At 60.2% G+C, this 45,613-nt stretch carries 32 protein-coding genes and 6 pseudogenes (1 of these 38 only partly in view); 30 read left to right on the forward strand and 8 right to left on the reverse strand.

The window, feature by feature from the left end; all coding sequences use genetic code 11:
• Positions 1 to 240, forward strand: the 3' end of a protein-coding gene (locus NXT3_RS21015; RefSeq protein ID WP_104840284.1) for a bile acid:sodium symporter family protein. 726 nt of this gene lie to the left of the window's left edge; 240 of the gene's 966 nt are visible here — the last part of the coding sequence; its start codon lies beyond the left edge, outside the window; its stop codon occupies positions 238 to 240.
• A gap of 407 nt (positions 241 to 647) precedes the next feature.
• Positions 648 to 2,042, forward strand: a complete 1,395-nt coding sequence (locus NXT3_RS21020) for a sensor histidine kinase (RefSeq protein ID WP_104840285.1) — start codon at positions 648 to 650, stop codon at positions 2,040 to 2,042.
• Between the two features lie 167 nt (positions 2,043 to 2,209).
• Here NXT3_RS21020 and NXT3_RS21025 read toward each other — a convergent pair whose 3' ends face one another.
• Positions 2,210 to 3,190: an AraC family transcriptional regulator gene (locus NXT3_RS21025; RefSeq protein ID WP_234828134.1), complete on the reverse strand. Its 981-nt coding sequence runs from the start codon at positions 3,188 to 3,190 to the stop codon at positions 2,210 to 2,212.
• 304 nt (positions 3,191 to 3,494) lie between these two features.
• On the opposite strand from NXT3_RS21025, the gene NXT3_RS21030 reads away from it, so the two are divergent.
• The 5 genes and pseudogenes from NXT3_RS21030 to NXT3_RS21050 all read left to right on the forward strand — a co-directional run.
• On the forward strand, positions 3,495 to 4,187 hold the full coding sequence (locus NXT3_RS21030) for a glutathione S-transferase family protein (RefSeq protein WP_104840287.1): 693 nt from the start codon (positions 3,495 to 3,497) through the stop codon (positions 4,185 to 4,187).
• An 809-nt stretch (positions 4,188 to 4,996) separates the two neighbouring features.
• Positions 4,997 to 5,944: an alpha/beta hydrolase gene (locus tag NXT3_RS21035; RefSeq protein ID WP_104840288.1), complete on the forward strand. Its 948-nt coding sequence runs from the start codon at positions 4,997 to 4,999 to the stop codon at positions 5,942 to 5,944.
• 122 nt (positions 5,945 to 6,066) lie between these two features.
• Positions 6,067 to 6,819 (forward strand): SDR family oxidoreductase, encoded by a 753-nt coding sequence (locus tag NXT3_RS21040; RefSeq protein WP_104840289.1) that lies wholly within the window; start codon positions 6,067 to 6,069, stop codon positions 6,817 to 6,819.
• Between the two features lie 68 nt (positions 6,820 to 6,887).
• Positions 6,888 to 7,274 carry a cupin domain-containing protein gene (locus NXT3_RS21045; RefSeq protein WP_423827999.1) on the forward strand — a complete coding sequence of 129 codons (387 nt, stop codon included), beginning with the start codon at positions 6,888 to 6,890 and terminating at the stop codon, positions 7,272 to 7,274.
• 74 nt (positions 7,275 to 7,348) lie between these two features.
• Positions 7,349 to 7,534: pseudogene (locus NXT3_RS21050) on the forward strand (MBL fold metallo-hydrolase); the annotation flags it as partial.
• Between the two features lie 307 nt (positions 7,535 to 7,841).
• Here the strand turns inward: NXT3_RS21050 and NXT3_RS21055 are convergent.
• On the reverse strand, positions 7,842 to 8,351 hold the full coding sequence (locus tag NXT3_RS21055; RefSeq protein ID WP_104840291.1) for a DEAD/DEAH box helicase family protein: 510 nt from the start codon (positions 8,349 to 8,351) through the stop codon (positions 7,842 to 7,844).
• Positions 8,352 to 8,711: 360 nt separating this feature from the next.
• A complete protein-coding gene (locus NXT3_RS21060; protein ID WP_104840292.1) occupies positions 8,712 to 9,506 on the reverse strand; it encodes a helix-turn-helix transcriptional regulator in 795 nt (264 codons plus the stop codon).
• An 876-nt stretch (positions 9,507 to 10,382) separates the two neighbouring features.
• On the opposite strand from NXT3_RS21060, the gene NXT3_RS21070 reads away from it, so the two are divergent.
• From NXT3_RS21070 to NXT3_RS21100, 6 genes and pseudogenes are all read left to right on the forward strand, one after another.
• On the forward strand, positions 10,383 to 10,589 hold the full coding sequence (locus tag NXT3_RS21070; RefSeq protein ID WP_104840293.1) for a hypothetical protein: 207 nt from the start codon (positions 10,383 to 10,385) through the stop codon (positions 10,587 to 10,589).
• Between the two features lie 1,285 nt (positions 10,590 to 11,874).
• A complete protein-coding gene (locus NXT3_RS21080; RefSeq protein ID WP_158665376.1) occupies positions 11,875 to 12,141 on the forward strand; it encodes a hypothetical protein in 267 nt (88 codons plus the stop codon).
• Positions 12,142 to 12,288: 147 nt separating this feature from the next.
• Complete coding sequence (locus NXT3_RS21085; protein ID WP_104840295.1) at positions 12,289 to 13,743, forward strand: efflux RND transporter periplasmic adaptor subunit; 1,455 nt, start codon at positions 12,289 to 12,291, stop codon at positions 13,741 to 13,743.
• Position 13,744: 1 nt separating this feature from the next.
• A complete protein-coding gene (locus tag NXT3_RS21090) occupies positions 13,745 to 14,497 on the forward strand; it encodes an ABC transporter ATP-binding protein (protein ID WP_104840296.1) in 753 nt (250 codons plus the stop codon).
• Complete coding sequence (locus tag NXT3_RS21095) at positions 14,487 to 15,713, forward strand: ABC transporter permease (RefSeq protein ID WP_104840297.1); 1,227 nt, start codon at positions 14,487 to 14,489, stop codon at positions 15,711 to 15,713. The genes NXT3_RS21090 and NXT3_RS21095 overlap by 11 nt, the downstream gene beginning before the upstream one ends.
• 304 nt (positions 15,714 to 16,017) lie before the next feature.
• Positions 16,018 to 17,526 (forward strand): annotated as a pseudogene (locus NXT3_RS21100) (ISNCY family transposase).
• A 1,306-nt stretch (positions 17,527 to 18,832) separates the two neighbouring features.
• Here the strand turns inward: NXT3_RS21100 and NXT3_RS32220 are convergent.
• Positions 18,833 to 19,057 (reverse strand): hypothetical protein, encoded by a 225-nt coding sequence (locus NXT3_RS32220; protein WP_104840298.1) that lies wholly within the window; start codon positions 19,055 to 19,057, stop codon positions 18,833 to 18,835.
• Between the two features lie 93 nt (positions 19,058 to 19,150).
• Between NXT3_RS32220 and NXT3_RS21115 the strand changes: the two genes are divergently transcribed.
• The 7 genes and pseudogenes from NXT3_RS21115 to NXT3_RS32585 form a co-directional block, all read left to right on the forward strand.
• Entirely contained in the window at positions 19,151 to 23,218 is a 4,068-nt protein-coding gene (locus NXT3_RS21115) for a DUF5801 repeats-in-toxin domain-containing protein (RefSeq protein WP_104840299.1), read from the forward strand.
• A 74-nt stretch (positions 23,219 to 23,292) separates the two neighbouring features.
• A complete protein-coding gene (locus NXT3_RS21120) occupies positions 23,293 to 25,059 on the forward strand; it encodes a type I secretion system permease/ATPase (protein WP_104840300.1) in 1,767 nt (588 codons plus the stop codon).
• 3 nt (positions 25,060 to 25,062) lie between these two features.
• A complete protein-coding gene (locus NXT3_RS21125) occupies positions 25,063 to 26,607 on the forward strand; it encodes an HlyD family type I secretion periplasmic adaptor subunit (protein ID WP_104840301.1) in 1,545 nt (514 codons plus the stop codon).
• A gap of 159 nt (positions 26,608 to 26,766) precedes the next feature.
• Entirely contained in the window at positions 26,767 to 28,005 is a 1,239-nt protein-coding gene (locus NXT3_RS21130; protein WP_104840302.1) for a flavin-containing monooxygenase, read from the forward strand.
• Positions 28,006 to 28,160: 155 nt separating this feature from the next.
• Entirely contained in the window at positions 28,161 to 28,985 is an 825-nt protein-coding gene (locus NXT3_RS21135) for a class I SAM-dependent methyltransferase (RefSeq protein WP_104840303.1), read from the forward strand.
• A 481-nt stretch (positions 28,986 to 29,466) separates the two neighbouring features.
• The gene (locus NXT3_RS21140; protein ID WP_104840349.1) at positions 29,467 to 30,789 is read left to right on the forward strand and encodes a TadE/TadG family type IV pilus assembly protein; all 1,323 of its coding nucleotides are present in this window, start codon (positions 29,467 to 29,469) and stop codon (positions 30,787 to 30,789) included.
• 88 nt (positions 30,790 to 30,877) lie between these two features.
• Positions 30,878 to 31,129, forward strand: a pseudogene (locus NXT3_RS32585) (tyrosine-type recombinase/integrase); the annotation flags it as partial.
• A gap of 58 nt (positions 31,130 to 31,187) precedes the next feature.
• Here the strand turns inward: NXT3_RS32585 and NXT3_RS21150 are convergent.
• The 3 genes and pseudogenes from NXT3_RS21150 to NXT3_RS21165 all read right to left on the reverse strand — a co-directional run.
• Positions 31,188 to 31,481 (reverse strand): annotated as a pseudogene (locus NXT3_RS21150) (multicopper oxidase domain-containing protein); the annotation flags it as partial.
• A gap of 84 nt (positions 31,482 to 31,565) precedes the next feature.
• Positions 31,566 to 31,925, reverse strand: coding sequence for a hypothetical protein (locus tag NXT3_RS21155; RefSeq protein WP_104840304.1), 360 nt, complete (start codon positions 31,923 to 31,925; stop codon positions 31,566 to 31,568).
• 232 nt (positions 31,926 to 32,157) lie between these two features.
• A pseudogene (locus NXT3_RS21165) lies at positions 32,158 to 33,987 on the reverse strand (efflux RND transporter permease subunit); the annotation flags it as partial.
• Positions 33,988 to 34,005: 18 nt separating this feature from the next.
• On the opposite strand from NXT3_RS21165, the gene NXT3_RS21170 reads away from it, so the two are divergent.
• Positions 34,006 to 34,416, forward strand: coding sequence for a hypothetical protein (locus NXT3_RS21170; RefSeq protein ID WP_158665377.1), 411 nt, complete (start codon positions 34,006 to 34,008; stop codon positions 34,414 to 34,416).
• A 390-nt stretch (positions 34,417 to 34,806) separates the two neighbouring features.
• Here NXT3_RS21170 and NXT3_RS21175 read toward each other — a convergent pair whose 3' ends face one another.
• On the reverse strand, positions 34,807 to 35,838 hold the full coding sequence (locus NXT3_RS21175; RefSeq protein WP_104840307.1) for an IS110 family RNA-guided transposase: 1,032 nt from the start codon (positions 35,836 to 35,838) through the stop codon (positions 34,807 to 34,809).
• A 506-nt stretch (positions 35,839 to 36,344) separates the two neighbouring features.
• Here NXT3_RS21175 and repC (NXT3_RS21180) point away from each other — a divergent pair.
• From repC (NXT3_RS21180) to repC (NXT3_RS21225), 9 genes and pseudogenes are all read left to right on the forward strand, one after another.
• Complete coding sequence (gene repC, locus NXT3_RS21180; protein ID WP_234828165.1) at positions 36,345 to 37,640, forward strand: plasmid replication protein RepC; 1,296 nt, start codon at positions 36,345 to 36,347, stop codon at positions 37,638 to 37,640.
• An 11-nt stretch (positions 37,641 to 37,651) separates the two neighbouring features.
• Positions 37,652 to 38,149 carry a thermonuclease family protein gene (locus tag NXT3_RS21185; RefSeq protein ID WP_104840309.1) on the forward strand — a complete coding sequence of 166 codons (498 nt, stop codon included), beginning with the start codon at positions 37,652 to 37,654 and terminating at the stop codon, positions 38,147 to 38,149.
• A gap of 401 nt (positions 38,150 to 38,550) precedes the next feature.
• Positions 38,551 to 38,883 (forward strand): DUF736 family protein, encoded by a 333-nt coding sequence (locus NXT3_RS21195; RefSeq protein ID WP_027991192.1) that lies wholly within the window; start codon positions 38,551 to 38,553, stop codon positions 38,881 to 38,883.
• A gap of 120 nt (positions 38,884 to 39,003) precedes the next feature.
• Positions 39,004 to 39,207 (forward strand): antitoxin VbhA family protein, encoded by a 204-nt coding sequence (locus tag NXT3_RS21200; RefSeq protein WP_104840311.1) that lies wholly within the window; start codon positions 39,004 to 39,006, stop codon positions 39,205 to 39,207.
• 71 nt (positions 39,208 to 39,278) lie between these two features.
• Positions 39,279 to 40,320, forward strand: a pseudogene (locus NXT3_RS33120) (Fic family protein).
• A 222-nt stretch (positions 40,321 to 40,542) separates the two neighbouring features.
• Complete coding sequence (locus tag NXT3_RS21210) at positions 40,543 to 41,424, forward strand: ArdC family protein (protein WP_104840312.1); 882 nt, start codon at positions 40,543 to 40,545, stop codon at positions 41,422 to 41,424.
• Positions 41,425 to 42,049: 625 nt separating this feature from the next.
• Positions 42,050 to 43,225, forward strand: a complete 1,176-nt coding sequence (gene repA, locus NXT3_RS21215; RefSeq protein ID WP_104840313.1) for a plasmid partitioning protein RepA — start codon at positions 42,050 to 42,052, stop codon at positions 43,223 to 43,225.
• A complete protein-coding gene (gene repB, locus NXT3_RS21220; protein WP_104840350.1) occupies positions 43,222 to 44,211 on the forward strand; it encodes a plasmid partitioning protein RepB in 990 nt (329 codons plus the stop codon). The genes repA and repB overlap by 4 nt, the downstream gene beginning before the upstream one ends.
• Positions 44,212 to 44,398: 187 nt before the next feature.
• Entirely contained in the window at positions 44,399 to 45,613 is a 1,215-nt protein-coding gene (gene repC, locus NXT3_RS21225; protein WP_104840314.1) for a plasmid replication protein RepC, read from the forward strand.

Genomic DNA, 45,613 nt, shown 5'->3' on the forward strand with positions numbered 1-45,613 from the left:
GTGTTGACCTTCACCATGCGTGGCAGCCGCCTTATGGGCTTCAACAGGCCAGACCAGATCACCATCACATTTTGTGGATCGAAGAAGAGCCTTGCCAGTGGCGTACCGATGGCAGGCGTCATCTTCGCCGGGCAGTCGATCGGAGCGATCGTTCTGCCGTTGATGCTTTTCCACCAGATCCAGTTGATGGTGTGCGCAGTCATCTCACAGAAATATTCCACTGCCGCCAAAACCGTATGACGGCAAGCCTAAAGCGATGAGAGGACCTCCGCCTGCACCGTACGCTTTGATGTGATGCGGCCAGGAGAGAGTTGCTGGTACCAGCGGAGCGCCGAAGCGCGAATGCGCGTTCTTGAGGCGGGAGGCATGGCAATGTCGGCTCCTCCCGCGCATTGCTGTCACTCAGCGGGTCGCTCTCCAAGCTCCGCTTTCCACCCTCCCGCGACAGATTGGAACCGGAAGATCGACCCACCCGCAGCGCTGATTAAGGGGAATTCTCGACCCAGTGCTGCCATTCACTGGAAGAGGTGGGAATTTCCGGTACTTCCTGCCAGAGCAGCACACGAGCTCTGGCAGGAACCGCAAGATCTTAATGCCTTCCCAGAATTATCTCGACTCTCGCAGAATAGGTGCCACATTATGAAATCATGATCGATGGGAACGACAGCGCGGGGGATGCGGGTGACGCAAGGCAGCGCTTCGGCTTGGCGGGGCTTGCCGAAGTCATCGTCGAGACGCTTGATCAGCCGCTGCTGATCCTCACTTCCAATCTCACCATCGCCGACGTCAACTCCGCATACTGCGAAACCTTCGGCGTCACGGCCGAGGAGACGCGCGGCCAGCTGATATACCGGGTGGGCAATGGGCAGTGGAACATTCCCGAGCTGCGCGGGCTCCTGGAGCAGGTCCTGCCCGAGCGCTCGATGGTGAAAGGCTACCGGATCGAGCACAAGTTTCCCAATGTCGGGAGGCGAGTCATGATCCTCAACGCCCGAAGAATAACGGCCGATAACGGGCGCCCGGAACTGATCCTGCTCACAGTCTCCGATCGAACGGAAGCCGAGCAGGCCCGGTTCGAGCTCGAAGGCCACCGGGAGTTCCTGGAGAAGCTGATCGACAGCGTTCGCGAAGGGCTACTGGTGCTCGGCTGGGATCTGCGAGTCATCAGGGCGAACCAGACCTTCTACGACCTGTTTCAGGTCTTCGCCGCCGACACCGAAGACCGGCTGGTATACGAACTTGGAAACCGGCAATGGGACATTCCGAAACTGAGGGAGCTCCTGGAAGATGTTCTTCCCGACAACAATGCGTTTGATGATGTCGAGGTAGAGCACGACTTCGAAACAATCGGGCGGCGCATCATGCTCCTCAATGGCCGCCGTCTCGATCATCTCGACCTCATTCTGCTGGCGATACGCGACGTCACCGAACAACGTCGAATGGAGGCGCAGCAACAGACGTTGATGGGCGAGTTGCACCACCGGGTAAAGAACGTCCTGGCGAGCGTAAACGCGCTGGCAAATCGCAGCCTGCGCGAAAGCCAATCGCTTGATGACTTTCGAGCTACGTTTGCAACTCGCTTGGGCGCCCTCTCCAGGACCCAGGACCTGCTGATGCGCGCACCTGCGCACGATGTCCGCATGGCCGAAGTTCTGCGCCTGGAGTTGGAGGCTCAAGGCGGCCATGAGGGAGAAAACTACCAGCTTGACGGTCCAGATGTAACCCTGTCGCGTGAAACCACGCAAGCGTTCGCCATGGCGATCCATGAACTGGCCACCAATGCGGTAAAACACGGTGCCTGGGCCACGCACGAAGGCCGGCTGAAGGTAACTTGGACAGCACACCCAAAAAAGGACAACGGAACGCTAATCAGTTTTCGCTGGCGGGAGAACGGCCGCGAAATCGATACCGCCCCGGCTCGCAAGGGCTACGGCTCGCAAGTGCTGGAGGGAGTGTTTAGCCATTCCCTGGACGGCACGTCCGAATTGACGCTCCATCCTGACGGCGCCGAGTTCGCTGCTGAATTCAAGCTGCAGGATTAGGTTTTCGCTTGCTGCTTGCCCAACGGTGATGACCTGCTTTCCATACTTTTACTGCGGCGACCAAGGCAAAGAACGACCCTGTCCAGTCGTTTCCGCCACCGCTGCACGAATGACCGCTGTGCGCCCCACCCGCCGTTGATCTCTGCTTCCTCGCTGCCTAAGGGCAGTCACGAAAGAGACTTGACCCGACGCCAGTGGCCGGGCGTCATGTTTTCCCACTCGCGGAAAGCGCGATAGAACGAGTTGGCGTCCTGGTATCCGAGCAGGTAGGCTACCTCTTCCACGTCAATCGTGAGATCGGAGAGAAGCTGGCGGCCGAGTTCCTGTCTGGCTTCGGTCAGGAGAGCACGGAAAGTCTGGCCTTCCGCCGCAATCCGCCGCTGCAAGGTGCGTTCGCTCAGGCCCAGATCGCGCGCCACGGCAGCGACGTCGTGGCGACCACTGGCCATTGTGCGTTTCAAGGTGCCCTTTACCTGCTCACCGACTGTAGCCAGTGCCTCGATCTCGCGCACGGCGTCTGCCAGCGCGGGGGTCAGCATGTGGATCAGTTCGGGGTTGTGTCCGGGGAATGGCAGGTCGAGATCCGGTGCATTCAGCACCATGCGATCACGCTCTGTCCCGAAATGGATCGGGCAATCGAAGAAAATGGCATGTCTGTCCGTTCCCGGCTTTGGTCGCCGCAGTTCCACTGAGATTGGCCGCAGGTGACGGCCAGTACCGCGTCGCCCGAGTTCCAGCACAAGGGCAAAGCTTGCGTCAACCGACAGGGGCGGCTCCGGTTCGGTGCCGGCAGGCCACTCGATCGTCACCGCCACCTTGCCGTCGCGCTCTTCGAAACAAAGACGGTCAGGGCTGCAGAGACGATTGAAGCGGTCCAGCCGCGCTATAGCGTCCCGAAAGTCGGCGGCGTAGGACGCCACCACAATTGCGAGCTTGTGATTGGCGGTGCTGGTCTCGCTCACCATCCTTATGCTGAAGGCGGGGTCTGCGGACAGCGTCTCTATGGCGTTCCAGATGGCGAAAAGTTGTGTGGTGCTGATGACGGCGGAATTGTCGAGATGCAGCGTCGCAGGAAGCCTGGCCTGCCGCAGCACCGCCGAAGGCCGCAGTCCCAGGCGTTCAAGTGACTGCCAGAACGGCCTCGGCAATCTGCATCGGTCGGAACGCACTTTAGTTATCTCTTCACTCCATTTGGAGATTGCAGGCCGTCGGAGGCCTGGTGCGCGGAGTACAGGTGGAGGCGCCGGTTTACATACGACCTGGCGTATACCGTAGTGCTTTTGGCGCGCTTTGCAAGTCCGGTGGCGGATCTTGCTAATGCCTGCGCGGCGTCCTGTTCGTATCGTCTTCTCCGATGGTGCTGGCGCTGAACCTCAAATCCCGCGGCAACCATATCTGGAGCCGACAGCGAACCGGTCCAGATAAGAACAACCACGAATCAGGAGATCGAACATGACGCTCACATTCTACACCAACCCGAACTCACGCGGGCGCATCGTGCGCTGGATGCTGGAGGAGGTGGGCCAACCCTACGAAACGGTGGTCCTCGATTACGAAAAGACCAGCGCATTTGACGAGTGGGGCGGCGCGGCGCTCGAACGGCCAGTTTCGAGCAATCCCAGCGACGAGTTGGTTCGCTTCTTCATCGAGATCAATCCCATGGGCAAGGTGCCAGCGCTCGTGCATGATGGCCGCGCCGTAACAGAGAGCGGCGCAATCATTACGTACCTCGCCGAGACGTTCCCCGAGGCTGAGCTTGCACCGACTGCAGATGAGCGTGCCGAGTACTACCGCTGGATGTTCTTCGCTGCGGGACCGGTGGAACAGGCCGTTACGAACCACCGGGCGGGATTTTTGCCCGCTCCCGAACAGGAATTTTTCTTCGGCTACGGCAGCTATGAGCGCACTTTGGACCAGCTGGAAAAAGCAGTGCAGGCGCATCCTTTCATCGCGGGCGACCGGTTCACAGCTGCGGACATCTATGTCGGCTCGCATATCGGCTGGGGCCTTGGCCTTCAGACGTTACCTCCGCGCAAGGCGTTCCTCGACTATATCGGCAAACTGGTGGAGCGAGATGCTTTCAAGCGGGGCGTGGCCAAGGACGAGGAATTGATAGCGCAAGCCGCAGCAGCCCGTGCCGCATAGGCATCTTGCCTCACGCCCGGGTTCGGAGAATACCGTCTCGCACCAAGCTGCGCCCGGAGGCACGCTGAACATCCGGCAAGACCGCGCCGCAGGCTTAAGACGTCGTTTGAGCACGCCTCCCGGCGACGGCAGGCGTGCGCCACAAGTGGCCGACCCTTACGCCGCCCAATGGCCGGTTTTACTCTGGCCGTTGAGACGCGGAGGTTTGAAGCTGCAGACGCGAGCGGCGACCCGGAGCGGAGCATACCGCCACAAGCCTGCTTGACAGCGGACTTCAACTTCCCGCCCCGAACACGTCATTCGGCAATCGCCTTGGCGACGACCGCTTAGAGGTCCGCATGCGGCCGGCCCTCGTCCCAGCCCTGGAATTTCGTCGTCCACCCACCGACAACGCTGATCAAGGCGAATTCTCGACCCGTTCCTGCCGTCCAGAATGAAGCGCGCTATGACGCGAGTTGACCCACAAGAGACATTGCAGCCCGCTCGGGCAAGCACGGATATCCGCCTTCGCGAACGTGAATTAAGCATGTTCGCGCGACGTGCTATGGTTCATCAAAGCGCGTCGCGATTTCCAGGATTTCCAGATTCCCAAGTCGGGTTGGCCCTTCCTGCGACGGAGGGAACCCCAGCAGCAAATCACTTCCACTTGCATTGCGTAGCCGTGTCATTGCGTTCGTCGAGGCCGGGTACAGCCGTCAACAAACAAGAATGATCGGATCGCTCAATGGTGCATCACCTGCACCATTTGCAAGCCGATCGTAGGCGCTTCGCGAATGGCTGAGGACGGTCGTTAACACCGGAGGAACCTGATGAGTCAGCTCGAGCCTACCACACAAGCCTTCATCGACAGCCTTGCCGGCGCAATGCCCATCTACACGCTCTCGCCCGAGGCGGCTCGCGACGTGCTCGCCGGCGCCCAGAAGTCGGCGCCGGTAAAGCTCGCGCCCGCGCGCAGCGAGGACCGTGTCCTCAATGTCGGCCCCAAGGGTCGCACCGACATCCGGATCTATCGGCCGGAGAGCGCCAAAGGCCCGCTGCCCGTGGTGATCTATACCCACGGCGGCGGCTGGGTGCTAGGCGACCGCGAGACGCATGATCGGCTGGTCCGCGAGCTGACCATTGGAGCGAACGCCGTCGTGGTGTTCGTCGACTATGATCGCTCGCCCGAGAGCCGCTATCCCGTCGCAGTCGAGGAAAGTTATGCAGTGCTCAAGTATGTAGCCGAGCATCCCGACGAGTTCGGCGGGGATGCCAGCCGAATTGCGATCGCAGGCGATAGTGTTGGCGGTACTATGACGGCCGTGGTCGCGCTGCTCGCCAAAGAACGCAATGGCCCTGACGTGAGGGCACAGCTTCTCTTCTATCCGGTCACTGATGCCTCAATGTCAACCGGCTCCTACAAGGAGTTTGCCGAGGGTCCGTGGCTGACGCAAAAAGGGATGGAATGGTTCTGGGATCAATATCTGCCCGATGTCTCCAAGCGCGCCGACATTCATGTCTCGCCGATCAACGCCAGCTCGGAGCAGCTAAAGGGCTTGCCGCAAACGCTGCTCTTGGTCGACGAGAACGATGTGCTGCGCGACGAGGGCGAGGCTTATGGCCGCAAGCTCGCAGCAGCTGGCGTTCTGGTCAGGTCGGTCCGCTACAATGTCACCATCCACGACTTCATGCTGCTCAACCCGATCGCGAACACGCCCCCGGTGCGTGGTGCCGTCGATCAGGCGTCGGCATATCTGCGTGAAGTTTTCGCGGGCTGATGACCGCGAGACCCAGTAGAGCAACAACCAGCGGCCCGGCATCCCGAGCGGCAGGACCGCTGGCAATGGAAGCGCAGCAGCCGGCGAGCATACCGACCACGTCGACAAGGGGAGGATAAACCATGAAGATCGTCGTCATCGGCGGCACCGGCCTGATCGGCTCGAAGACCGTCGCCATTCTGCGCCAGGGCGGCCACGAGGTCGTCGCCGCCTCGCCCCAGAGCGGGGTTAACACGATCACCGGCGAGGGCCTCAAAGAGGCCATGGCGGACACGCAGGTGGTGATCGACCTTGCCAATTCACCCTCATTTGAAGACAAGGCGGTGCTTCAATTCTTCGAGACCTCCGGCCGCAACCTTCTCGCGGCGGAGGCCGCAGCGAATGTCGAGCACCATGTCGCGCTCTCCATCGTCGCAATTGACCGGACAGACAATGGCTATTTCCGCGCCAAGGTCGCCCAAGAGAAACTGATCAGGACCTCCGGCATCCCCTACACCATCGTTCGCGCGACCCAGTTCATGGAATTCCTCGGCGGCATCGCCGATTCAAGCGCGGATGGAAACCTCGTCAGGATCCCACCCATTCTGTTCCAGCCCATCGCGGCGGACGACGTCGCCGCCATCGTTGCCGATGTGGCAATCGCGAAGCCGCGAAGCGGCATTGTCGAGATCGCCGGCCCGGAACGAGCGCCGCTCAACGAAATCGTCGCCCGCTATTTAAAGGCGGTCGGCGACCCGCGCGAAGTCGTGAGCGACCCCGCGGCTCCATACTGGGGCAGCCGGGTCGAGGAGCACTCGCTCGTGCCGTTGGGCGAGGCACGCCTCGGCCGCATCGGTTTCGACGAATGGCTCCGCCGCTCACAGGCAGCAGCCTGATCCCGCATCGGAGATACTCCCAGTCTGTCCGAGCGGGTCCCGGGCAACGAACGAAAGAGGCGACCATGATGATCAAACTCGTTGCGTTGGGTCTTCTGTGCCTCATGATCGGCACGGCCGCGGCTCAGGAGCCTAAGGTCACGGCACTTATGTCTAAAGATCTTCCGGAGAATCCCGGCAGGGAAGCTCTGATGATTATGGTCGAGCATGCGCCCGCCGGGGCGAGCGCTATCCACCGACACAATGCACATGCGTTTGTTTACGTGCTGGAGGGCTCCGTCGTGATGCAGCTGAAGGGCGGACAACAGGTGACACTGACACCAGGACAGTCCTTCTATGAAGGCCCCGATGATGTTCATCTCGTCGACCGGAACGCAAGCGCCACTCAGCCGGCGAAATTCCTGGTGCTCTTGATCAAGGACAAGGGCGCCCCGGCGCTCGTGCCCGCACAGTGACTGTTACGGCAACCACAGCAGGAGGCAGACACGAGCTTGGGCAACATCTCACGGTCAAGCACTGTGCCGACAAGGTGCACGCGAGGTACACCCACGGTAGACCGGATTCCGAGTTGGTTCCGTCGCGCTACGCGCTGCGGGTCGGCGAGATTGACGTCATGGTGGTCAGCGATGGGGTGCTATCGCTGCCAGGCGCGATGTTGGGCCACGACGTCGATCCAGCCGTCCGGGCGGCCTGGCTGGAGGACATGTTCCTGCCGCCGGCCGGGTAGGAACGTCTGGAAATGGTGCTCCCTCCTCGTTCAGGTCGACAAGAAGGGCGGCATTCCACCCGGCTGCGACGTGACCCTGAACCGGAACGATCAACCCTGAGGAGACCTTGCTCTCCTCAAGGCCAAATGACCGCTCCCCGCGCCCCAGACGGTCGTTGAGGCACCCGGTTTGTCGTTCTGAAAGCTGCCGGCCGGCTACGAAAGCGACAATGCCGCAAGTGCGCCGTTCGGACGGCCAGCGTCTTTCCCCCAATAATCGAGTGCTTCCCATCCCATGCACAATACTTTCAGGGCTTCAGGGGAGTTGAGCGAGGATATCGTCGACGATACTCGGGACGGTACCGGCCGTGTCGATATTGATGCCAGTGGGAACATATTCCCGGGTGCGATGGTAGCGGAGTACCAGCGCCCGCTCTGCCGGCTCGAAGCCCGGCTCATTTGGCCGCCCATCTAATCGTCGGTTCAACGTCTCAACGTCGATGTCGAGCACGAAAATCTTGTCGAATAGCTCCACAAATTTGTGAAAATTGCGCGAGCCTCCACAGAAGAAGGTGGCAGAATGGGTGGTGTCGGCAGCGATAGCCCGGACCTTGTCGACCGGCCAGATCCAGTGCGCGTATCCCCAAACCAAGCGGTCCGCGCCTTTGGGTGGTCCTGCGAGTGCCTGGCCCGTCTCGGCGTCGCCAACATAGGCCAATACCCGGTCACCATGGACGACATGGTAGCCCCGCCGCTCCAGTTCGGTGGCGACAGACGTTTTTCCAGTGCCGGAACCGCCTTCGATCAGATAGTTCTTGATGCCCATGGGGGCTCCTATCATGGCCCTCAATCCGGTGAGAAGAGTCTCTCCGGGCGGACGCTCCCCTACTCAGTTCATCGTCGAGCCCGAGTAGTAGAGCCGCCCGACGGGATTGATATTGTTTTCAAGTGTGTCGCCAGGCCGTCGGGCGCGGGAAGGGACCCGGTGAAATTCCCTCACCTGCGGCGTTGATGGTCACCGTCGGCTACAGCTTCTCAGCCCTCATCAACCGGTTCAGGCAGTTCTTTGGGCTGCTGCTCGCTTGGTTGAACAGCAGGCCGAGAGCATTCGGCGTTTAAGTCCGCCTATTGTTCACGGTCGATTGAAAAGACGCGCAGCGCCGTGGCCGCGCGGGCGCCAGGACATTCAAGCCGACACTTCGGTCAGTTCGTCAGCGCTATGGGGTGCGGAGCGAGGCGAGATCAGCGTCGCTCCGAAGTAGCGCGACGCAGCCTCGGTGCGGTTGCGCACGTTCATCTTCTTGTAGATGTTGCGGACATGACCATTGACGGTGTTTTCGGAAAGACCGAGACGTTTGGCGATGATCTTGTTCTGCGTGCCCATGGATATGAGATCGAGAATCTGGATCTCGATCATCCTGAGGAGGCCTGGGGCAAATTCGGTCTTGCGTTCCATATCGGTGTCTTCCGAAGGCCCCTGTTGCGCGACAACGCCGTCCCCTGCGAGCCCTCTCGGCGCCAGGCGCCGAAGCAACGCGGCGGGAAAATGCTCGCCGCCCTTCATCAAGAGATCAATGGCGGTGAGGCATAAGTCGAGATTGAGGGTCAGAGGCAGTACGCCCTGAAGCAATCCTTCGTCGACAAGCCCAGCGATCGACGAGTCGAGCTCGTCCGCATTCTGCACCATCAGGCCGATCGCGGCCATTGGATAGAACTCGTGGATCGTCCTCATGAACGATGGAAGTACTGCCGCCGGCAGGCGGTAGAGCATCACCAGGCTTACGTCGACAAGCGTACCGTCCAGAAGCCCGTCGGAATCGGAAAGGCTTACTGTGTCTTGATCTTGAAAACGCGCGCTGATCGCGTGCGTTAGACATTCGGCGAACAGGTCGGTCTTCGCGAGCACTACAATCTTGCTTTTCTTCTGTAATACCTTGTTACAATCTTCAATATTGTTCAGGGTCGGGCTTGTATGGTCCAATTATCTCTCCCTGATCTAGCGGGTTCCGTGTCGCTGAGACTGTACATTCTCATAAAAAATCATTGCGATAGTGTTCAACAAAAAACCCAATGGATCTTGGAATTAAGTACAGATTGTAGCTATGCGCTCACATTGTCCTTTTGTTGCTACAACCATCAATAGCCGTTGTCATTATCGCCCAGTTCAGATAGTTATCTCGCCGTTCAATTTCCACTCATAATGGACTAGCTCAGATCGCCATCAACCAGGCTACAGTGCCTTAGATGCGATGCTTCTTTGGTGGGCAAGTGGACTTGACAAAACACTGATCGTAATCGAAGCGCAGCACCTCCCCGCTCCTGACTTCATCTCATCCGAGAATTCGATGCGGTCGTGCTGTTCGCACCCAAGACGTTCGGCCAAATGTCGGAGGCTGAGAAGCGAGCCGGTAGCCGTCCCATCTCACCTCGAACGCCCGGTTCGGCCCGGAGTGCAGCCAAATGGGCCGCTACAAAGTCGCGCGCCTGATCGAGAAGGGCGGCGGCGACATGCCGATCCGCGACTTTATCGCCATGATCGGCGCATCTGCGCGCTAGGCAAATATCAAAGTATCAAGCTGCGGCGCATGCTGCGATGTCCCGATCTACATGTTCATGCCGAAATCGGCAGCAGATGATTATGGCGAGAAGATGCAGCAACATTTATTTCGAAACACCGAGGCCAAGGAGGTGTCTTGAGCACACCATCACCAGACTGCGGTGTTCGCATAACATTAACCAATTGACGATCTTACATCGTGCGCGGAGCACGCGTATGCTGTATATAATACCGTTCTAATGCAAGACATGGCCGCGCGGCTGGGAACTCCAGTCATCGCAACCGAGCCGAGGAGGCGCCATGGAGCGCCGCGACGAAGCTTCCCGACCAATCACTACTGCCGAGGTGGATATGCTCGGCGTAGTGTTCGATGAGTTGCGGGCAGAGTATTGTATTCCAAGCGAAGGCCCGGAAGCGGAAGATCTGGCAGCCAGAGTGTTTTCGCTCTACCAGTCGGGCGTGCGAGATCTTGGACTACTGAAGAAGCTCGCCATCCGGTGTGGATGAAGCTCATGGGATAAGAACAGAGCGGCCGGCGCGACGTTTGGCGGGAAACCTCGGAGATTTCCGAAGCGTCCGGCCTATTTTTGAGGATCGTCATGATTCTTGCCGTGCTGGTGCTCTTTGCCTTTGGATGGTTCGTCTCCTGACGTAATCTGCTACTTTTTCCGAGATACTCCATCAGATTGCACAGCCCTTTCCGGATGCTGTCCTCGAGGGCACGCAGGCGCTGTTCGTGCCAAGGCTCGTCGCGCTCCACCGTATTGAGCGCGGCAAACATCCAAGCGATCGCGCTCTCGGGCATTCGCATCGCCTAGTAGATGCGCCATGAAATCTCTGCCGAATTCGATTTGGCTTCGCACGGAGCCAAGCTGCCGCTAGGCACGGTCACCACCTTATGAAGGGAGGCAAACCACGACGTTGCAGATCGTCTTGCCGCTCCCGACAGACGCATGAGCATCGGCGACTAGCTCCCTACCCAATCTTGCTAGACGTCAAAGTGATCAGCACTTTCCCATCTGAACCAAGGCCGCCGGCTCTTCCTTGACGGGTCGCGCGTCGGGCGCCCCACCCATTCGCGGATGTCGAGCCCGTCATTTACGCGCTCGCTGACGGCGACGCGCCTCGGGTCACCGGCGCGGAGGTGCATGAAGCTTCAGGCAGTGAATGCCACTTGAGCAAGGCAAACAGAAAAATTCTCCCAACAACCGGGCACCTCCTGCGAGGCAGCGACGAGCGGATCCTCGCTTTCGAGCCACATGAAGCGGAATATTGTGCCGGTGCGGGAACGGGTAACAACTACTGCGAGCCGCGAGTTGGTTTACAGGCTGTGGCGCGTAATCCAAATGAGCTATGAATTATTTCATTAGCAGCAGTTGTATTAGCGATTCCTTTAATATAACTTGTATTGTTTAATGCAGGACCAAGAGCACATGCCTGGTTCCAACCGTTAAAAGTCGCGGTCGGAAAGAGGGGGAGTGTTGGTTATGCGCGACGAGAGGCAGTGCCCTTTCCGCGCAGCCCTGTTGAGTTTGGCTGCCGGAATTTCTCGCACATTCGGAGTAGTCGGGACGCACAGTTGAGCGATCCAGCGTCTCACTTTTGATCAAACCAGTTCAGGCAAGTAATCCGCCGATCCGGATTCGGAGCGGTGGGCCTCGCGTTGGGGGCCAGAGCCAGAGATGACCTCTTACCAGCGACTTCAGTCCCGCTCTGGCGAACAAGGGAGGAAATCATGCTTAGACATCATATCTTCATGGCAAGCGCGGCCGCCGCCTTCTTCGGAGGGATCATGTTGTTCGATGTCGGGGGCGCTCAGGCCCAAACCTGTCCCGGCGTATCGCAAGACCAGTGCGTCGAATTGTGCGGTGCGGCCGGGGTTGCCTCCTGCACGAAGACCGGTTCAACGCCGAATTGCGTCTGCAACGAAGAGACCAAGAATGTAAACGGCAATGCCTTTGGCACGGCAACGACGAATACCGCTTCCGGTCAGGGCAACATCGGCAACAAGACCGAGGAAGAGTGCACGGGCAACGCGGGGCAGTGCAAAAAGCAATAGCACCAACGTAAGGGCGACTTGGGATACAGGAGGAGGGAACCACGGCCTGCTGGCCAAAACCGGTGAAGCCCACCGCGACCGTGCTTCGAACTTCCTGAACCAGATCACGAGCCGGGGAATTCGCCCCGGCTCCGATACGGGGTGAACATGATACGCAGCCTTTTATTCGCGGCAGTGGTTGTTGGCGGGACAGCAATACCCGCCTACACCGAGGTGCCACTTCCGTCTGCTGCTTTCGACCGGATTTCCTCTGCCTTCACATATCTGAGAACTTCCTTGAAGACGATCTCAGGCGGTAGCATGAGACCTGGCTACCGGATGCGAGATGTTGTGCGTGGCGACATGGTCACCTCCTTGCAGGCGGCTGGCACTCTCAATGCGTTGGTATTGGTCGAAGTCGGCTCTCAGTTGTCCGGACGGATCAAGGAGCTTTACGCCGATTTCAACTCTCGTGTGACTCGGGGCCAAGTCATAGCCCGCGTCGAGCCAGAGCTATACGAAGCGAGGCTGGCTCAGTCCCGGGCCGAGCTGGAAATGGCCCGGACCCAGGTCGCGATACAGCGGGCGCAAATCGACAGGGTTCAAGCTGAACTTGAGACCGCCACCGCCAAACATAATGCCGCAGCGGCTGAGACCGAGCAGGCCCAGGTGGTGCTGGACAGCGCTCAACGGGAAATGGAACGCAAGCGCCCATTGGCGAAGCGCAAGGTAATTGCGGCGAGTGAATGGGAGCGCGACAGCACCGCCTACAAGACTGCCGAAGCACAGGCTGGCGCCGTCCGCGCGGATCAGCTCTCGCAAGCCGCTGCCGTTCGGGCTGCGCAGGCGGCTCTGAAGATGGCTGAAGCACAACTCGCCAACACCCTGGCAGAGGTCAAGCAGAGGGAAGCGGTGCTACGGCAGGCAGAGATCGATCTCGAACGCACCTATATACGGGCACCAGTCACCGGAACTGTCGTCAATCGCGCCGTTAGCGGCGGCCAGACCTTGGCAGCAAGTCTGCAGACACCGATCCTCTTCACGATTGCCCAAGACCTCACCCAGATGCAGGTCGAGGCTTCCGTCGTTGAAGCCGATATCAGCAAATTTGCTGTTGGGCAGCCCGTGACCTTCACTGTCGATGCCTATCCGGACCGCATCTTTACCGGCGCGGTCCAGCAAATCCGGAAGGCTCCCCAGATCGTCCAGAACGTCGTAACCTACACCGCTGTGATCAGCGCACGGAACCCAGATGAGTTGCTGTTGCCCGGCATGACTGCAAATCTGAACGTGGTAGTGGCAAGACGAGCAAATGTTCTGACCGTCCCCAACGCAGCGCTCCGCTTTCGCCCGAGCATCGAAGCTGGGAATGCAGCCGCGGTCGCAGGCGAAGCATCGGCGAGAGCAGACAGTGAAACTGAGGGCACTCTAGGTCGGGTGTTCGTGCTGGGGAGCGACCGCACCCCACGCGCGGTGTCACTTCGTCTCGGTGTGACAGACGGACGGGTGACAGAGGTGCTGGGAGGCGAGCTGGGCGAAGGCGAGCGAGTGATTACCGGATTGGAGCCGACAGCGGACGGTAGAAATGAAACGTCGTTCCTGATCAAGTTTCGGCTGCAGTGACATGCCAGGGGATGTTCTGATAAAAATTGAAGGAGTGCGCCGGAGTTATCGAGTCGGCGGAAGACTGACCTGGGCCCTCGACTATGTAACCCTCAACGTGCGGCGTGGCGAGTTCGTGGCGATCATGGGGCCGTCTGGCTCGGGCAAGTCGACCTTCATGAACATTCTTGGCTGTCTCGACAGTCCCACCGAGGGGGGATACCGGTTGGACGGAACAGACGTCAGCCGCCTCCACCACGACGAACTGGCGGTAATCCGCAATCAAAAGATTGGCTTCGTATTCCAGTCGTTCAATCTGTTGCCGCGCGCCAGCGCTCTCGAAAACGTGGAGCTGCCACTTCTCTATCGCCGCATGTGGGCTAGCGAGCGCCGCCGCCGCGCCCTTGTGACACTGGCGCGGTTCGGGCTTGCGGAACGCGCCGCCTATATGCCCACGGAACTCTCAGGCGGGCAGCAGCAGCGGGTCGCGATCGCAAGGGCATTGGCAACGGAGCCCTTACTTCTGCTTGCCGACGAACCGACCGGTGCGCTCGACAGCCACACGGGCCAGGAGATCATGGCCATCTTCCGCCGCCTGAATGGCGAAGGTTTGACGATCGTCTTGGTCACGCATGAAGCAGGAGTCGCCGCCTGCGCCGACCGCATCGTTGCATTTCGCGATGGACGCGTTCTGGACGATGGGCTGGCTAATCGTGTTGAGGAGCAGTCTGGCCCCTGGCGAGCATTATTATTGGCAGGCGACAATGCCGGGTAGCGTCAGAACAGCATTTCGGTCATTGCGTTCCCATCCGATGCGCAGCTCTCTGACCATGCTCGGCATTATTATCGGAGTCTCTGCCGTCGTCGTGATGAGCGCCATCGGCAATGGCGCACAGGAGCGGATCGATTCACAGATCCGCAGCCTCGGCTCGAATCTCATCAGCGTCACTCCGGGTAGCGCCAGGATGGGCAGCGTACGGCTGGGCAGCGGCGCGGCGCCAAAATTGAGCGAAGAAGATGCACTCGCGATCGGCTCCGAGCTGCCTGGCGTCGTCGTCGCGGCGCCGCTCCTTCACGCTCGGACACAATTTGCAATCGGGGCTAGCAACTGGCAGGGTGTGCTTCGTGGCGTCACCCCTGAGTATTTCGCTGCGCGTGAATGGCGGGTCATTGCGGGGCGGGAGATGACTCCGGAGGACAACAAGCGCGCCATCAGTGTAGCGCTGCTCGGAACGACGATGCGAGAAAAGTTGTTCGGGGATTCGGACCCACTCGGCGCGACCATCCGCATACGGGACGTCCCCTTCGTCGTAATTGGGTTGCTCGAGCGAAAGGGACAAAGTGTCTGGGGTGACGATCAGGATGATATCGCGTTGGTGCCAATAAGAACGGCTAGACGCCAATTCATTGGAACAAGCCGAGCCAATCCAACCCTCGTGCACAGCATAGCCGTGAGATTCGACGACGGAGCCTCGCCGGAAAGCATCATGCTGGCCATACGCGACCTTCTCTGGCAGCGTCACCGCTTGAGCAAGGGTCAGGAAGACAGCTTCATGGTGAGCAACCTTGCAGAGGCGGCGGACGTCGAGGGCTCGACTACGCGAGTCATATCGCTGTTGCTTTCAGCGGTCGCCTCCGTGTCCTTGGTGGTGGGCGGCATCGGTATCATGAACATCATGCTGGTGACGGTCTCGGAGAGGACGAGGGAGATCGGATTGCGACTCGCAGTCGGCGCACGCCGGCGAGACATCCTCAGGCAATTTCTCATCGAGGCGGTGACTCTTGCCGTTCTCGGCGGCATCCTTGGCCTGCTTCTTGGAATCGCCGCGGCAACCGGTATCGGCATACTCGCCGGATGGCCAATCACCTTTGATTTGAACCCAATGCTCTTGGCAGTAGCCTTCGCTGCCGGCGTAGGCGTTTTCTTCGGCTATTACCCCGCCCGCAAGGCGGCACGGCTGCTGCCGATAGAGGCATTGCGCTTGGAGTGATTCTCGGGCAATCCCGAACCACTAATTTTGTGCATTAGATGCCGTAGATTGGCAGCTTCCAGATCTCGACTGACCGGGCTCGGGAGCGACTGCCCTGTGCGCCTTGCATGCAGCAAAGGATTGCTTCTGCCTTTGCAGACGCTCGGCGGAACGGAAGAAAACGCCCGTCAAGGGAAAGTTTATCCCTCGCTGCAGCGCGACAACCAAGATGAGACGCGCATTGCCTCGCCGAAACTGTTCCCGAATACTCAACCGTTGCCTCACATAATTTGCTCCCTACCGAGGGGTATGAACAGGGGCGACTATGGGACAGCTGAGCATGGCGACGAGGAAAGAACTGACGGCGGCGGTTTCGGAGCGTTATCGTGCTTCGACGCGAACGGAGAAGGCGAGAATTCTGGATGAGTTCGTCGTCATCACGGGCTTTCACCGCAAGCACGCGATGCGGCTGCTGCGGCGCCACGGGAGAGAGCCTACAGGTCGGCGAGCGCGGCCGCGGGTTTATGATGAAGCGGAACGCAATGCGCTCATATTGCTGTGGGAAGCGTCTGACCGGGTCTGTGGGAAGCGGCTGAAGGCGTTGCTACCCGTCCTTGTCGAGGCGATGGAACGGCACGGTCATTTTGACCTCGCGCCTGAGATCCACGGCAAATTGCTGGCGATGAGCGCGGCCACGATCGACAGGACGCTGGGACCGATCCGGGAGGGCTTGGGACGTCCTCGACGGCGGCCCGCGGCGCACGCCCTGCAACGGAGCATTCCCATTAGAACGTCGGCGGGACAATCCGGCGCCAGGCTTCGTTGAGGCGGATCTCGTCGCCCATTGCGGCCCTTCGGCTCGCGGCAGCTTCATCCAAACCCTTGTTCTCACCGACATCGCGACTGGCTGGACGGAATGTGCGCCGCTGCTGGTTCGCGAGCAGACGCTGTTGAGCAGCGTGCTCACAGAATTGCGCAAGCAACTGCCGTTCGCGCTTCTCGGCCTGGACACGGACAACGACACCGTCTTCATGAACGAGACGCTGAAGGCTTACTGTGACGCCGCCAATATCGTCTTTACGCGCTGCCGCCCCTACCGCAAGAACGACCAGACCTTTGTCGAGCAGAAGAATGGCGCCGTCGTGCGCAGGATGGTCGGATATCGTCGGTTCGAGGGACTGGAGGCCGCCACGCTGCTAGCGAAGCTCTACCGATCAGCGCGGCTGTTCGTAAACTTCTTTCAGCCATCATTCAAATTGATCGCAAAGCAGCCGACGGCGCTCGTGTGCGCAAGACGTATAGTCCGCCAGCCACGCCGCATCAGCGTCTGATTGCCGACGCTCGCACGTCAGATGCAGTCCGCTCCCGTCTGCGGGAAATCTACGCTGGGCTCGATCCTGTCCTGCTATTGCGCGATATTCGCGCCCTACAGGAGCGACTCGCTGCGCTTGCCGACACTCCGCCGGCCATGCGCACTGACGGGGTAGCTCAGCCGATCGACCTTTTCCTCGCGAGTTTGCGGACGGCCTAGAAGGACGGAGCTACCCGGCCGACGGATCGTCCGATTGTAAAAGCCAAAAGAGGACGGCGGCGTCCTGACCCTCTCGTCAAGGCGACCGCCGACTTGCGAAGTTGGTTCGAAGCCGAACCATGGCGAACCGGCAGTGAACTCCTGTCACGTCTGCAGGCCCAGTATCCCGGCGATTACCCCGACAAACTGCTTCGAACGCTTCAGCGCCGGCTGAAGGTCTGGCGAAGTGAACAGGCGGACGCGTTGCTGTTTGGCACCTTGAACAAGGAGCTGCCGATCCACGAGATCGCAAGGCCGCACTGAGGTGCCGTAGCGCTCGCGAAGGAGGCCAGGCGCTGCGAAACCCCTGCCATCTCCGCGCCCGGCCTCCTTCGCCCCAACCCGGGAGCAAAATGAATGAGGCAACGTGCGAATATCGGGGAGCATCGTTACGTGCGGCAATACGTGATCTCAGCCAGATTGTCGCTCTACACCCTCGCCTTGAACCAAGTCGAACTACAGACCCCGCGATCACACCAAGCAGTTCATTCGACCGGTTCGCGACGATGTGGAGGAGTACACGCTTTGCCGACGACAGCTCAGCCGAGGTCAAGCGCTTCTTGATCGGTACATAGCGAGTGCCGGCATTTTGGTGACATGCCGGGCTACCACTTTTGTGCAAATCCCAGTTTATACCATTTTTATGAGAAGATTTATCTCTGGTCACCCGCTTAGCTGCGAGATGCTTGGAAGGCGACTGTTAGATGAAAATAATGTCCTCGCGAGGGGGCCGGCTATGAAAATCCTATTGCAGTCAGCCCTTCTTTGGGCACTGATAGTCGGCTGCACCCAAGGTAGCCGATACGAGTACTTGCCTGGGCATGCCTATAAAACCGATCCAAGCTGCCGCCGCGCTGAGCTGCCCTCCAAGTTCGATCCTCGCTGCGATCATCCCAGACTGGGCTTTCCCGACTTCACACCCCTGCCAACATTCGGCACCGGAGGGATTTAGCTGGAAGCTGATTGCAGAAACTCGCACAGTGAGCTGGACGCTGGTCGCTTTGTACGAACAGCTATCGTCTCGACCGGACCCTGAACGCCCATTGTAGAGTATTTCACTGCTTCACTGCTGGGTTGCCGCCCTTGAGTGCGGTTATTGTCGCAGGAGCATCATCTGAGCATTTTTAATTGTTGCTTTGATTTCTACGATGATCACAACGATCGCTTTAGCGGTGCACTTCAGTCCTCTCAGGGCGTGGCCGAACTGCACCTTCTCCGACGGAGGGAAACCCGCACATCGGCGGCTGGATCCGAGCGGCGCGTGCTTGCGGCGATCGCGAGGAGGCGGGACTGCGCTAGCTCCCGCGCCGCCTCTATTGATTCTTCATTGTGTCCAAGCGGCACATGGATCGGCCGCAGCGTATCCGTCCGGTGAGTGCCGAGGGCAACAGAAGGGAAGTATGTCTATGATCGCTACAATAGACTGCTCCAAATGATTATCCGGCAGAGAATGATAGCCCATTCTGCGTAGCCTATAAGAGTGGCTTGAAGAACACCGGAAATTAGAGCCTCCTAAAGGAATGCCGCCGCTATCCTCCCAGCCTGGAGCAGGTACAGAGTGGGGTGCGCTCTAATCCGAGAGATGGCTGACGACCTCGATGAATGAGGGGTGCCTTTGTGCGGACACGCGCGAGGGCAAATCAGCAATGGCAGCCATGAACAGCGCCATAAGCGGATTATTACAATCGCCGCAGCGATTGGATAGCCTGTCTGCAAACGATTTGCGATCGGCAGCAATCCGCATGTCCGATTTTTCGCTGGCAGCCTGCCGCTGCCAATTCCCCTCGACAGGCATGACAGCAGGTGCGCCTCGGCGCGTCCAGCGATCCACCCGGAGGACTAACACCGCGGTCGCCCGTTAAGGCCGGCCAAAGAGGGAGGAAAAACAATGGCTATCGTGATCACATCGACTGGCGTATTTGCCGTTCTCGACGAAACTGACGGCCTGCAGAACGCGACCGCTACGCCCGCCCCTCCATCGCCCTCGGGCGACGCCGACGACAACGACATTTTGAGCAGCAGCTTGCCGGCACCATTTTCGAGTCGGCTGACCTCCTACAGCCTGACAGTGGATGAGGCCGCACTGAGCGGGTACACCGGCGCCAACACCGGCGCAAACATCATCAACATCACCGGCGCCACGGCGTCTACCGACCTGGCGCTCACCGGCGCGAATGGGGCAGCGTTCCCGGATTATGAGACAGGCGCGACGTCCACCTTCAGCAGCGGTCTGTTCGCGGTGGCTGATGACGGGACCATCTCGGAAATCTTTCTCTTCACCGATCCGACCAACAATAACATCGTCTATGGCGTGGCCGGCGACAGCGGCGACGATCCGATTGTGTTCGCGGTCTATCTCGAAGAGGTAAAGACGTCCGGCATCACCACCGGAGCCAAGATGTGGAGCGTGCTTGCGGACGGCTACACGCTGGCACACACCACCGACGGCAGCTCCGTTGCCGCGCACGACGACTTTCTTGATCTGACGAACAAGCTGTTCGTCTCCGCCATCGCGGAGAATGACTTTTCCTTCGCAAATGCGCCTTCCGGCCAGAACCTCTTCATGATGTTCGGAAACACGACGCTGGCAATCCTCGTCACCGGCGAGGATCCGGCCAACCAGTCGGCCGGCCAGAATGTGTCGAATGACGGCGACACCGTCAATACCGGCCAGGGCGGCGGTGCCACGACGCTCGGCACCGAAGGTCAGCAGATCAAGGCCCAAAAGGCGTTGGTCGTCACCTTCGTGACCGGGGCCAATTCCAACTTCCTCGTTCCCGGTCTCACGCCGACCGAGGCAAACCTCGAGTCTAACATCGCCTTCAGCGGTTATGCCCAGGACGTTACCGGTGCCGCGATCACGATCTCGCAAATGACACCCGGAAGTGCCAGCACGACTGCGAGCGTGGAGCTTCAAGCCTTTCTCACGGCAGACACAAGCGGGACCGGCTATATCGACAATAATCCGCTCACGACGGGCGATGCGGCCGTCGCCATCGCGTCGGTGCAGGTCATCCGCGGCGGGGTCGACGTCACCGGCACCCTCGGTGTGAACGTCACGATAAGTGGCGGCATAGCCACGATCATGGGCGTGAAGGATGACGACATCATCCAGTACACGACCACCGGCGACCATAACCGCGTGCTGATCCGGAACGATCAGCCGGCAACGGGCCAAGGCAGCAACGTTGCCTTCGATCTCGGCGGCTTCACAATCACGCAGGTCTCGAGTGACGTCGAGGAGGTCGGCTCGAAGGTCAGGTTTGAGGATGATGGCCCGGATGCCGTGGCGAAGAACGTGGCGGGCCCGACGGCAACGCTCGACGAATCGCCGCTGCCGACCAGCGGCGACGGCGTGAATTCGGTGACGATCGCAGCGACGACGATCGCCGCGCTGTTCGAGACCCCTGATTTCGGCGAGGATGGCCAGGGAAGCGTGAGCTACACGCTGTCCGGCACCGCTGGCGCTCAGACCGGACTGTGGCTCACCGGGGAATCTGGGGCGGCCAACGAGATCCTGCTGGTCAAGGTCAGCGACACCCAGTGGGAGGGCCGCAAGGCTGGCGCGGGCGGCACGCTCGCCTTCACCGTGTCGATCAACGGCACGACCGGCGCCGTCACCGTCACCCGCAGCGCCGCCACGCTCGAGCACACGGTCGACGGCAGCAGTGCTGCGGCGCATGACGACGCCTTGACGATGGCGGCCACCGCCAACCTGTTCGTGGTGCAGCATGTTACCGACGGCGATGGCGACACCGACAGCGCCACCGCAACCAACCCGTTGACCATCAAGTTCGAGGATGACGGGCCGGATGCCGTGGCGAAGAACGTGGCAGGGCCGACGGCAACGCTCGACGAATCGCCGCTGCCAACGGCTGGCGACGGCGTGAATTCGGTGACAATAGCTGCGACGACGATCGCCGCGCTGTTCGAGACGCCGGACTTCGGCTCCGACGGCCAGGGCAGCGTGAGCTACACGCTGTCGGGCATCGACGGCGCGCAGACGGGGCTGTGGCTCACCGGCGAGTCCGGGGCGGCCAACGAGATCCTGCTGGTCAAAGTCAGCGACACCCAGTGGGAGGGCCGCAAGGCTGGCGCGGGCGGCACGCTCGCCTTCACCGTGTCGATCAACGGCACGACCGGCGCGGTCACCGTCACTCGCAGCAGCGCCACGCTCGAGCATACGGTCGACGGCAGCAGTGCGGCGGCGCATGACGACGCGCTTACGATGGCGGCCACCGCGAACCTGTTCGTGGTGCAGCATGTTACCGACGGCGATGGCGACACCGACAGCGCCACCGCAACCAACCCGTTGACCATCAAGTTCGAGGATGACGGGCCGGATGCCGTGGCGAAGAACGTGGCGGGCCCGACGGCAACGCTCGACGAATCGCCGCTGCCGACCAGCGGCGACGGCGTGAATTCGGTGACGATCGCAGCGACGACGATCGCCGCGCTGTTCGAGACCCCTGATTTCGGCGAGGATGGCCAGGGAAGCGTGAGCTACACGCTGTCGGGGACCGCTGGCGCTCAGACCGGACTGTGGCTCACCGGGGAATCTGGGGCGGCCAACGAGATCCTGCTGGTCAAGGTCAGCGACACCCAGTGGGAGGGCCGCAAGGCTGGCGCGGGCGGCACGCTCGCCTTCACCGTGTCGATCAACGGCACGACCGGCGCCGTCACCGTCACCCGCAGCGCCGCCACGCTCGAGCACACGGTCGACGGCAGCAGTGCTGCGGCGCATGACGACGCCTTGACGATGGCGGCCACCGCCAACCTGTTCGTAGTGCAGCACGTCACCGATGGCGATGGCGACACCGACAGCGCCACCGCAACCAATCCGTTGACGATCAAGTTCGAGGATGACGGGCCCGCTGTCACGGTCGACAACTCCAGCGGGACATACGACGCCGGGGCCCAGGGAACCTGGGACGACAATGATCCCGGCAGCGACGGGTTCGAGTCGCTGAGCGTGAACTTTGATAGCTATGAGATTGACGACGATGGTCTCGTCACCGTCGATGCTGCACTTATTAAGACGGGCGAATTCACGTTCACCGGGTCGATCACGGACGACTTCAACAGCGACGGCGCCGATGAGACAGTTGGCTTCACGCTGACCTTCGATCCGGTCAACGATACTTACGACCTCGATGTGACGACGCCGCCACCGACTACTAGAACCTTCGACACCTCGCAGGGATCGCTGAAAGCCGGTGGACCCGACGCAGTGCAGACGCTGCTGTTCGGCGGCAGCGAGGCGGGAGCCGACGACATCGTGTTCTTCGGCGTCGTCGCGACGGCGCCGATCCAAGGCGTGTCCTCACCCCCGACAAACGACATCGAAGATCTCGTTGTCGAGGGAGCCGGCGACCTGACGGAGGCGCAGATCGAGGGGCTGTTCCCGATCCCAAGCCTGATCAACCCGTCGACGCAGATGAACGTGTCGACCTCGGGCATCGGCATCAACAACAACAATCTCAACGGTGCGAGTGAGGGCGCCGGGACTGGAGCCTTTGCGGGCACCTCGATCACCTCGGGCGACGAGAGCTTCGTCGTCAACCCCGAGACGGTGGTAGACAAGGTGACGGTGTTCATCGACAACTCCGTCGGCGGCTATAACCCGGCCACCGAGGATCTCTATTTCACCGTCTATTATACCGACGGGACCATCCAGGCAGCGACGAAGGTGGCGGCCGGCATGCTGACCCCGGTCACCTCGGGCGTGGCGGCGGGCGGCTTTTCCTTCGAGATCGATGGTGGGGCCAAGCAAATCGACGCGGTCCAGCTCACCATGGGCCAGGGAACCATCAAGATCCCGGTGATCGCGTTCTCGGTCGAGCAGGTGTTCGACCCCGAAGCGCTGCAGCTCGACTTCACCGCGACCCTGTTCGACGGCGATGGCGACAGCAGTTCCGATTCGTTCTCGATCGATCTGATCGAGGCGGTTGTCTGACACGGCTGCGAGCCCGCCTCGGTAGGGTGGGCTCGCATCTTCCCAGCAAGGCTTCCAGTCGCGGAAGGTAATCGATGCCGCCGAGTACCAGCACCACCCGCCTCGCCGAGGTCATAAGCGCTATCCGCAGGCAGTTTCCGCTGCTGATCTTGCTGAGCTGCCTGCTCAACCTCTTGCTCCTCGTCAGCAGCATCTACATGCTGCAAGTCTATGACCGGGTGCTGTCGAGCGGGTCGCTGGACACGCTCCTGTGGTTGACGTTGATAGCGATTTTTGCCGTTGTCATTTACGGCGCGCTCGAGCAGGCAAGGCGGGTGGTCCTCGGCCGTGCGGCCGGCTGGCTCGACAGCGAGCTCAACGCGCCGATGCTGAAACGCGCCATGGAAGTGCGGCTCGCGGGCAAGGAAGGTCGCGCCGGCAGCCGCGACGTGACCGACCTCAGGTCCTTCTATGCGGGCGATGCAGTGCTCGCCTTACTCGACATGCCCTGGAGCGTCATCTTCCTCGCCTTCATCTGGGCTCTGCACCCTGCCTTGGGTGTGGTTGCCACCGGCGGCGCCGCCATCCTTCTCGGGCTCGCCTTGACAAACGATGCGCTGACACGGGACCGCCAGAAGCGCGTCACAGCCGTCACCAAGGCCCATCAGGAGAATGCCATGCGCTATGTCGATGGCGGCGAGACGATCCGACCTCTCGGCATGGCACAGGCTGTCTTCGACCGTTGGCGCCGCCGTCAGGCCGAAGTGGTGGCCGAACAGCAGCTCCTGGCCGATCGGACCACCACGATCCTTTCGATTTCGCGCAGCCTACGGCTCATCCTGCAGATTGCTATCTTGGCTGTTGGCGCCTATTTCGTCCTTCTCGGCGAGATGACCGCGGGCGCGATGATTGCAGGGTCCATCGTCATGGGCCGCGCGCTTGCGCCGATCGAACGGGCGACCGGTGCCTGGCGTTCCTTCGTCGCAGCAAGGAACGCCCATGCAAACCTGAAGGAACTCTTCGCCGGCACGTCAAACGGTGACCACGACCGCGTCACCCTCCCCCGTCCGAAAGGCGGGCTCGCCTTCGAGAACGTGTTCTATTTGCCTCCCGGCACACAGGAGCCTGTCCTCAGCGCCATCAGCTTCGCGATCCAACCGGGCGAAAACTGTGCAGTGGTCGGACCGTCCGGAGCCGGAAAATCGACGCTCTGTCGCCTCGCTGTCGGCGCCTGGAAACCGACCAAGGGTCACGTCCGCCTCGACGCGGCGGACGTTTTCGACTGGGACCCGGAGGAATTGGGCCCACATATCGGCTATTTGCCGCAGCAGGTCGAGCTTCTCCCGGGCACGGTGGCTCAGAACATCGCACGTTTCCGGGAGGTGGACAGCAACGCGCTGATCCGGGCAGCGGAAGTCGCCGGCGTTCACGAACTGATCCTGTCATTGCCGGACGGCTACGAAACCGAAATCGCACTGCACTCGCAGCGGATCTCACTGGGGCAGCGGCAGCGCCTCGGGCTGGCGCGCGCCCTGTACGGCGATCCGGCATTCGTCGTGTTGGACGAGCCGAATGCGAACATGGACGAAGCCGGAGACCGGGCTCTGATCGAAGCTCTGACGACGCTCAGGCAGCTCCGAACGACCGTGTTGATCGTCACGCACCGCGCTTCCGTGCTGAAGTGCGCCGACAAGGTCCTGGCACTTCATAGCGGCGCCGTTGCTGCCTTCGGCCCGCGCGAGCAGATGGTGCGGCAGGTACAGCCGGCGGGAACGGCGCCCGCAAGACCCCTGCAAGCTCCTCATCCAGAAGATCGAACACAGGTCGTCGGCCGCGAGAACCGCCTTTCCGCGGGGGAATGAAGCATGTCTGATATGCTGGATCTGATCAATTTTGCTGTGGTCTGGACGGAGACGCGGCTAGCCCGCGCCATGGAGGAGCTGCCGGCCGGTTACGCCGCGACGATCGCTACGATCCGTGACCGGTTGGCGCTTGCTGGCATTCCATTGAGCGACACAACCGTTGCACTCATCGTATCGGGGACTGCAGCGGTCGCCTTTTTCGTCCTTGCGCGCATGCTTCGCTTCAGCGTTCGACGTGGCGCCGAAAAGTCGCCGGATGCCCTCACGAACGCCACCCGGATGCCGCGACGTTTGGGGCTTCTGGCAATAATACTGTTCATCCTGGTGTTGGGCGGCTGGTCCGTGCTCGCCCCGCTGGCGAGCGCGTCGCTCGCCCCGGGGGTCGTCAGCCCCGACGGGTATCGCAAGACCATTCAGCACCTCGAAGGCGGGATTATTCGGTCGATTCACGTTCGCGAGGGTGATGTGGTCAAGATTGGAGATCCGCTGATTACCCTCGATGACATCAGGGCCAGGTCTCAAGACGCGGAAATACGGGAGCGGCTTCTGCACGTTTTGGCAACCGAGGCGCGACTGGAGGCCGAGCGGACCGACGCTGCCGAAATCAGCTTCCCGGACTTTCTCATTCACAACAGCAGCTCTGCCGGCCTACAGCGACTGATGGAAGGGCAGCGGCAACTATTCATCAGCCGGCGAGCAGCGCATCGAGGTCGCATCCAGATTCTGGAGGCACGAACTCGCCAACTCGAGGAGCAGAACGCGGGTCTCCGTGAGGTGATCGCCGCTGAAACCGAGCAGATCGCGCTGATTGACGAAGAAATAACGGCCGCGCAGGATCTTCTCGAAAAGCATTTGGAGCGCAAACCGCGAATATTGGCCCTCAAGCGGCATCGTGCCGACATCGCAGCCGCAAAGGCAGCGAACCGGTCGAAGATCGCCGAGAATGCACAGGCCGTTGGCGAGACGAGACTGCAATTGCTTACGATAGCCGAAGAGCGCCAGGAAAAGCTCGGTGCGGAGCTCGCCGAAATGCGCCGTATCCTGGCGGAGCTCAAAAGCCAGCTACCGACACGCGAGGACGTACTTGAGCGCACAGTCATTCGAGCTCCGCTTCCCGGCACTGTGATGAATCTGCGCGTCACGACGGAGAGAGGCGTCATAGATCCAGGACAGCCGCTCCTCGACCTGGTTCCAAATGACAGCGGAGTGGTCATCGACGCCCGGGTCCGACCGATCGACATCGAGCGCGTCAGGTCCGGCATGTCCGCCCGCGTAATCCTCACGGCTTATCGACAGCGGAACTTGCCGCTCATTCATGGCCGGCTGCGCTCGATCTCAGCGGATGCGATAGCCGATGAACGAGCGGGAACAACCTATTTCCTGGCGAAAGTGGTGGTCGCGCCTACCGACCTCGCAAAACTCGACGACGTGCACCTTATTCCGGGAATGCCGGCGGAGGTCATGCTCATGGACGGCGAACGGAGCCTCTTCGCATATCTTCTTGCCCCGATTATCGACAGCGGTCGGCGGAGCCTTATTGAGAACTAGCCTAGAAAGACTCGGCCACACTACAGGGAGGCCGCGAGATCTGGGTTCGGAGAGGTCCAGGATCCGATTTCGGCCCCAAAGCTGGCTTGAATCGTCAACTCGACTCCGACGGATGGGCGTAGTCTTTCCACACTCGCCCCGCAACCATTAGGGGGTAGCATGGACGGGATCTTTCACGCCGTTGTCGTAGGCGCCGGCTCAGCGGGACTCGGCGTCAGCTACTTCCTCAAGCAGCGAGCACTAGATCACCTGGTGCTCGAGCGCAACCGGATCGGCGAGACATGGCGGACCCAGCGATGGGAATCGTTTCGGCTAAATTCGCCGAGAATACGATCGCTGCTGCCCGGCGATGCCTACGATGGGCCAGACCCTTGGGGTGCGAGTACCCAGCATGATTTCGTCACCTATCTTGAAAGCTACGCCGACCGACATCGACTGCCGGTGAAAGCCAGAACTCCGGTCCACGAGGTGACGGGAGAGGATGGGCTATTCGAGGTGGCGACGCCGCAGGGTCGGTTCTCCGCGCGTAATTTGGTGATCGCCAGCGGCAGCCTGAATTGCCCAATGCGGCCGCATTGGTGGGGGCAACTGCCGCCGTCACTTTACCAACTTGATGCCTCCAACTATCGCAATGCCGCCGATCTGGAGGACGGTGCGGTTCTGGTGGTCGGCAGCGGTCAGTCGGGGGGACAAATTGCCGAGGACCTGGTGCTCGCCGGGCGCTCGGTTTTTCTGGCAACCAGCCGCGCCGGCCGCTTGGTGCGCCGTTATCGTGGCGGCGACATCTTCAATTGGATGACCCTGTCAGGCTATCTGGACGTGCCACGCGAAGAACTCGTTCTCCCTTCCGGGAAGCTGCCGCCACGAGCTTTGCTCGGCGCCACTCATACGATCAGCCTGCAATCACTGAGTGCCAAGGGCGTTGTGTTGCTGGGGCGGTTCATCGGCGCCGAAAAAAGCGCCCTGCTGTTCGGCAATGACCTAGACGATAACATTCGCTTTGCGGACGAGAGGTCAGCGGAGGTCAAGCGCTTTATTGACCGGTATATCGAACGCGCGGGGCTTAAGGCGCCGGCAGCCGAGGATGACCCTGCCGAGATGATAGAACGGTGCCTTCCTGATCCACCCATCCGCTCGATCGCCTTGACGACAAGCAACATCAGATCGGTCATCTGGTGCACCGGCTTCAAGGGGAATTTCCAATGGATCCAAATTCCCGGCGTTCTTGATGCGAGCGGACAGCCCATCCACAAGGACGGGATAGCGGCCGTTCCCGGGGTCTATTTTGCCGGTCTCGATTTCGCAACGACGCGCAAATCAGGCACCATACCAGGGGTTGCTGAAGAGGCCTTGCGTCTGGTGAACCACCTCACCCAGAGGGCAGATCATTCTGCATAGATGGATTTGCCCGAGGCGGGCATTTGCGTGCTCTTGTTCTGAAGAACAAAGACCTGACGCAGAAGCGGAGAGAAAGCGTCCCGCTCCATTCAGAAGTGCCATGAAACTTAGTATTGCTGCATAATGTTTTTCTCTCTTCTTTGCAGGAGGGTACGATGGAGAGTTCTCGCGATCCAACAGCCTTTCGTGAATTCGAACACACTGGGTGGGAAGCTGCCAGCCGAGGATACGACCAGCATTTTGCCCGCCTTACCTCGGAAACCGTGCCAACTCTATTGGCCGCCGCCCACGTTGCGAAGGGAATGCGCGTCCTCGACGTCTGCACCGGCCCGGGAATGCTCGCCCGAGCAGCGGTCGACTTGGGCGCGCAAGTCGTCGGTCTCGACTTCTCCGGCAAAGTCGTAGAAATCGCCCGGCGCAATGTGCCCGAGGCGGAGTTTCTGGAGGGTGACGCCCAAGCTTTGCCGTTTGACGCTGAAAACTTTGATGCCATCGTTTGCGGATACGGCATAATCCACGTTTCAGACCCCCGGTCCGCATTCTCCGAAATGCATCGTGTGCTGAAGCTAGGGGGATATCTCGCCGCTAGTGTTTGGCATGCGCCAGAACCGACCAACGGCTTTGGCCTGCTCTTCGGCGCAATTACGAAGCACGGCAACCTCGACGTACCCCTGCCCCACGGCCCCGATTTCTTTCAGTTCAGCGAGCCGGCGAAATTGAGGGCAGCATTCGAAGAATCCGGGTTTGTGGACGTGACCGTCGCGGGGGTGGATCAGACTTGGATAATGGACGATCCGTTCGGGATAATAACCGCGATCCTCGAAGGGGGTGTGCGCGCCCGTGGCCTTCTGATGGCCCAAACCGAGGCGGTGCGAAGCGACATCTCCACTACGGTTGCGAACGGCATAAAGCAGTTTCGCTCCGCCGACGGGAGCTATCGAATCCCGATGCCGGCCCTCGTGGGGTCAGGAAGGAAGTGATCTTTTCGCAACCGAGCGCAAGCTGAACCTCGAACTCCTCCGGACTTGCGTCGCTCGCCAAGCCGAGGCATCAGCTCCAAAGGAAAGGCCGTCCGCAGCACTCTGGAAAGCCATCGGCGACATCTGCGCCCTGTTCTGTCTCCAGCCGAATGCAGAAACTACTTCAACGCCGCAGAATATGGGTTCACTTGAACGTTCGTTGCTCTAGATCTGGAGGACCCTGACGCCGCAGCTCGATCGAAGGGTCGACCGTCGTGACTGACATATTCCGGGAATAGGTATCCCTGGACATCGTTCGCGATCCTCAGGGGAAGCGATCAACGCTCATCGACGTTAAACAAATATTTCTTTGCCGATCCTCCAAATTTCATCGTCGCGCTCTGGGAATAGCCAGATGCAAAAATCCTAATGAATTTGCAAACGGGAGTTCAATGAACAACGCCTAAAGTCGTCATTTCCTGAAATGGGGGCATCGATAGACATGATTGAAGTCTTAACTACGATGCAGCGTCTGCTAAAGGATGAGAGCGGCAACTTCGGCCTCATGACGGCTCTATTGGTTCCGGTGCTCTTCCTCGGCGGTTCGGTGGCGGTGAATATAGCGAACGCGGCCAGGGAAGCTTCCAAGATGCAAGATGCGCTAGATGCTGCGGCCATAAAGGCCGTGCGGTCCTACGGGGAAGGCGAGAGCGAGAACGCGGTGCGGATGGATGCGAACAGATTGTTTTTTGCCAACTTTCAAACGCCTTCTGCCGCCGATGGATACAATTCAGCCTCTCCTGAAAGACCTGCAGTGCAATTTACCTTCTCTGAGGTTGGCCAGGAGACAAGGGTTCAGGCCTTTTATGCGGCACAGTATAACCCGGTGTTCTGGGGCCTGGAGCCTTTCGAAATTAGTAAAATAAGCGTTGCCGCGCGACTGGCGGATAGGGAAGCTTGCATTTTAGCCCTGCATCCGACGGCCAGTCGCGCAATAGAGGTTAGCGGAAGTGCGGCGGTAGATACGTCAAACTGTACGATTACGTCGAACTCAGATGACACACAATCGATCTACCTGAGCGGGACAGCCACTCTCAGAGCTGAATGTCTTTACGCAACCGGCAAGGTGTATGCGGCCCTAGCTCATCTGGAGTTGGCTTGCCAGCAGGCCCGTGAGGGCGTTTCACGAACACCAGATCCCTTCAGGAAGAAAGCCGTGCCGACGGCGGGAAACTGGGTGAATCTGTCTGGTTGCGGTCAAGAGTTTGTAGGAAATGGGGGCGGCAATGGGGACTGCAACGGCACCGGCAAGACGCCGAGCAAGGTTCCGGATGCATACAGTGTTACGCTGAAACCAGGCACCTACGGGGAACTCGAGATCAAAGGAAAGGTAACCCTTCAGCCCGGTAATTACATCATCGACGGCGGTGTCCTGAAGTTCGCGAGCCAGTCGACAGTCAGTGGCGAGGGCGTGACATTCTTCCTTCTCAACGGCGCTGAGGTCGACCTTCATGGTGGCTCCGATTTTCGTGTGACAGCAGCCACAAGCGGTGAGTGGGCCGGCTTCGTAATCGTTTCAGGCCGGAACAATACGGAGCCGGCCGTGATCAACGGCAACAGCAACTCCTTGCTGAGCGGTATCATATACATGCCTGCATCCAAGGAGATCCAATATTCCGGCAATGGATCAAGCGGAGGCGAATGTGTGCGCATCATCGCTCAACAAATCACCATGATAGGCAACAGCGGATTTGCAATCGACTGTGAGAGCGAATTGGCTGACAACCAGATATTGAATCCGGGCGCTATCAGGCTCGTTCAGTGAATGGGCTTGTTGCGGCGCCCTCGGCGGCCATTATCGGTCCTCCAAATGATAGGGGGCGGTACGCGACCTGGCGCTGTTCAATCTCGCAATCGACAGCAAATTGTGAGCTTGTGATCTCGTGGCGATCTCAGTTGCCGATGTTGCGATTTCCGGAAGGGTGCGCGACCGGGCGATCATCATCCAACGGAAAACAGGTCGCCCAGTGCAATTCGAACTAACCGATCAAACGCGGGAGGCTGTCGGTGCCTGGATTGGACGTCGGAGGCTCGGTGAACGGGGTTACCTGTTTCCCAGCCGAGTTCATGCAAAGCCGCACCTGTCGACGCGGCAGTATGGCCGGGCGGCTGCGTTAGACCCGGCACCCCGTCCATGGCATTGGCAAGCCTTATTCCATCCCAGTGCACGGTCGTCTCCTGGTCGAGACCGTCTTCGACGACGAGGCGCACCGAGTCGCCCTGGCGGAGTCTGACAAGCGAGCCGGGCACCGTCCCGTTGTATGTCCAGACGTCCGTTTCCGGATGCTCGGGACCGGCAAGCCGTGCGCGGGCGGGTCCGGCTACGACCCGGTAGTCCTTGGGCGGCGCAGCCTGCGCACCGATGGCCGGCAGCGAGGCCGCCAGGAGAAGGCCTCCGCCGCTCCGGAGCAGCTCCGGCGCGACAATTCCATAGTCACATTCGATCCTTCCATTCATCGTGATCACGCGCAGCGCCTTGCTCGGCAAACGATGCACGCGTTCGTTTGCCCGGCTCGGCCGCTTGAGGGCGGCAGCCGGGTATCAGCCGATGTCGGAGGTTCGTGGCGGGTCGGGATCGGGAGGCAGGGTCCTGCCATTCAGAAAAAGATCGGGGGCGGCCATGAAGGCCAGGTTCTCCCCGGCTGGCAGGGCGGCCGCAAGCGGAAGCGGCGCGATGACGGGGGCGGCGCAGATGTTGCCGCAGGCCATAGCCTTCATGCCGCCGTCGCCGGGCTGGTCAGGGCAACCCTGGCAGTCGCCGTGGTCCGGCATTGCCATATCGGACATCGTCGCCATCCTGGCGGCCATGTCGCTTGCCTGGGCGACCGACAGGCCCATCCCCGCGGCGACGAACACCGCCAGAAGGACAAGGACAAGCTGTCGAACCGACCTGTGCTTCATGACGGAACAATCGCGCCGAACTTCCTCAAATACAAGCCAGGATGCGCCGCTCCGGCGGCCCGCGCCGTCAACAGTGCGTTATCCGGCGTGCACTGACGTTTCAGCGGAAGAACAGATACTTGATCAGGGCAGAAATCACGAGCGCGATCACCAGCAGCGCGAGGATTCCGACGCCGCCCATGCCCCACATCATGCTTCCGCCCATCATGTCGTCCATCATGGCATCGTCCCTTCATTCTGCCGCCTCTCTCATAAGCGCCGGCTCGGGTTCGATGGCGGCCGATCGGCTGCCGGAATTCTCCGACAGCCGCCAGCCCTTGACCAGCCCGTAGATGGCGGGGATCACCGCGAGCGTCAGGATCGTCGACGAGATCATGCCGCCGATCATCGGTACGGCGATCCGCTGCATGATTTCCGACCCGGTTCCGGTGCTCCAGAGGATCGGCACCAGCCCGGCCATGATCGCGACGACGGTCATCATCTTCGGCCGCACGCGCTCGACCGCTCCGACCATGATCGCCTTATGCAGATCGGCTCTCGTGAACGCACGCGCCTCCGCCAAACACGCCTCGCGCCTTTCTCTAAGGGCCTGGTCGAGATAGATCAGCATGATCACGCCCGTTTCGGCGGCGACCCCGGCAAGGGCGATGAAGCCCACGACCACAGCAACCGAAGCGTTGAAGCCCAGCCACCACATCAGCCATATGCCGCCGACAAGCGCGAACGGCAGAGAGAGCATGACGATCAGCGTTTCGGTCAGCGCCTTGAAGTTCAGGTAGAGCAAAAGGAATATCACCGCCAGCGTCAGCGGGACGACGATCGCCAGACGCGACTTCGCCCGTTCCAGATACTCGTGCTGGCCGCTCCAGCCGACCGAATAGCCGGCGGGCATGGCGACGCTCTTGGCAACGGCTTCCTTCGCCTCCGCGACATAGCCGCCGAGATCGCGGTTGGCGATATCGACGAAGACGTAGACGTGGCCGTTCTCGGTGCGGATCGTCGTCGCACCGCGCGTCAGCTTCACGTCCGCCACTTCGCCGAGCGGCACGCTGCCGCCACCCGGAAGCGCGACCTGGACGTCGCGGGCGATCGATTGCGGATCGCTGCGGAAGGCGCGCGGATAGCGCACCGCCACGCCGTAGCGCTCGCGCCCCTCGACCATCGAAGTGACCACCTCGGAACCGAGCGCCGTGCCGATCACGTCCTGCACGTCGTCGACACTGAGGCCATATCGCCCGAGCGCGATGCGGTCCGGAACGATGTCGAGATAGTATCCGCCGATGACGCGCTCGGCGTAGGCGCTCAACGTGCCGGGGACCGCCTTCAGGACGGTTTCGATGTCGCGGGCGATCCGTTCCATCTCCTTGAGGTCGGAGCCAAAGACCTTGACGCCGACCGCCGTGCGGATTCCGGTCGACAGCATGTCGATGCGAGCCCGGATCGGCATGGTCCAGGCGTTGGAGACGCCGGGAAACTGCAGTGCAGCGTCCATCTCCTGCTTCAGGCTGTCGATCGTCACGCCCGGCCGCCATTCGGACTTCGGCTTGAGCGTGATGATGGTCTCGAACATCTCCGTCGGCGCTGGATCGGTGGCGGTCAGCGCCCTGCCCGCCTTGCCAAACACCGTCTCGACCTCCGGAAACGACTTGATGATGCGGTCCTGCGTCTGCATCAGCTCGGCAGCCTTGGTCACGGACAGGCCGGGCAAGGTCGTCGGCATGTACATCAGCGTGCCTTCGTTGAGGCTCGGCATGAATTCGCTGCCGATCTGGCGGGCCGGCCACACCGTCACGGCCAAGGCAATGACCGCCAGGAAGATGGTGACCATCTTCGCTTTCAGGACTCCCGAGATGACCGGGCGGTAAACCCAGATCATGAAGCGATTGAGCGGGTTCCTGTGCTCCGGCACGATCCTGCCGCGGACGAACACGACCATCAGCGCCGGGACGAGCGTCACCGATAGGAGCGCGGCGGCCGCCATCGCGAATGTCTTGGTGAAGGCAAGCGGTCCGAACAGCCGTCCTTCCTGCGATTCCAGGGTGAAGATCGGCAGGAACGAAACGATCTGTTCGATTGGCTGTTGGATCAGCCGCAAGACATGGTGCTGTCGCTTCTGGCTTTCGGCGCGGCGCACTCTGTCAACGCGGTGGAGAAGAAGGACCGGAAGAAGGGCATCGAGCAGGCGAACCAGCTTGGCCGAGCGCTCAAGGTGAACATGCCAGATTGGTTTGAGACGACCGGCGACAGCTATTTCAAGCACGTCAACCGAACGACCATTGAACTTTCGGTGGCCGAGGCGAGAGGCAGCGAAGCGGAATTGTCGGTGAGAGCCGCCGCCAAAAAGTCCGAAGCTGTTGCGATCGCAGATCGCCTTGTTGCCGGAACCGGCTGGATACCCTCCCCGCTTCGTATAGCCCCCGCCGAGGCGGAACAGGAGCTTGGAGCCGAAAGGATCGCGGAAAACGAGCAGTTCCCCCAAGCGGCTGAGTGACATCAGTCGCGGGCCGGTCACGTTCCTCCCGTGTGATCGGCCCTCCCGCTTTCACGACCGTCGATGACCGTGGGCCAGGATCGACCTGGCCCACAATCATGTTGGGGGGAGGCCCGATTCCCCCTCCCCTCATATGTGGAACGGCCCGCTTGGCAAGGGCCACTCCTGTCTTTGAATCTATGGACCGATGCGGTCATATGTCCGGCCTGTTGCGCGGTCAAAACCGCTGGCCATGATGATATCCGCAGCACAAATCGCCTAATCAAACCCACGCGCTCCGATGCGCAAAGAGGGGAACGGTCTGATTTGCACCGGGATGACGCTCCTTCGATTCATCAACAGAAAGCACCCTGCCATGATCCGGCGGAATCGCCGGAAAAGTGTGTGACGTTATGGCTTCATCATCGCTGTGGGTGCACTGTATTGTTCACCCTTCATCATCAAGGCCCAAATGACCCTTGCCATCTTGTTCGCCATCGCCGTGGCGACAACCTTGAACGGACGCCGCTGCTGAAGGGCGGCCACCCACGGCGGCATTCCAAAGCCATTCCGCGAAAGCTTCAGGATTGCCATGGCACCGACGACCAATAGCGAGCGGAGCTGAGGATTTCCGCGTTTCGAGATCGAACCGAGTTTCTCCTTTCCGCCGCTCGAGCTGGACCTTGGTGTCAAGCCGATCCAGGCAGCGAAGTCCCTGCCGCGTCGAAAGCCCCCGGGATGGGGCACTGCCGCCCTCACTGTCGCTGCTGTGATCGGACCGACACCAGGAATTGCTGTCAGGCGCCGCGCGACTTCATCCTGCCTCACCGTGGCAACGATCTTGCGCTCCAGGGCGGCAATCTTCTCATTGAGGGTTTCGATCTGGTCTGCGATCTCGGCTAGCGCCTCTCTCGCCGTTGCCGGCAGCCTGTCGTCGGCATCGTCTCGTATGATCGCAATCAGCTTGCCGCAGCTCTTCGCGCCGGCCGCGGCAATTACCCCCAGCTGGGCCATGTGACCACGCAGGGCATTGATGGATTGTGTTCGTTGTCGCGTGAGCAAGTCGCGAGTTCTCAAGATGATCGCCGCGGCCTGCTCCTGCCGCCCTTTGACTGCAACGTACCGCATCGTTGGGCGGGTCACGGCTTCGCAGATCGCCTCGGCGTCCGCCGCATCCGTCTTATTCCGTTTGACATAAGCTTTCACATAGGCGGCTGGCATCAAGCGCACTGTGTGCCCCATTGCCCCAATCTCCTGAGCCCAATAGTGCGCACTTCCACACGCCTCCATACCCACGAGACAGGGCGGCAACCTTTCAAAGAAAGCCAAGACCTGCGATCGGCGTAAGGCGCGCCGAACTATCACATCTCCAACTGCATTCACGGCATGAACCTGGAACGTGTTCTTCGCCAGATCCAGTCCTACGGTTGCTATACCTTCCATGGCGTATGTCCCCTTCTTGATGCAGTCGCTTCGAGAACCAGCATAGTCATTTTCCGCGACGGCTCGGAGGGCCGTTCCACACCATCAAACTCCCCTTCCCGCCCGGGTGTTCTTGCGTTTCAGGAACCGTTTTGCATCAAATTGCTTCACACTTGGGGGCTCAAGCCGATGTTTTCAAAATCAGCAAAAATTCGGCAAACTCTTAGTAAGTAAGGGCGTTCTCGGTCTAACACAAGCCTTACAGGCTTTTGCGTGTAGCACGTTGTTGCACCCTTTTGGTTTATGAGGTTATTTTTCAAATGGCGGAATCACTCGTGATTCCGGCGCCCACGCATTCTGATCAAATTTCACGGAGATGACAGGCCCGACCAGAAAAGAAAAACCGCTCCCGAACAAGTCCGGAAGCGGGGGTCAAAGAGTAGATAAATAAGCCGAATCCTTTCTCGCAGACCCTCCCTTCCCTGTCAATTGCAAAAGCACCTTTTCGGTGAACGGCGAAGCTTTGCCTGGTCCCTAAGCGGAGACGAGAGAATACCCAAAGGCATCAGCGGCCGATCGGCCGCAGGATAACGCCGCAGCGTGCGCAATACCGGCGTCTGGCCGAGTCGGCGGAGATCGGAACCGTAACGCGTGCTCAATTGGCCGTGCTTGCGCAAAGCCTGACATGCACAGGGCTAATCAACGGGACCAAAAGCCACCTGTTGGTGGCGCTGATCAACACGACCCCCGCCGAATCGTTCGACAAGTCCGGCAGGCCGATCGTTTTCAAGTCCAACCAGCAACTGGCCTTTGAGATCGGCCGGTCGATCGGTCGCGTCAGCCGGATGCTGTCGCGCCTGTTCGACGCTGGTCTGATCACGATGCAGGACAGCGGCAACTATAAGCGCTATCCGATCCGCAACGGCGACGCCGAGATCACGGACGGTTGCGGGATCGACCTTCGAATCCTGATCGTTCGATGTGCCGAACTCGACGAGCTCGTGAGACAGGTTCGGGCTGAGAAGAAAGCTGCCGACGCTGCGCTGCGGCGCTATCGTGGGGCGCTTCGCAATGCCCGCTATGCCCTTTCGGCAGCAGCAGAGCTTTCCGGACAGATATTGGATCGCATCCGATCCCGCATTGAGCGCGTAAGCAACTTTGTCGGAGCTGCCGGTAAGGCCACCAGCGAGATCCTGCGCCGCGCAATCGCCATTTTGGAGTTGCTTGTGGAGCGGCTGATGCATCTCCCCCGCCGGTCTGCAAAGGTGTCGGAAACCAAGAATATGACATGCCCGCATGTCGAAAACGGCATGCACATACAGATTACAACCCCTCATCCCTTTGACGATAGTAGTAAGGAACGGCGTTCGGCTAACGCCGAACAACCTAATTCGCTTAAGGCTGGCTCCGCCAGCAAATGGGCTTTTGAAAAAAGCCTGAGGCGACGCCGGAGCGAAAGCAACCAGCCACGGCGCTTGCAGCAGGCAATGGTGGCATTGCAAGACGTGCTTAGGGCGGTGCCAGCGCTGAAGACCTACGGGTTTGCCCCCAGCAGTTGGGCCGACCTGGCGCGGGCCGTCCCGCTGATGTGTCGCTTTGCCGGGATCTCCGAGGATGCCCGCGCCCGCGCCGTCGAGCAGATGGGTGAGCAGCAAGCCGCCGTCGCGGTCGCCGTGACACTCGAGAAATACGACCGGCAGGACGTGACTTCGCCGGGAGGCTATTTGCGGGCCATGACGGACCGCGCTAGAGCGGGCGAATTGCATCTCGCCCGCTCTGTCTTCGGGCTCGCCGCCCGAAATTCCATGGAGGTCAGACATTGAGACGTAACGCTTTGCCGGCGCTATTAGCCACCCTAGTCATCTTACACGGTTCGGCGGAGGCCGCCGATTATTCCGGCCGTGCGCGTGTGATCGATGGCGACACCATCAGTATCAGGAATCAGCGGATCAGGATCGCAGCCATCGATGCTTGCGAGCGCGACCAGACCGGATTGAGAGATGGGAAGGTTTGGCGCTGTGGCGTCGCAGCCCGCAGCTATCTGGGAAAGATGGTCGACGGCCAGCATGTTCGCTGCAACATCATCGATCGGGATCAGTATCACCGCCTGGTGGGCCAGTGCTTCATTGGAGACGTCGATATCGGCCTTTCGATGGTGAAGGCAGGACTGGCGGAGGCAATGCTACGGTATCTGCCGGCAACCCACTCGATCAGCGAGGTCGAGTACGGCCAGGCCGAGAACCGCGCCCGCGATAATGGCTTTGGCATGTGGTCGGCCGAGATCGAGAGCCCGCACGTCTATCGTCGTTCCAAACCTTCCGGGAACCAATGACCTGCGAGATAGCCAATACGGAGCAGTGGCGCCGACGGCGCGCGAAGCATATTGCTCCAGTGTCGCCATTGGTAATCACCGGAAAACCTGTTGATCAGGTCGCGTCATTGCATCATATTGGCGCAGATTGTGCGGTTGGTACGTCGCTGACAAACGGGGAAACGTTGCCAAAACGGTTCAAGCCACACTCCTCCAAGGCGGTTGCTTGTGACGCTCGTTCGCACGTCGACGCGGTTTACGCAAAGCGGACGCCACAAAAATTTCCCCGCCTTCGGCTTCCTCGCGAAACAAATTTTTGGCGTCCTCTCGCCTCCTCCGCTCACGCTCCGGCCTACGGTGCGCACCGCTTTCCGCCGTGCCTTTGGAACGATCATCGCAACCACCAAAGAGGAGTGAAAGACATGAACATCACCAACTACATCCAGTTCGACGGCGACAACCTCGACACCGCAAAGGGCGCCGGCCTCATCTCCACTATCGACCGCGACATGGACATCAAGGTCGTGCCGTTCGAGTCCGACAATGAAAAGGCCCCGACGCACCGCGTCTACGCCAAATCACCGCGCGGCCATGACATCGAGGTCGGTGGCATCTGGAAGAAAGAGAACCAGGACGGCAAGCCGTACTACACCCTCTCGATCCGCAAGCTTCGCTACAACGCCAATCTCGGCCGGTTCCCCGGCCAGGACGATGCCTCCCTGCAGGCGATCATCGAATGGGAACCGCGCGATTAATCCGCTCACAGCGCCCGGCGAGTAGCTGGGCGCTCACCTTCGAAAGGCCGGAAGATCCGGCAAATTGCTGGATTTTCAGCATTTTTCCTGCTAGGGTGGCCCGTAATTGGAGATTTGCCGATGAACGTTCATTCCCGCCGTCCGGATCGTTCCCCGGAAGCCATCGAGAAGCGGCGCAAGGCCGCCGAGCAGGCGCGCGCTGCCAATATCCGGCAGGGCTACGTTCACGATCCTGTTCTCGAGGAGGCGACCGCGCGGTATGTCGCCGGCGACATCACCCGCGAGGAATACCGGCAGCTCATGATCGAGCCGCCTGTTAAATAACCTCCCGATCAACCTTCAAGAGCAGAAGGCCGCCAGAGCTTAGAGCTGGCGGCTTTTTGTTGAGCTTCGCCATGGCTGATGAGCGCCCCAAGGGTTCTTATACCTACCCAAACACGTCAGATGATCCGGACCGGACGAACGTTTTAAAAAACAGATGGGGAATTGAAACCCATTCCGAGTTACGCGTGAAAGAGTATCGCGCGACCGCCGTGCGGATGGCGGAAATTGCTGAAGGCGACGGTCCAGAAAGGCAATTTTGACAAAGCCCACTTGAAGGCGATTCACGGCTGGATTTTTCAGATGTCTACGAATGGGCCGGTCATACGCGCAACGAAAGTCCGATAGTTGAGGGGCAGCGCGTAGAGCCGATCGGTGGCCTATCCAAGGGCGGCTCGTCATTCCTGCCCGGCTCGCGCATAGAAATGGCCTGGACGAGGCGTTGAAGCCGATCCGAGACCCGCAGGCCCTTCGCAATGCAACGCCCGAAAAGTTCGCTGAGCGGGCCGGAAGAGTCCTCTCAGAGCTGAATTATGTGCACCCGTTCAGAGAGGGGAACGGACGTGCCCAGGAGGCGTTTATTTCCGAGCTGGGCCGCCATTACGACCACGAGATCGACTTCTCCGCAATTACCAAACCGCGCATGATCGAGGCGTCAATCGAGACCACGAACGACCGTCCAGTCCCGTGATGAAGCACGTCATTGAGGACGCGATGAACCCGGGCCGTCGGGAGGCCATTCGATCCGCATTCGAAGACTTGCGCGAGGTCGGGGAAGAGCCTTTGCACCATCATGTTCGCACTGCCCGCGCCCAAATCACTGGCCACATTCTCGGCCACGACAATCGCGTCGCCAGCCTTGTGACCGATCAAGGGATTGTCGTCGCCGATCGCGCGGACCTGCCGGAGAAGTTGCCAGACGAGGAGGAGATCACCTTCACTGCCCGGTCGGACTTTTCCCGAGTGAGGCGAGAGCAGTCGGCCCAGGAGGCGCAATCGCAGCCGGGGCCAGCGCGGCAGCCACAGCAGGACCATAACCCGGAGTTGAAGGCGATCGAGGCGCAATTGACGGCACAGCGCAGTCGGGAGCGTGATGACCACGATCGCGAGCGGTAACCTGCCCACCGGCTCTTTAAGCTGCAAGAGCTATCCGTGAGCAGAAGGCGCCGATGTTCTGCGCCCTCTCCTTCCGTTGGGTGATTTGACGGACAAGCTACGATAGCCCCTCCCCCAGGCAACCGCTGGCGCGGTCCTCCACTTTTGTTGCGGCCCTTCGGGTGCATGGGCTCGCTTCGGCTATCTCCGTTTTTTGCCGTCAACCGACGGAAGGAGACGGCAATGCAGAGCATCAAGGACACCTACCAGCGCATTACCGATGCCATCATCGAGCAGCTTGAAGCCGGCACAAAGCCGTGGATCCGGCCCTGGCGCGGAAACAGCCGCGGCTCCCTCGTTCCCCGCCGCGCCACAGGCGAAGCCTATCGCGGGATCAACGTCCTAATGCTGTGGCTCGCAAGCGAGCTCGCCGGCTACGAGGAAAGCACCTGGATGACCTACCGCCAAGCTCAAGATCTCGGCGGCCAGGTCCGAAAGGGCGAGAAAGGTTCCCTCGTCGTCAAGTACGGCACCTTCACCCCCAAGGAGCGCGAGGATGACGACGAACGCGCAATTCCCTATCTCAAGGGCTACACAGTCTTCAACGTCGAGCAGATCGAGAACCTTCCAGACCGGTTCTATCGACCGGCCGAGGATCTGCCGGCGACGCCAGTTCCGCATCTTGAGACCGTCGAAACCTTCGTCCGCAACACCGGCGCGGCGATCACCTACGGCGGAACAACCGCCTGCTATCGTCCCGCCCCCGACGACATCCTCATGCCCGATCGGGCACGCTTCGCGGACGAGGTTCACCTCTACTCGACCTTGCTGCACGAAATGTCGCATTGGTCAGGCGCAAAGCATCGCCTCGACCGTGACTTGAGCGGCCGATTCGGCAGTGAAAGCTACGCCGTCGAGGAGCTGGTTGCCGAGCTCTCCGCTTCATTCCTCTGCGCTGATCTTGGAGTGGCCCACGATCCTCGCGACAATACCGCCACTTATCTGGAAAGCTGGCTCAAGGTGTTGAAGAACGACAAGCGGGCGATCATCACCGCAGCCGCCAAGGCTCAGGCCGCAGCCGACTTTCTGCACGAACTTCAAACGACTGGCATTCCGCCAGTATGATCCCGCGCAAAAGTTCCCCGCGGGGAACTGTGTCGCGAATTCCGTCGCCGCCGGCGGTTTGTTCGTCAGCGCAGACGGGCATCACTATTTGCGTGTGATGAATCTGGGGGAGGGGAAGGGGCTCGCTTCCCAGAAACGAGTTCCCCGCGGGGAACTATGGACAAGCTGCCGCTCTGCAGCCTAGGCCGCCGCATCATTAGCGCAGCCTTTTGCCGATCATCATGATCTGACCCACCTTCTCCGAATCGGGACGACTGGGTTGGCGCCAGTTCGACCCACTTCATGTTCAAGTTCCCCGCGGGGAACCGGTGGCAAACTTCGTCGTGACTGCTGCGTTTCGCCGGCACGGACGGGAATATTCAGGTTTTTGCTTCACGGTCTGGGGCGCTGCGTGCCTATTCCCTCTGGTGCCGGAAGTTCCCCGCGGCAAACTGTGAAAAACTTAGCCATTCACATCTGATCTGAATTCACGTGCCACAATTGATGCGCCGGGCCGAATCGGAGTACTGGTTAGTTGCGGAGAAAACTCGAAATTGCGGGTTTTTGAGTAGTTATGGGGTTGTTAGCAGATCGTTAACCACAACAGCGGTTAAGTGGTGAGAGTGACCACCAAGGATTCTTTTTGATGACGCGACACCTCAGCAGTCTTTCCTTCATGGAGAATTTCTCCAGCAAGCTCGAGCTGGCGTTGAACAATTTGAGCATGGCGCAGTTCCCGCCGGATGCGCGGCGCACTATGCGCAAGTTCACATCTACCGAAGTCGCTCAGCTTTTAGATGTCACCGAAGCCTACATCCGGCAGGTTGCTGCAAAGGAGCAGGGCCCTTCCCCCGAAATCTCCAATGGTCGCCGGCTCTATACCCTAGAGCAGGTCCTTGAACTGCGCATGGCGCTCGCCGCCAATGGCCGAAAGAAATGGATGAATCCGCGCCGTTCAGGCAACGAACAGTGCCAGATCATCGCAGTGACCAATTTCAAGGGCGGCTCCAGCAAGACGTCGACCACCATCCATCTTGGACATTACCTGGCTTTACGCGGCTACCGCGTTCTAGCTGTTGATCTTGACCCGCAGGCGTCGCTGACAGCTCTGCATGGCAATCTCCCGAACTTCGACTACAGAGGCGGGGATACCCTCTATTCGGCAATTCGTTTCGAGGATCCGGTTCCAACAACGTCGATCGTTCACCAAACGCATATCGCCGGCTTCGACGTGATATGCGCCGGCCTCGAACTCACCGAATTTGAAACGGCCGTCGCGCTGGAGATGCGACGGGCTGGAGGGACAGGCTTTCTGCTTCGCGTTTCCCAGGCCCTCGAACAGGTGGCGGACGACTACGATTTCATTCTGATGGATTCGGCGCCATCTTTGAACTTCTTGACGCTGTCATCCCTCACCGCTGCGACAGGCGTCGTTATCCCTGTTCCGGCGCACATGCTTGACGTGGACTCGACCGCCAAATTCCTCGAGCTCGCTGCATCATATATGCAGATCCTCGATGAGGTAGGCACGTCGGCGCAATGGGATTTCGCGAAGTTCCTCATTACGAAATTTGAACCTAACGACCACCCCCAGGCCAATATGTCAGCCCTCATGCGGCAGGTGTTTGGTGAAGACCTGCTGTTGAACTCCGTCATCAAGTCAACTGCGGTCGCAGATGCGCTCACCTGGAAACAAAGTCTGTACGAGGTGCAGCGGACGCGCTTCTCCGCTCCTAAGACCTATGACCGCGCCATCGAGTCCATCAATGCGGCCAACGCCGAACTGGAAAGCCTGTTCTGGAAGGCATGGGGGAGAGAATGAGCCGCAAGGATTCGAAAGGTCTGTTTGCTAACGTCCTGGGTCAGCTCGAGAGCTCGCCTGAAAGGGGAGGTGGTCAGAGAACGACGTCCCCACATCTTCTGAAAGTGGCGGCTGGGGTCAGGCAAATCCAGGAGCGCAGCGAGTTCGCTGAGCGGCTGCTGAAGGATGGCGGTCAGATCATCGAGGTTGACCCGGACGATGTTCTGGATTCGGCGATTCCGGATCGCTTCGCGTCCGCATACGATGCGGCGAATCTCACCGAACTCATGCAGTCGATGGGAGAGCATGGGCAGAGTACACCCGGCCTTGTGCGCGCAGTGCAGGGAGCCGCCAAGCCGTTTCAGATCGTTTTCGGTCGCCGTCGACTCGCAGCCGCCAAACTCTTGGGCATTAAGTTCAAGGCGATAGCACGGGATCTCAGTGATGAGGATGCGGTCGTTCTCCAGGGCGAGGAGAATAGCAATCGCAATGATCTCTCCTTCATAGAGCGTTGCCTTTTCGCGCATTCGCAGGAGGCGGCCGGTTTCGGTCGCGATGTGATCTGTAAGTCACTGAGCACTGGCAAATCGCATATTTCGGAAATGATCCGGCTCGCCAACACATTGCCGCGAGAGATTGTGCTGGAGATTGGCCCGGCCCGAGAGATCGGCCGTCGGCGCTGGCTAGACCTGGAAGCTCGATGGGCGGCACATGCGGAGCCGCTCCAGGCGGCCCGGGAAGCGCTCAGCCGACCCGAAACTCTGAGCGGAGGAAGCGACGTCCGATTTACCGCCGTCTTTGACGTGCTCGGCGCGGAGCGAGACTCCGCCTTAGCGACCGCAGACGCCACGCAGCTCGTAGCCCACGGCCTTGTTTTGGGGCAGGTGAGCCACGCCAAATCCGGCTCCAAACTCGCCTTCAACAAATCCGTGCCAGCTGGGTTCGTCGACTTCGTTGCGGCGCAGATTGAGACTCTGCACGATCAGTTCGTGCAGCGAAATAGATAGTAGTTCACAGAATTGGAACTAGGAGGATAACCGCAAAAGAAAAAGGCCCCCAAACGTTGCCGTCGTGGAAGCCCTTCTCTGTGTTCTAGCAGACCGAGAATCGCATTTCCCCGAATCCCAGTCAAGAGTCCTTTGGCACCGTTTTTTGGTGAGCGGATTTCTTTTGCCTTCTGAAAGGTAAAGGAAAATGCAGAGTCGAAATGTGACGACGCCCTTCGGGCGGCGGCCGATGTCGCTTGCCTTATTAAAAGGGCAGATGCGAGCGGCCGAGATCAAGCCGGGCAAGACCGCCGACAAATGGAAGGTGTTCCGCGACGTCTGCGAGGCGAGGGCGGTACTCGGTATCCAGGACCGAGCCTTGGCCGTCCTGGATGCGCTGCTGACGTTCTATCCGGCCAACGAGCTTTCCGAAGACCGCGGACTCGTGGTCTTTCCGTCGAATGATCAGCTCTCGGTACGTGCCCACGGCATTGCCGGTACGACCTTGCGGCGACATCTCGCGGCGCTCGTCCAGGCCGGTCTGATCCAGCGGAAGGACAGCGCCAACGGCAAGCGATATGCCCGCAAGGATGACAGCGGGGCAATCGAGGAGGCGTTCGGCTTCAGCCTGGCGCCGCTTCTTGCACGCGCCGAGGAGTTGGCGCACGCCGCGCAGCAGGTGGCGGCGGAGCGCAAACGCTTCCGTATTACCAAAGAAGCGCTGTCGATCTGCCGGCGCGACGTCCGCAAGCTGATCAGCGCCGCAATGGAGGAGGGGGCTGCCGGCGACTGGGGACGCATCGAAGAGGCCTTCCTCGAGCTGACCGGCCGCATCCCCCGCACGCCGACGACCGCGGATATAGAACCCGTCCTCGACGAAATGCAAATGCTGCGGGAGGAGATCGTCAACCGACTGGAAATTCAGGAAGAAACCCCAAAACAGGACAGCAATGCTGTTCAAAATGAACGCCACATACAGAATTCAAATACCGAATCCAGCAATGAACTTGAACCTAGCTCTGGAAAAGAGCAGGGGGCGAAGTCGAACCAGACAAGCCGGACGACGAGCGAGCCGATAAACGCGTTTCCTTTGGGCATGGTGCTGAAGGCTTGCCCCGGCATTGCCGATTATGGCCCCGGAGGGGCGGTGGGGAGTTGGCGTGACCTGAGGTCGGCCGCCGTCGTCGTTCGCTCGATGCTGGGGGTCAGCCCGTCGGCCTATCAGGATGCCTGCGACGTCATGGGGCCCGAGAGCGCCGCGGTCGCGATGGCGTGCATTCTCGAGAGGACAGGGCATATCCACTCGGCCGGTGGTTACCTGCGGGATCTGACGGGGAGGGCGCGACGAGGGGAATTCACGCTCGGACCGATGTTGATGGCGTTGCTGAGAGCAAATGGCGAGGAAGCGCGGCGCGTGTCGTGA

It is taken from the genome of Sinorhizobium fredii (assembly GCF_002944405.1).
In the GTDB taxonomy this organism is placed as follows: domain Bacteria; phylum Pseudomonadota; class Alphaproteobacteria; order Rhizobiales; family Rhizobiaceae; genus Sinorhizobium; species Sinorhizobium fredii_C.

What these genes read in the sequence shown, in the direction of transcription:
- NXT3_RS21020 (WP_104840285.1), top strand. Translation starts at nt 648, where the DNA reads ATGATCGATGGGAACGACAGCGCGGGGGATGCGGGTGACGCAAGGCAG.
- NXT3_RS21200 (WP_104840311.1), top strand. Translation starts at nt 39,004, where the DNA reads ATGAACGTTCATTCCCGCCGTCCGGATCGTTCCCCGGAAGCCATCGAG.
- NXT3_RS32220 (WP_104840298.1), bottom strand. Translation starts at nt 19,057, where the DNA reads ATGCCTGTCGAGGGGAATTGGCAGCGGCAGGCTGCCAGCGAAAAATCG.
- NXT3_RS21090 (WP_104840296.1), top strand. Translation starts at nt 13,745, where the DNA reads ATGCCAGGGGATGTTCTGATAAAAATTGAAGGAGTGCGCCGGAGTTAT.
- NXT3_RS21115 (WP_104840299.1), top strand. Translation starts at nt 19,151, where the DNA reads ATGGCTATCGTGATCACATCGACTGGCGTATTTGCCGTTCTCGACGAA.
- NXT3_RS21035 (WP_104840288.1), top strand. Translation starts at nt 4,997, where the DNA reads ATGAGTCAGCTCGAGCCTACCACACAAGCCTTCATCGACAGCCTTGCC.
- NXT3_RS21155 (WP_104840304.1), bottom strand. Translation starts at nt 31,925, where the DNA reads ATGAAGCACAGGTCGGTTCGACAGCTTGTCCTTGTCCTTCTGGCGGTG.
- NXT3_RS21135 (WP_104840303.1), top strand. Translation starts at nt 28,161, where the DNA reads ATGGAGAGTTCTCGCGATCCAACAGCCTTTCGTGAATTCGAACACACT.
- repA (WP_104840313.1), top strand. Translation starts at nt 42,050, where the DNA reads ATGACGCGACACCTCAGCAGTCTTTCCTTCATGGAGAATTTCTCCAGC.
- NXT3_RS21140 (WP_104840349.1), top strand. Translation starts at nt 29,467, where the DNA reads ATGATTGAAGTCTTAACTACGATGCAGCGTCTGCTAAAGGATGAGAGC.
- NXT3_RS21120 (WP_104840300.1), top strand. Translation starts at nt 23,293, where the DNA reads ATGCCGCCGAGTACCAGCACCACCCGCCTCGCCGAGGTCATAAGCGCT.
- NXT3_RS21085 (WP_104840295.1), top strand. Translation starts at nt 12,289, where the DNA reads ATGATACGCAGCCTTTTATTCGCGGCAGTGGTTGTTGGCGGGACAGCA.
- NXT3_RS21030 (WP_104840287.1), top strand. Translation starts at nt 3,495, where the DNA reads ATGACGCTCACATTCTACACCAACCCGAACTCACGCGGGCGCATCGTG.
- NXT3_RS21070 (WP_104840293.1), top strand. Translation starts at nt 10,383, where the DNA reads ATGGAGCGCCGCGACGAAGCTTCCCGACCAATCACTACTGCCGAGGTG.
- NXT3_RS21210 (WP_104840312.1), top strand. Translation starts at nt 40,543, where the DNA reads ATGCAGAGCATCAAGGACACCTACCAGCGCATTACCGATGCCATCATC.
- repC (WP_104840314.1), top strand. Translation starts at nt 44,399, where the DNA reads ATGCAGAGTCGAAATGTGACGACGCCCTTCGGGCGGCGGCCGATGTCG.
- NXT3_RS21125 (WP_104840301.1), top strand. Translation starts at nt 25,063, where the DNA reads ATGTCTGATATGCTGGATCTGATCAATTTTGCTGTGGTCTGGACGGAG.
- NXT3_RS21175 (WP_104840307.1), bottom strand. Translation starts at nt 35,838, where the DNA reads ATGGAAGGTATAGCAACCGTAGGACTGGATCTGGCGAAGAACACGTTC.
- NXT3_RS21055 (WP_104840291.1), bottom strand. Translation starts at nt 8,351, where the DNA reads ATGGGCATCAAGAACTATCTGATCGAAGGCGGTTCCGGCACTGGAAAA.
- NXT3_RS21130 (WP_104840302.1), top strand. Translation starts at nt 26,767, where the DNA reads ATGGACGGGATCTTTCACGCCGTTGTCGTAGGCGCCGGCTCAGCGGGA.
- NXT3_RS21195 (WP_027991192.1), top strand. Translation starts at nt 38,551, where the DNA reads ATGAACATCACCAACTACATCCAGTTCGACGGCGACAACCTCGACACC.
- NXT3_RS21095 (WP_104840297.1), top strand. Translation starts at nt 14,487, where the DNA reads ATGCCGGGTAGCGTCAGAACAGCATTTCGGTCATTGCGTTCCCATCCG.
- NXT3_RS21040 (WP_104840289.1), top strand. Translation starts at nt 6,067, where the DNA reads ATGAAGATCGTCGTCATCGGCGGCACCGGCCTGATCGGCTCGAAGACC.
- repB (WP_104840350.1), top strand. Translation starts at nt 43,222, where the DNA reads ATGAGCCGCAAGGATTCGAAAGGTCTGTTTGCTAACGTCCTGGGTCAG.
- NXT3_RS21045 (WP_423827999.1), top strand. Translation starts at nt 6,888, where the DNA reads ATGATCAAACTCGTTGCGTTGGGTCTTCTGTGCCTCATGATCGGCACG.
- NXT3_RS21080 (WP_158665376.1), top strand. Translation starts at nt 11,875, where the DNA reads ATGTTGTTCGATGTCGGGGGCGCTCAGGCCCAAACCTGTCCCGGCGTA.